The organism is Fulvimonas sp. R45 (assembly GCF_030504985.1).
Taxonomy (GTDB): domain Bacteria; phylum Pseudomonadota; class Gammaproteobacteria; order Xanthomonadales; family Rhodanobacteraceae; genus Rhodanobacter_A.
The window spans coordinates 54,939-112,247 of record NZ_JASERU010000008.1 but is presented as its reverse complement, the minus strand read 5'-3'; the positions used below and the strand labels follow the sequence as shown (position 1 = coordinate 112,247).

At 70.9% G+C, this 57,309-nt stretch carries 48 protein-coding genes (2 of these 48 running past the window's edge); 17 read left to right on the top strand and 31 right to left on the bottom strand.

Annotation, left to right across the window (positions count from 1 at the left end; all coding sequences use genetic code 11):
* The 6 genes from QMK61_RS09780 to QMK61_RS09755 all read right to left on the bottom strand — a co-directional run.
* Positions 1 to 1,595, bottom strand: partial view of a chemotaxis protein CheB gene (locus QMK61_RS09780; RefSeq protein WP_302072015.1) — the 5' portion only. It extends 85 nt beyond the left edge of the window; 1,595 of the gene's 1,680 nt are visible here — the first part of the coding sequence; its start codon is at positions 1,593 to 1,595; its stop codon lies beyond the left edge, outside the window.
* Entirely contained in the window at positions 1,592 to 7,576 is a 5,985-nt protein-coding gene (locus tag QMK61_RS09775; protein WP_302072014.1) for an Hpt domain-containing protein, read from the bottom strand. Before QMK61_RS09775 ends, QMK61_RS09780 begins: the two co-directional genes overlap by 4 nt.
* A 72-nt stretch (positions 7,577 to 7,648) precedes the next feature.
* A complete protein-coding gene (locus QMK61_RS09770) occupies positions 7,649 to 9,685 on the bottom strand; it encodes a methyl-accepting chemotaxis protein (protein ID WP_302072013.1) in 2,037 nt (678 codons plus the stop codon).
* Positions 9,686 to 9,797: 112 nt separating this feature from the next.
* Complete coding sequence (locus QMK61_RS09765) at positions 9,798 to 10,340, bottom strand: chemotaxis protein CheW (protein ID WP_302072012.1); 543 nt, start codon at positions 10,338 to 10,340, stop codon at positions 9,798 to 9,800.
* A gap of 11 nt (positions 10,341 to 10,351) precedes the next feature.
* Positions 10,352 to 10,723 (bottom strand): response regulator, encoded by a 372-nt coding sequence (locus tag QMK61_RS09760; protein ID WP_302072011.1) that lies wholly within the window; start codon positions 10,721 to 10,723, stop codon positions 10,352 to 10,354.
* A gap of 32 nt (positions 10,724 to 10,755) precedes the next feature.
* Positions 10,756 to 11,157, bottom strand: coding sequence for a response regulator (locus QMK61_RS09755; RefSeq protein WP_302072010.1), 402 nt, complete (start codon positions 11,155 to 11,157; stop codon positions 10,756 to 10,758).
* 331 nt (positions 11,158 to 11,488) lie between these two features.
* On the opposite strand from QMK61_RS09755, the gene gshB reads away from it, so the two are divergent.
* The 7 genes from gshB (at position 11,489) to QMK61_RS09720 (ending at position 17,755) form a co-directional block, all read left to right on the top strand.
* Positions 11,489 to 12,451 (top strand): glutathione synthase, encoded by a 963-nt coding sequence (gshB, locus tag QMK61_RS09750; RefSeq protein WP_302072009.1) that lies wholly within the window; start codon positions 11,489 to 11,491, stop codon positions 12,449 to 12,451.
* A complete protein-coding gene (locus QMK61_RS09745) occupies positions 12,448 to 13,311 on the top strand; it encodes an energy transducer TonB (protein WP_302072008.1) in 864 nt (287 codons plus the stop codon). Before gshB ends, QMK61_RS09745 begins: the two co-directional genes overlap by 4 nt.
* A gap of 44 nt (positions 13,312 to 13,355) precedes the next feature.
* Positions 13,356 to 13,940: a YqgE/AlgH family protein gene (locus tag QMK61_RS09740; RefSeq protein ID WP_302072007.1), complete on the top strand. Its 585-nt coding sequence runs from the start codon at positions 13,356 to 13,358 to the stop codon at positions 13,938 to 13,940.
* Positions 13,941 to 13,962: 22 nt separating this feature from the next.
* The gene (ruvX, locus tag QMK61_RS09735; RefSeq protein WP_302072006.1) at positions 13,963 to 14,421 is read left to right on the top strand and encodes a Holliday junction resolvase RuvX; all 459 of its coding nucleotides are present in this window, start codon (positions 13,963 to 13,965) and stop codon (positions 14,419 to 14,421) included.
* Positions 14,418 to 15,344, top strand: coding sequence for an aspartate carbamoyltransferase catalytic subunit (locus QMK61_RS09730; protein ID WP_302072005.1), 927 nt, complete (start codon positions 14,418 to 14,420; stop codon positions 15,342 to 15,344). Before ruvX ends, QMK61_RS09730 begins: the two co-directional genes overlap by 4 nt.
* An 89-nt stretch (positions 15,345 to 15,433) precedes the next feature.
* A complete protein-coding gene (locus QMK61_RS09725; RefSeq protein WP_345783626.1) occupies positions 15,434 to 17,170 on the top strand; it encodes a hypothetical protein in 1,737 nt (578 codons plus the stop codon).
* A gap of 192 nt (positions 17,171 to 17,362) precedes the next feature.
* The gene (locus tag QMK61_RS09720) at positions 17,363 to 17,755 is read left to right on the top strand and encodes a BON domain-containing protein (protein WP_302072003.1); all 393 of its coding nucleotides are present in this window, start codon (positions 17,363 to 17,365) and stop codon (positions 17,753 to 17,755) included.
* Between the two features lie 114 nt (positions 17,756 to 17,869).
* Here QMK61_RS09720 and QMK61_RS09715 read toward each other — a convergent pair whose 3' ends face one another.
* Together QMK61_RS09715 and QMK61_RS09710 are read right to left on the bottom strand one after the other, a co-directional pair.
* On the bottom strand, positions 17,870 to 19,039 hold the full coding sequence (locus QMK61_RS09715; protein WP_302072002.1) for a PilT/PilU family type 4a pilus ATPase: 1,170 nt from the start codon (positions 19,037 to 19,039) through the stop codon (positions 17,870 to 17,872).
* 73 nt (positions 19,040 to 19,112) lie between these two features.
* Complete coding sequence (locus tag QMK61_RS09710; RefSeq protein WP_302072001.1) at positions 19,113 to 20,150, bottom strand: type IV pilus twitching motility protein PilT; 1,038 nt, start codon at positions 20,148 to 20,150, stop codon at positions 19,113 to 19,115.
* A gap of 259 nt (positions 20,151 to 20,409) precedes the next feature.
* Here QMK61_RS09710 and proC point away from each other — a divergent pair, with 259 nt between their 5' ends.
* From proC to QMK61_RS09695, 3 genes are all read left to right on the top strand, one after another.
* Positions 20,410 to 21,237, top strand: a complete 828-nt coding sequence (gene proC, locus QMK61_RS09705) for a pyrroline-5-carboxylate reductase (RefSeq protein ID WP_302072000.1) — start codon at positions 20,410 to 20,412, stop codon at positions 21,235 to 21,237.
* Positions 21,234 to 21,809, top strand: a complete 576-nt coding sequence (locus QMK61_RS09700) for a YggT family protein (protein WP_302071999.1) — start codon at positions 21,234 to 21,236, stop codon at positions 21,807 to 21,809. The genes proC and QMK61_RS09700 overlap by 4 nt, the downstream gene beginning before the upstream one ends.
* Before the next feature lie 103 nt (positions 21,810 to 21,912).
* Positions 21,913 to 23,304, top strand: a complete 1,392-nt coding sequence (locus QMK61_RS09695) for a TIGR00366 family protein (RefSeq protein WP_302072056.1) — start codon at positions 21,913 to 21,915, stop codon at positions 23,302 to 23,304.
* Here the strand turns inward: QMK61_RS09695 and QMK61_RS09690 are convergent.
* The 5 genes from QMK61_RS09690 to QMK61_RS09670 all read right to left on the bottom strand — a co-directional run bounded on the left by QMK61_RS09690 (position 23,254) and on the right by QMK61_RS09670 (position 29,141).
* Complete coding sequence (locus QMK61_RS09690) at positions 23,254 to 24,339, bottom strand: alpha/beta hydrolase (protein WP_302071998.1); 1,086 nt, start codon at positions 24,337 to 24,339, stop codon at positions 23,254 to 23,256. The genes QMK61_RS09695 and QMK61_RS09690 overlap by 51 nt on opposite strands.
* A 136-nt stretch (positions 24,340 to 24,475) precedes the next feature.
* Positions 24,476 to 25,783 (bottom strand): ABC transporter permease, encoded by a 1,308-nt coding sequence (locus QMK61_RS09685; protein WP_302071997.1) that lies wholly within the window; start codon positions 25,781 to 25,783, stop codon positions 24,476 to 24,478.
* Positions 25,784 to 25,793: 10 nt separating this feature from the next.
* On the bottom strand, positions 25,794 to 26,957 hold the full coding sequence (locus tag QMK61_RS09680; RefSeq protein WP_302071996.1) for an ABC transporter permease: 1,164 nt from the start codon (positions 26,955 to 26,957) through the stop codon (positions 25,794 to 25,796).
* 193 nt (positions 26,958 to 27,150) lie between these two features.
* Entirely contained in the window at positions 27,151 to 27,837 is a 687-nt protein-coding gene (locus QMK61_RS09675; protein WP_302071995.1) for an ABC transporter ATP-binding protein, read from the bottom strand.
* A gap of 44 nt (positions 27,838 to 27,881) precedes the next feature.
* Positions 27,882 to 29,141 carry an efflux RND transporter periplasmic adaptor subunit gene (locus QMK61_RS09670; RefSeq protein ID WP_302071994.1) on the bottom strand — a complete coding sequence of 420 codons (1,260 nt, stop codon included), beginning with the start codon at positions 29,139 to 29,141 and terminating at the stop codon, positions 27,882 to 27,884.
* A gap of 198 nt (positions 29,142 to 29,339) precedes the next feature.
* Between QMK61_RS09670 and QMK61_RS09665 the strand changes: the two genes are divergently transcribed.
* The 4 genes from QMK61_RS09665 to QMK61_RS09650 all read left to right on the top strand — a co-directional run bounded on the left by QMK61_RS09665 (position 29,340) and on the right by QMK61_RS09650 (position 32,755).
* Positions 29,340 to 29,891: a hypothetical protein gene (locus QMK61_RS09665; RefSeq protein WP_302071993.1), complete on the top strand. Its 552-nt coding sequence runs from the start codon at positions 29,340 to 29,342 to the stop codon at positions 29,889 to 29,891.
* Positions 29,892 to 29,917: 26 nt separating this feature from the next.
* A complete protein-coding gene (locus QMK61_RS09660; RefSeq protein ID WP_302071992.1) occupies positions 29,918 to 30,604 on the top strand; it encodes a fumarylacetoacetate hydrolase family protein in 687 nt (228 codons plus the stop codon).
* Positions 30,605 to 30,704: 100 nt separating this feature from the next.
* Positions 30,705 to 31,115, top strand: coding sequence for a large-conductance mechanosensitive channel protein MscL (mscL, locus tag QMK61_RS09655; protein WP_302071991.1), 411 nt, complete (start codon positions 30,705 to 30,707; stop codon positions 31,113 to 31,115).
* A 200-nt stretch (positions 31,116 to 31,315) separates the two neighbouring features.
* A complete protein-coding gene (locus tag QMK61_RS09650) occupies positions 31,316 to 32,755 on the top strand; it encodes a M20/M25/M40 family metallo-hydrolase (protein ID WP_302071990.1) in 1,440 nt (479 codons plus the stop codon).
* Here QMK61_RS09650 and QMK61_RS09645 read toward each other — a convergent pair.
* The 4 genes from QMK61_RS09645 to QMK61_RS09630 form a co-directional block, all read right to left on the bottom strand.
* Complete coding sequence (locus QMK61_RS09645) at positions 32,730 to 33,146, bottom strand: hypothetical protein (protein WP_302071989.1); 417 nt, start codon at positions 33,144 to 33,146, stop codon at positions 32,730 to 32,732. The two genes, QMK61_RS09650 and QMK61_RS09645, sit on opposite strands and share 26 nt — an antisense overlap.
* Before the next feature lie 59 nt (positions 33,147 to 33,205).
* Entirely contained in the window at positions 33,206 to 36,295 is a 3,090-nt protein-coding gene (locus QMK61_RS09640) for an efflux RND transporter permease subunit (RefSeq protein ID WP_302071988.1), read from the bottom strand.
* Between the two features lie 178 nt (positions 36,296 to 36,473).
* The gene (locus QMK61_RS09635; protein ID WP_302071987.1) at positions 36,474 to 37,595 is read right to left on the bottom strand and encodes an efflux RND transporter periplasmic adaptor subunit; all 1,122 of its coding nucleotides are present in this window, start codon (positions 37,593 to 37,595) and stop codon (positions 36,474 to 36,476) included.
* Between the two features lie 222 nt (positions 37,596 to 37,817).
* Complete coding sequence (locus QMK61_RS09630) at positions 37,818 to 38,282, bottom strand: MarR family transcriptional regulator (RefSeq protein WP_302071986.1); 465 nt, start codon at positions 38,280 to 38,282, stop codon at positions 37,818 to 37,820.
* 48 nt (positions 38,283 to 38,330) lie between these two features.
* On the opposite strand from QMK61_RS09630, the gene QMK61_RS09625 reads away from it, so the two are divergent.
* Positions 38,331 to 38,849, top strand: a complete 519-nt coding sequence (locus tag QMK61_RS09625; RefSeq protein WP_302071985.1) for an O-acetyl-ADP-ribose deacetylase — start codon at positions 38,331 to 38,333, stop codon at positions 38,847 to 38,849.
* Here QMK61_RS09625 and QMK61_RS09620 read toward each other — a convergent pair.
* From QMK61_RS09620 to QMK61_RS09570, 11 genes are all read right to left on the bottom strand, one after another.
* The gene (locus QMK61_RS09620; protein ID WP_302071984.1) at positions 38,846 to 40,591 is read right to left on the bottom strand and encodes a BatD family protein; all 1,746 of its coding nucleotides are present in this window, start codon (positions 40,589 to 40,591) and stop codon (positions 38,846 to 38,848) included. The two genes, QMK61_RS09625 and QMK61_RS09620, sit on opposite strands and share 4 nt — an antisense overlap.
* Positions 40,588 to 42,528 carry a VWA domain-containing protein gene (locus tag QMK61_RS09615; protein ID WP_302071983.1) on the bottom strand — a complete coding sequence of 647 codons (1,941 nt, stop codon included), beginning with the start codon at positions 42,526 to 42,528 and terminating at the stop codon, positions 40,588 to 40,590. Before QMK61_RS09615 ends, QMK61_RS09620 begins: the two co-directional genes overlap by 4 nt.
* Positions 42,525 to 43,505, bottom strand: coding sequence for a VWA domain-containing protein (locus tag QMK61_RS09610; protein ID WP_302071982.1), 981 nt, complete (start codon positions 43,503 to 43,505; stop codon positions 42,525 to 42,527). Before QMK61_RS09610 ends, QMK61_RS09615 begins: the two co-directional genes overlap by 4 nt.
* Entirely contained in the window at positions 43,498 to 43,983 is a 486-nt protein-coding gene (locus tag QMK61_RS09605; RefSeq protein WP_302071981.1) for a DUF4381 family protein, read from the bottom strand. Before QMK61_RS09605 ends, QMK61_RS09610 begins: the two co-directional genes overlap by 8 nt.
* Positions 43,980 to 44,912, bottom strand: a complete 933-nt coding sequence (locus QMK61_RS09600) for a DUF58 domain-containing protein (protein WP_302071980.1) — start codon at positions 44,910 to 44,912, stop codon at positions 43,980 to 43,982. Before QMK61_RS09600 ends, QMK61_RS09605 begins: the two co-directional genes overlap by 4 nt.
* A complete protein-coding gene (locus tag QMK61_RS09595) occupies positions 44,909 to 45,904 on the bottom strand; it encodes a MoxR family ATPase (protein WP_302071979.1) in 996 nt (331 codons plus the stop codon). The genes QMK61_RS09600 and QMK61_RS09595 overlap by 4 nt, the downstream gene beginning before the upstream one ends.
* 145 nt (positions 45,905 to 46,049) lie before the next feature.
* The gene (gene pilQ, locus QMK61_RS09590) at positions 46,050 to 48,236 is read right to left on the bottom strand and encodes a type IV pilus secretin PilQ (protein WP_302071978.1); all 2,187 of its coding nucleotides are present in this window, start codon (positions 48,234 to 48,236) and stop codon (positions 46,050 to 46,052) included.
* A 19-nt stretch (positions 48,237 to 48,255) separates the two neighbouring features.
* Entirely contained in the window at positions 48,256 to 48,792 is a 537-nt protein-coding gene (locus QMK61_RS09585; protein ID WP_302071977.1) for a pilus assembly protein PilP, read from the bottom strand.
* Positions 48,789 to 49,460, bottom strand: a complete 672-nt coding sequence (gene pilO / locus QMK61_RS09580; protein WP_302071976.1) for a type 4a pilus biogenesis protein PilO — start codon at positions 49,458 to 49,460, stop codon at positions 48,789 to 48,791. Before pilO ends, QMK61_RS09585 begins: the two co-directional genes overlap by 4 nt.
* Positions 49,460 to 50,149, bottom strand: coding sequence for a PilN domain-containing protein (locus tag QMK61_RS09575; RefSeq protein WP_302071975.1), 690 nt, complete (start codon positions 50,147 to 50,149; stop codon positions 49,460 to 49,462). Before QMK61_RS09575 ends, pilO begins: the two co-directional genes overlap by 1 nt.
* Entirely contained in the window at positions 50,149 to 51,207 is a 1,059-nt protein-coding gene (locus QMK61_RS09570; RefSeq protein WP_302071974.1) for a pilus assembly protein PilM, read from the bottom strand. Before QMK61_RS09570 ends, QMK61_RS09575 begins: the two co-directional genes overlap by 1 nt.
* A 247-nt stretch (positions 51,208 to 51,454) precedes the next feature.
* On the opposite strand from QMK61_RS09570, the gene QMK61_RS09565 reads away from it, so the two are divergent.
* Together QMK61_RS09565 and QMK61_RS09560 are read left to right on the top strand one after the other, a co-directional pair.
* Positions 51,455 to 54,004, top strand: coding sequence for a penicillin-binding protein 1A (locus QMK61_RS09565; protein ID WP_302071973.1), 2,550 nt, complete (start codon positions 51,455 to 51,457; stop codon positions 54,002 to 54,004).
* Between the two features lie 113 nt (positions 54,005 to 54,117).
* Positions 54,118 to 54,792 (top strand): hypothetical protein, encoded by a 675-nt coding sequence (locus tag QMK61_RS09560; RefSeq protein WP_302071972.1) that lies wholly within the window; start codon positions 54,118 to 54,120, stop codon positions 54,790 to 54,792.
* A gap of 75 nt (positions 54,793 to 54,867) precedes the next feature.
* Here the strand turns inward: QMK61_RS09560 and QMK61_RS09555 are convergent, their stop codons facing one another.
* The 3 genes from QMK61_RS09555 to QMK61_RS09545 all read right to left on the bottom strand — a co-directional run.
* Entirely contained in the window at positions 54,868 to 56,163 is a 1,296-nt protein-coding gene (locus tag QMK61_RS09555) for a citrate synthase (protein WP_302071971.1), read from the bottom strand.
* 247 nt (positions 56,164 to 56,410) lie between these two features.
* Positions 56,411 to 56,656: a type B 50S ribosomal protein L31 gene (locus QMK61_RS09550; protein ID WP_302071970.1), complete on the bottom strand. Its 246-nt coding sequence runs from the start codon at positions 56,654 to 56,656 to the stop codon at positions 56,411 to 56,413.
* A gap of 166 nt (positions 56,657 to 56,822) precedes the next feature.
* Positions 56,823 to 57,309 carry the 3' portion of a nucleoside hydrolase gene (locus QMK61_RS09545; RefSeq protein ID WP_302071969.1) on the bottom strand. The gene runs 446 nt beyond the window's last position, so 487 of the gene's 933 nt are visible here — the last part of the coding sequence; its start codon lies off the right edge, out of view; it ends in the stop codon at positions 56,823 to 56,825.

The window sequence follows — 57,309 nt, the reverse complement described above, 5'->3', positions numbered from 1 at the left end:
GCCATCACGCCGCCGACCATGTCGTCGTAGTGCTCGCCGGGCGAGTTTTCCACCCACACCCGCCCGCCGCGGTCGTGGATGGCCTGGCAACCGCCCACCGCGTCGGTGGAGCTGCCGGCGAACACGATGGCCAGCGCGTCGCGGCCGAACACGTTGGCGGCCATGGTGAAGCTGGCGTCGATCGAGGGCGCGTGCGCGGCATGCTCGCCCACCGGTTGCAGGTCCACGCTGCCGTCGCGCAGCAGGCGCACCTGCTGGTCGGTGGGCACCACCAGCACCTCGCCGACGCGGGCGCGCATGCCGGAGCGCGCCTGCCGCACGGGCAATGCGCAATGTTCGGCGAAATACTCGACCAGCCCGTCGGCCGGCTTGCCGGCCAGGTGCTGGGTATGCAGCACGGTGGCGCGCAGCCCGGCCGGCAAGGCGGACAGGAACGCGCACACCGAGGCGGTGCCCTCGGTGGTGGCGCCGAGCACCACCAGGCGTCCCAGCGCGGCGCCCAGGTCGTCCAGCATCATCTCGTGGGGAACGTAGTCCTGCGGCGCGATGGCCTCCTCGAGGGAAACCAGTTCCAGGCTCAGGCCGGGCTCGATCGGCGAGGCGTCGCCGTCGCCCGCCTCGGGCGCGAGGAAATCGGCGGCGCTCATCTTCTGGATGCCGAAGTCGTCCGGCGCCGGCCGCGACGGCGACGGCGCCACCGGCGCGTCGTCGTCCAGCAGCGCCCAGGACGGCGCGGCGGGCGGCGTCGGCGCGGCATGCGCCGGGGCGGCGACGGGCGCGGCGGCTCCATCGTCCGGCTCGGCCAGCGACAGGTGGTCCGTGCGGAAGCCGGCGGCGGGCACCGGCGCGACCGGCATGGCCTCGCCGGCGTCCAGGGCGGCGGCATCGGCGGCGGTGTAGCCGGCGGCGTCCTCTGCGATGGCGGATGCGGCGAAGTCGCCGTCGAACAGCGGCGGCAGCGCGGCATCCTCGACGAACTTGAGGCCGGGGCCGCTGGCTTCCTGCTCCGGCTCGATCGGCGCATCGGCGGCGAGCAACGCTTCCAGCTCGGCGGCCAACGTTTCCGATTCGGCGGCGGCCTGCTCCGGCGGCACCTCGTCGTGCGGCAGCGCCGATTCGTCCATGACGGGCTCGTCGCCGAATGCCGCGGCCACCGGAGACGCGGCCACGGCCACCGGTTCGACCGGCGCCGAAGCAGGCGCCGCCGTTTCCACCTCGACCGCGCGCGCGTCCTGCGGCCGCGGCGGGTCGACATCGCCCTGCGCCAGCACCTTGGCGGCGAGGTGGCGCGCCCAGCGCGCCCGATCCCAGCCGTCGAGGCCGCGGCTGGCTCCGGCGTCGTTGAAAACCACCCGCGGCCGGTCGCCGTCGAACATGGCGGAAAGGCGGTCGAGCGCGTCGTCGCCGGATTCGTCGTCCAGGCTCACCACCACCACGTCGGCGTCGGCCTCGGCCAGGCGCGCCGGGTCGAAGCCGTCCAGCGCACCCTCGTGCACGATGCGGGCGCCGCGTTCGCCCAGCGCGGCCCGTAGCTGGCCGCCCAGGTCGGCATCGTCGAACAGCAGGGCGACGGCGGTACGGGTCGGTTCGTTCATCGTCCGGCTTCCATGGCCTGTCGTTGTTCCAGCACCTCGACGATCTGCCCCAGCAGGTCGGCTTCCTGGTAGGGCTTGCCGAGGTAGCGATCCACCCCGATGTCGAACGCGCGCTGGCGGTGCTTCTCGCCGGTGCGCGAGGTGATCATGATGATCGGCACGTGGCGCAGGCGCGGGTCGGCCTTCATGTGGGTGGCCAGCTCGTAGCCGTCCATGCGCGGCATCTCGATGTCGAGCAGCATCAGGTCGGGCACGCGTTCGTTGAGCTTCTCCAGCGCGTCGACGCCGTCCTTCGCGGTGACCACCTCGTACTCGTGGCGCTCCAGCACGCGGCCAGTGACCTTGCGCATGGTGATGGAGTCGTCGACCACCATCACCAGCGGCTGCACGCGCTCCACCTCGACCGCCGGCATGTGCACGACCTCGAGGCCCTCGGCCAGGCGCTGCTCGCGACGGCTGACGCCGTGGCGGACCAGCGGCGCCAGGTCGAGAATGATCAGCACCGAGCCGTCGCCCATGATGGTGGCGCCGAGGATGCCCGGCACCGAGCTGACCTGCGGGCCGACCGACTTGACCACGATCTCGCGCGAGCCGATCACGGCGTCGATGCGGATCGCCGCGCGCAGGTCGCCGGAACGGGTCAGCAGCAGCGGCAGCTGCTCCTCGTCGGAGGCATGGCCGGGGGCGTGGCCGAGCAGCTCGGCCAGGTCGTGGATGCCGTAGCGCTCGCCGTTGTAGTCGAACGAGGGGTCCGGCTCGGCCATGCGGCGGGCCAGTTCGTCCGGCCCGATCCGCGCCACGCCCTGCACCGAGGTCATCGGGATGGCGAAGGTGGCCTCGCCGATGCGCACCAGGATCGCCTGCGTCACCGCCAGGGTGAACGGCAGGCGCAGCACGAAGGTGGTGCCCCTGCCCGGCTGCGAGTCGATCGCGAGCGAGCCGCCGAGCTGCTTGATCTCGTTGGCCACCACGTCCATGCCCACGCCGCGGCCGGCCAGCTGGGTGACCGTGCTGGCGGTGGAGAAGCCGGGCTGGGTGATCAGGCCGAGCAGTTGCTCGTCGCCGGGGCGGGCGTCCGCGCGCAGCAGGCCGCGCTCGATCGCGCGGGCGCGGATCGCCTCGCGGTCGAGGCCGCGGCCGTCGTCGCTGACGCGCACCACCACCTCGGTGGCCTCGCGCGCCACGCGGATGCGCACCGAACCCTCGGCCGGCTTGCCCGCCTTGCGGCGCTCGTCCGGCGACTCGATGCCGTGCGCCACCGCGTTGCGCAGCATGTGCTCGAACGGCGCCTTGATGCGGTCGAGCAGGTTGCGGTCCATTTCGCCGTGCGCGCCTTCCACGTAGAGCTGGGCGTGCTTGCCCTCTTCCTGCGCGGCCTGGCGCAACGTGCGGCGCAGGTTCGGCACCATCGTGTCGAACGGCAGCATGCGCGTGCGCAGCAGGCCGTCCTGCAGCTCCGAGCTCACCCGCGACTGCTGGATCAGCAGCGTCTCGGCCTGACGGGTCAGTTCGTCCAGCATGCTCTGGATCGACACCAGGTCGGACACCGACTCGGCCAGCGCGCGCGAGTACTGCTGCAGCTGCGAGAAGCGGTCCAGCTCCAGCGGGTCGAACACGGCCATGCCGGCTTCGCGGTGCTCGCGCTGGTAGCGCGCGATGATCTGCGCCTCGGTCTCGATCTCCAGCATGCGCAGCTGGCTGCGCAGGCGCTGCACGGTGGAGTCCAGCTCGACCAGGTTGAAGCGGTAGCCGGCCACCTGCTGTTCCAGGCGCGAGCGGTAGATCGCCACCTCGCCAGCGTGGTTCACCAGGCTGTCGAGCAGTTCCGCGCGGACGCGGATCTGTTCCTGCGGCGCGCCGGCCTGTTCGTGCGACGCCGGCTCGTCGGGCAGCAGCGCGGGCAGTTCCGCTTCCGGTGCGGCGACGGGCGCGCCGCCTTCGGGGACCGCGGGCGCATGGCCCGACCACGACTGCAGGTGCTCGATCAGCGCCTGCGGGTAGACGATGGACTGGCCGCGGGTCACCCGCTGCACGAGGCCGTGCAGGCGGTCGAAGGCGGCTTCCAGCGTGGCGATCAGCGACATCGACTCGGCCGAGCCCGCCTCGGGCGGGTGCTCCAGCACCGTCTCGATGGCGTGGGCGAGGTCGCCCACCGGCGCCAGGCCGGCGATGCGCGCGCCGCCCTTGAGCGTGTGCAGGGCGCGCAGCAGGCTGGCCACGTGCGCCGACTCGTGCGGCTCGGCGTGCCATTGCGCCAGCACGCCGTCGGCCTGGTCGAGGATCTCGTGCGCCTCTTCGCCGAACACCTCCAGCAGGTCGGGATCCACGTGGCTGAAGTCGGCCTCGGCGCCGTGCTCCGGCGGCAGCGCGACCGGGGCGACGGAAGGCGCCGCGGCGACGGGCGGACCGGCGATGGCCGGGGCGGCCTCCAACCACGGTTCCGGATCGGCCGGCGCAGCCTCGACGGCAGCCGGCGCGACCGGCGCCCCCGCCGAAGCCGCGGCTTCGTCCGCCGCCGAGGCGACGTCGTCGTCCGCGGGCGGCGGTGCCGCTTCGGCCTCGTGCTCGTCCGCGTCGTGGGCAAGGGCGGCCGCGGGCTCGTCTGCGGCCGGCTCCGGATGGAACACGGCTTCCGCATCGTCGTGGCGGGTGTCGGCGACGGCGTGCGGCAGGTCCGCATCGCCGGCGATGCCTTCGGCCGGTTCCGGTGCGTCCGCCGCCGGCGACATGTCCGGCGCGGTGGCTTCCGCCGGTGCGGCGGGCACGACCGGTTCCGTGTCCAGCGACTCGTGCATGCTGGCGAGCAGCGCGGCGAAGGCCGCATCCTCCTCGCTGGTGGCGGGGGCCGCGGTGGGCGGCGCGTGCGCTTCGGCCTCGATGGCCGGCTCCGCCTCGTCCACCGGCCCGCCTTCCGCGGCCGGACCGGCGTCCGCCGTGGCCGGCGCCGCCTCGGCGTCGGCGTCGGGTTCGTGCGGGCCGAACACCGCGTGCGCCACCTGCGGCTCCGGTTCGCGGTCGCGCAGTTCGACGAGGCGGGCGATCAACGCGTCGACCGACGGCAGCTCCGGTCGCTCGGCATCGAACTGCGCCATCACGCGGTCGACCACGTCGGCGCTCTGGCCCAGCAGGCTCACCCCTTCGGGCGACAGCGCGTGGCCGGCGCCGCGCAGGCGCTTGAGCAGGCTTTCCAGCGGCGACAGCAGCTGGGTCAGCAGCGGGATGTCGACCATCGCGATGGCGCCATGCAGGGTGTGCACGGCGCGCAGCAGGCCGTCGTCCACCGGCAGTTCGCCGGCGGCGCGGGCCACCGCGGCGCGGATGGTCTGCAGGTACTGGGCCACTTCGCTGCGCAGGATTTCCAGCAGCACCGGGTCCACCGGCGGCAGCGCCGGGCCGGGCAGCGCCTCGGTCGCGAACGGCACGTCGTCGTACGGCGTGGTCTCGATCGAGGCGAGGCTGGCGGCCGGCACCGCGTCGGCGGCCGCCTGCACGCGCGGCACGCGGCGCTTGACCGTGCGGCGCACGGTCTGCAACGCGCCGGCGAGGTCCTCCACCCGCGCCTCGGCATGGCCCCTGGCCACGCGCTCGGCGGTTTCCATGATCGCGCCGAGCGGCGCGGCGGGAGTGCCCTCGCCCTTCAGCGCCGCCAGCAACTGGGGCAGCGCCGCGATGGCATGGCGCACCAGCGCCTGCACGCCTTCGTGCGGCGCGATGCTGCCGTCCAGCGCGCGGTTGAGCATGTCCTCCACCTTCCAGGAGAACTCGCCCAGCACGCTGGCGCCGACCAGGCGGCCGGAACCCTTGAGGGTATGGAACGAGCGGCGCACCGGGGTGAGCAGGGCGAGCTGTTCGGGGGCGGCGAGCCATGCCTTCTCGCTGGACTCGAGGTTGGCGATCTCCTCCTGCATTTCCTCCAGGAAGATTTCGCGGATCTCGTCGTCGATGCCGTCGGTGCCGGACTGGAAGCCGGCCTGCGCGGCCAGCGGGTCGGCGGCGGGCACCTGCTCGACGACTTCCTCCTCGATCTCGACCCAGTCGTCCGGCTCCGCGGCGGCCGCGGATGGCGGCGCCAGCGCCTCGGTCTCGACCAGGTGCAGGCCGGCGACGTCGTGCGATTCGGGTTCCGGCGTGCGGCTGTCGCCGAGGAACAGCGCGCTGGGGTCGAGGCCGTCGGCCAGGCTGACCGTCTCGGACAACGCGGGCGTCTCGGCCGGCGCCGGCGCCGCGGGCGCCGGCTCGTACGCGGCCAGGGGCTCGGCCGGCTCGCGCGCCGCAGGTGGCGGCCAGTAGCCCAGTTCGCCCAGGCTGTGTTCGGCCACGTCGAGGATGTGTTCCAGGCCGCCGCGGTGCTCGCGCGCGGCCTCGAGGTAATACTCCAGCGCGGCGAGCGCGTCGGCGAGCTGGTCCATCTGCGTGCTGCTGGGCACGCGCTGGTCGGCCAGCAGCTCGTTGCCGACGAAACGGCCGATGCCCTCGGCGATCTGCCCCGGCCGGGGCGAGGACAGCATGCGCATGGCGCCGGCCACCTCGTCCATCAGCGCCGGCGCGTCGGCCAGCGGGGCGTGCTGCCAGCCGGATTCCACGAAGGCGACGATGGCGTCCTTCACCTTGCCGGTGTTGGCGATCGCCTCGCGCATCAGGGTGGCGAGAATGTGGCGCGCTTCGCTGCGCGGCAGCAGCGTGGCAGGGGCCTCGTCGACGTGGCCGCCCTCGGCGCCGAGGCTCTCGATGTGGTCGTCCAGCGACGCCTCGACGTAGAGCAGCGCGCCGGCGACGTCGAGCAGGGTCTCCTCGTCGACCGGACGCACCCGGCTGGCGATGTCGGCCAGCACGCGGCGCTGCTCGGTCACCACCCGGCGCGGCACCGCCAGCGCCAGCATGCCGAGGGTGTCGCCGACACGGTCCAGCACCTCGGTCTGCCCGGCCAGCTGCGACGGGTCGGCGTCCTGCTGGCGCAGGAACAGGTCGAGCGCGTCCTTCACCCGCAGCAGGTCGTCCTTCAGCGCCTTGGCCACCGAGTCCAGCAGGGCGCGGTTGTGGCCGGCCATCGAGCCGCGCGCGTGTTCCAGCTCGCCGGCGTCGGGCAGCAGGCCGTCGAGGCCGTAGGCCTGCGCCAGCTGCGCCATCTGCGGGCTGCGCTGCTTGGCCTGCGCCACGATGTAGAGCAGCTTGCGGGCCAGGTCGTCGGCGTCGCCGCCGCGCAGGCTTTCCTCGCCGTGCTCGATCAGCTGGCGGATGCTGCGGTCGACCTTGCCGATCAGCTGGCGCACTTCGCCGGCCTGGCTCTTGAGCATGCCCTGGTCGAGGCCTTCCAGCACGCCGGCGGCGATCCACCACAGGCGGCGGCCGGGCACGCTGGCGCAGCGCGCGGCGATGGCCTGCAGGGTGTTGCGCATGCCGGCGAGCTGCTGCTGCGCGCCCTGTCCCCGGAACCACGCCAGCAACTGCTGCTGGAAGCGCAGGCGCAGCTCGGCGATCTCGCCGCGGTGGTGCGCGGCGTCGGCCGCGCTGGCGGCGGCGGGCGCCTGCGGCGGCAGCGGAGCGTCCAGGTTGGGCGTGAACAGCGCCGCCTCGGTCAATGCTTCCTGCGCGCGGCTGGCGCGCAGCTCGTTGAGCAGCGGCAGCAGCACCACCGGCACGTCGCGGTGGCCGCTGGACAGGCGCTCGAGGTAGTCGGGCAGCTGCATCAGGCCGCGCATCAGGGCGGCGTAGGCCTCCTCGCGCTGGGCCACGTGGCCTTCCAGCAGTGCGCTGGCCAGCGCCTCCATCTCCTCGGCGACCATCGCCGCGCCGTACAGCTCGACCATGCGCAGCGTGCCCTGCACCTGGTGCAGGTGTTCCGCGCAGGCGCGCATGACACCGCGGTCGCCCGGGTTGTCGACGTAGGACTCCAGCGCCTGGCGGGCGATCCCGAGCGTCTCGTCGAGCTCCGGCTTGACCCACTGCAGGGTGGTGAAATCGATGTGGTCTTGAAGTCTCATGCGCCCCTCACAACGGCTGCGCCGCAGCGCATCGCGCAACCGTCGAGGTTGCCCCCTGTCGTGTCACTGTGATCAGCCCGGCAGCTTGAAGTGGGCCACCGAACGCCGCAGGTCGCTCGCGAGCTGGGCCAGGTAGCCGATCGATTCGGCGGTCTGGCTGGCGCCCTGCGAGGTCTGCGAGGTGATTTCCTGGATCGCGTTCATCGATTGCGAGATGTCGGTCGCCGCCGCGGACTGCTGCCGCGCCGCGGTGGAGATGTTCTGAATCAGCGACGACAGGTCGTGCGACACGCGCTCGATGTCGCCCAGCGCGCTGCCGGCGTCCTCGGCCTTGCGCGCGCCGGCCACCACCTCGGCGGTGGTCTGCTCCATCGAGTTCACCGCCTCGTTGGTGTCGGACTGAATCGTCTGCACCAGCGTCTCGATGCGCTTGGTGGCGCTGGCGGAGCGTTCCGCCAGCCGCTGCACTTCGTCCGCCACCACCGCGAAGCCCCGGCCCGCCTCGCCGGCCGAGGCCGCCTGGATGGCCGCGTTCAAGGCCAGGATGTTGGTCTGCTCGGCGATGTCGTTGATCAGTTCCACGATCGAGCCGATCTCCTGCGAGGACTCGCCCAGGCGCTTGATGCGCTTGGAGGTTTCCTGGATCTGATCGCGGATCGAGTCCATGCCCGAGATCGTCTCGCGCACCACCTCGGCGCCGCGCGAGGCGATCTGCACCGAGCGCTCGGCCACGTCGGCCGACTCGGCCGAGTCCTTCGACACGTTGTCCATCAGGCTGGCGATCTGGTTGATCGCCGAGGTCGCCGTGCTGATCCGCTGCGCCTGGCTCTGCGCCGCGTCGGCCAGGTGGCGCGCGGTGGTCTGGGTTTCCTGCGCCGACGAGGACACCTGCTCGGAGGTCTCGTTGATGGTGGTCACCAGGGTGCGCAGCTCGTCGATGGCGTAGTTCACCGAGTCCGCGATCGCGCCGGTGATGTCCTCCGACACGGTGGTCTTCACGGTCAGGTCGCCTTCGGCCAGCGAGCCCATCTCGTCCAGCAGGCGCATGATCGCCTCCTGGTTGCGCTGGTTCAGCTCGGTGGACTCCTGGAAGCGGCGGCGCTGGTCGCGCACCAGGGCAAACACCAGCAGCAGCGCGAAGGCCACCGCGCCGACCGCGCCGATCACGCCCCACCACACGTTCGGGAAGATCCGGCGCACCGGCAGCTTGCCGATCTGGTCGGCCAGCTCGTTGGCGCGCAGCAGCACGTTCTGCGAGTCCAGCGAGGCCTGGTTGCCGGCGCTCTTCACCTCGGCGATGTTGGTGGCGGCGGCGGTCAGCTTGGCCAGCGGGTCGCTCAGCTTGTTCCAGCTGTCCTGCATGCCCTGCATGATCTTGCGTGCGTTGGCGTCGCGGATCTCCTGCACGCCCATTGCGGTGTTGCCGTCCAGCAGGCCCTTCAGCACCTCGCCGTAGGACTGCGCGTCGCGCGACAGGCCGTCGGCGGCCGCCTGCTCGGAGTCGCCGCCCTGCAGCACCTCCTGCACGCGGCGGATGATGCGGTCGGCCAGCAGCATCTGGCGCGAGGTGCCGAGCATCTGGTCGGCGCTGCCCTTGCGCTGCTGCAGGATGTTCACCACCTGCTCCATCTCGGAGTTCAGCAGCGGCAACTGGCGCGACAGGTCGTCGGCGCGCTGGCTCGAATCGAGCACCACCGCCTTGTTGGAGAGGATCTTGCCGATGTCGTCGTTGAGCTTCCTCCACGCCTCGTCGAGGCGGGTCACCGCGCGGCCGGCCGGGGTGCTGAGCTTCGCCTTGTCGGCATAGGGCTGCATGCCGCTCTTGGCGTCGCCCTTGATCAGGCGCTGCACCGCCGAGTCGATGGCGTCGCGCGCGCCTTCCAGCTCGCTGAACGAACCGGCGTTGCCGCCCGAGGACTCGATGGCGTATTTCGCCGTCTGCTGCGAAAGCACCTGGATCTGCGTGGTCAGCGCGACGGCCTGCCGGTCCTCGCCGCTCTTCACGGTGAGGAAGTAGAAGTCCAGCGCCGCGAAACCGATCGCCGCCACCAGCAAGACGATGAGGCCGGTATAGCCCCGTTCCTTGCCGACGCCCCCTGTTGTGCTCATGTGCTCACCTCACCCGTTACTGCCAATGCCGCGCAAGCCATCCGCGTCGGCCCGGGGCGATGCCGCCCCATCCCCGGCCACGGCTGGCGCCGGCCATGCGTTCGCGTGCGCCTCAGGCCGCGGCCTGGCGGAAATCCGGCGCCCGCACCAACTTGTTCATGCTGAACAGCGCAAAGCGCTGCTCGTCCACCGCCACCCGCTCCTCCGCGAAGCGCGACAGGCGCGGGTCGTCCTCGCGCTCGGCGTCGCGGTGCTGCTCGGCGTCCACCGTGCGCTGGCCGAACACCTCGTCCACCATCAGCGCCACGCTGCCGCCGCCCTGGCGCACCACCAGCAGGCGGGTGCGCTCGGTGGTGGCGGTGCGCTCGCCGAACAGGAAGCGCCCCAGGTCCACCACCGGCACCAGGTTGCCGCGCACGTTGGCCACGCCGAGCAGCCAGGGCAGCGTGCCCGGCACCGGGGTGAGCACGGGCACGGCGAGCAGTTCGTTGATCTCGTCGATGGCGCTGACGAAGGTGCGGCTGCCGGCGCGGAAGCCGATGCCGCGCCACAGGCCCGGCGCTTCCAGCTTCTCCGGCGTGCCGGAGGCATGGGCCAGCGACAGCCGCTCGTAGCGGGCCAGGATCTCGAACGGGGAAAGCGCGCTGTCGTTCATCGCCGCCTCCCTCACGCCGCGTTGGGCAGCAGGTCGTTGATGCAGGCCAGCAGTTCCTTCTCGTTCACCGGCTTGGTGATGAAGGCCTTGGCGCCCTGCCGCAAGCCCCACACGCGGTCGGTCTCCATCGACTTGGTGGAGATCATCACGATCGGAACGCCGGCGGTGGCCGGGTCGCGGCTCAGCGTGCGGGTGGCCTGGAAACCGTTCATGCCCGGCATGATCACGTCCATGATCACCAGGTCCGGCTGCTCCGCACGCACGCGCTCGATGCCCTCCTCGGCGTTGCCCACGGACTGTACGACATGCCCGGCACGCTCCAGCAGCGTGGTGAACACGCGAACGTCGGTCGGCGAATCGTCGATGATGAGGATATTGGCCACAGGTCCCCCTTCAGACGCTGCAGTCACAGGCTTCAAACCGTGCTGACATGGCGGTGGATGGCGCCAAGCAGCTCGTCGCGCGTGAACGGCTTGGTCAGGTATTGCTCGGCGCCGACGATGCGGCCGCGGGCCTTGTCGAACAGCCCGTCCTTCGAGCTCAGCATGATCACCGGCGTGGCGCGGAACTGGGGGTTGTTCTTGATCAGCGCGCAGGTCTGGTAGCCGTCCAGGCGCGGCATCATGATGTCGACGAAGATGACGGCGGGCTTCTGGTCGGAAATCTTAGCCAGCGCTTCGAAGCCGTCCACGGCCGTCAGCACCTCACAGCCTTCCTTCTTCAGCAAGGTTTCCGCCGTGCGGCGGATGGTCTTGGAGTCGTCGATCACCATGACCTTCAGACCGGCCAGGCCGTTGTTGCCTACGTTCAAGTTCACTCAACCCCCCCTGCGACCTGCCCAGGCTCAGGTGCGGCGCAGGGCCGTGGCCAGCGGCCAACAGCCTGCGCAGATGAAAAAACGGATCCGCAAACCCTGCGGGCGTCCTCGTTGCCTGCCGGGACGCCTCTGGCGTTGCTGTTTACTGCCTGACCGCCCATCCGTCAAGGACGATCCGACGCCAAGCCATTGTCCGGGCTCGCCTGCGCCGTGGCAACAGCGAGGCGTGCCGCAGGTCGCGAAATCGGGCTTCCCTTGCCGCGCGGGACTGCCTCGGCGAACATCCACGGTTCGGCGCGTCGCCCCGGACCGCCGGCAACGGAGATCTGCGATGGCCCTCTCGACCGCGGTGCTGATGGATCCCATCGGCGCCATCAAGCCCGCCAAGGACACCACCCTGGCCATGCTGCTGGAGGCCCGGCGGCGCGGCCACGCGCTGTTCTACATGGAACAGGGCGACCTGGCCCTGCGCGACGGCGCGCCGTTCGCGCGGCTGGCGCCGCTCGAAGTGCGCGACAGCCGCAGCGACTGGTTCACCCTGGGCGAGCCCACCTGGCGCGACCTGCGCGAGATGGGCGTGGTGCTGATGCGCAAGGATCCGCCGGTGGACGCGCAATTCGTCTACGACACCATGGTGCTGGGCGCGGCCCAGCGCGGCGGCGTGCAGGTGGTGAACGACCCGCAGGCCCTGCGCGACTGCAACGAGAAGCTGTTCGCGCTGGAGTTCCCGCAGTGCATCGCGCCCACCCTGGTCAGCCGCGATGCCGGCGAACTGCGCCGCTTCGTGGCCGAATGCGGCGAGGCGGTGCTGAAACCGCTGGACGGCATGGGCGGGCGCGGCATCTTCAGGGTCAGGGCCGGCGACAGCAACCTCAACTCCATGCTGGAGACCCTGCTGGCCGGCGGCATGCACGGCGAAGGCCGGCACTTCGCCATCGCGCAGAAGTTCATCCCGGCGATCAGCGCGGGCGACAAGCGCATCCTGCTGATCGACGGCGAGCCGGTGCCCTACGCGCTGGCGCGCATCCCGCAGGGCGACGAGTTCCGCGGCAACCTGGCCGCCGGCGGCCGCGGCGAGGGCGTGCCGCTCAGCGAGCGCGACCGCTGGATCGCGGCCCAGGTGGCGCCCGAGCTGCGCCGGCGCGGGCTGCGCTTCGTCGGCCTGGACGTGATCGGCGACTACCTCACCGAGATCAACGTCACATCGCCGACCTGCGCCCGCGAACTGGACGCGCAGTTCGGGCTTAATATCGCCGGTCTGCTGTTCGACGCCATCGAGAAAAACCCTGCTTGAACACCGCCGCGGCCCGCCCCAACCCCGACCCGATCGGCGCCACGATCCTGTTCTCGCTGCTGCTGCACGGCGTGCTGCTGCTGGGCATCACCTTCCATTTCGCCAAGTCCGCGCCCGGCCTGCCCACCATGGACGTGACCCTGGTGGACGTGGCCAACCGGCAGGCGCCGGACAAGGCCGACTTCCTGGCCCAGGCGAACAACCAGGGCGGCGGCGACAGCGACAAGGCGGCGCGGCCCTCGCAGTTGTTCTCCGGCCTGCTGCCCAAGCCCGACCCCGGCACCGCGCCGCGGCCGGTCGCCGCCAGCACGCCGAAGCCGGAAACGGCCACCCCGCAGCGCCTGGTCACCAGCACCGGCGCCGCCGGCTTCACCGTGGACAGCGACAACGACCACCCCGAGCGCGACACGCCCGACAGCGCCGACGCCGCGGAGCTGCGCCGGCAGCAGGAGATGGCCCAGCTCGCCGCCGAGGTGCGCGACCAGACCGAGGCCTACGCCAAGCGCCCGCACAAGAAGTTCATCTCCGCCAGCACGCGCGAATACGCCTATGCCGCCTACATGCGCGGCTGGGTCGACCGCATCCAGCGCATCGGCAACCTCAACTATCCGGAGGAGGCGCGCCGCCGCAACCTGCACGGCGACCTCGAACTCACCGTGGGCCTGAACCGCGACGGCAGCGTGCACAGCATCGACGTGATCCGCAGCTCCGGCCACCCCCTGCTGGACAAGGCCGCCGAGAACATCGTGCGGCTGGCCGCTCCGTTCCCGCCGCTGCCGGCCGACAAGCAGCGCGTGGACATCCTGTACATCACCCGCACCTGGCAGTTCCTGCCCGGCAACGTGCTGCGCAATCGCTGAACGTCCGACGGCGCGCCGGCGCCGGACTGGCTTACAATGACGCCATGAGCGCCCCCCGCCATCCCGCCCCCGGCCATCCCACCCTCGCCGGCCAGTTCCTGATCGCCATGCCCGGCCTGGCCGACCCGCCGTTCTCGCGCGGCGTGGCGCTGGTCTGCCAGCACGACGAGGACGGCGCGATCGGCCTGCTGGTGAACCAGCTGTCCGAATACCGCCTCGGCGACGTGCTGGCGCAGATGAAGCTCGGCTGCGACGATCCCGAGCTGGCCGACGCGCCGGTGCTGATCGGCGGCCCGGTGCAGCAGGAACGCGGCTTCGTGCTGCATCGCGAGCCCGGCCGCTGGGAAGCCAGCTACCGCATCAACGAGGACTGGTCGGTGACCACCTCGCGCGACATCCTGGTGGCGATCGCCGCCGGCGAAGGCCCGCGCCAGGTGCTGATGGCGCTGGGCTACGCCGGCTGGGGCGCCGGCCAGCTGGAGCAGGAACTGAAGGACAACGCCTGGCTCACCGCCGAGGCCAGCGAGCGGGTGGTGTTCGACACCCCGCTGGAGGAACGCTGGAGCGCCGCCGCCGGACTGGTCGGGATCGATCCGCTGCAGCTGCCCGGCTACGCGGGTCACGCATGAGCGCCCGCGCGGGTCGCCGCCCGTGAGCTGCGCGTTCGGCTTCGACGTCGGCAGCAAGCTGGTCGGCGTGGCCGTGGGCAACCGCCTCACCGCCACCGCGCGCGCGCTCTCCACGGTGGCGATGCGCGACGGCGAGCCGGACTGGACCGCACTGGACGCGCTGCGCGCGCAATGGCAGCCGGACACGCTGGTGGTCGGCCTGCCGCTGGCACTGGACGGCGCCGAGCAGCCCGCCAGCCGCCTCGCCCGCCGCTTCGCCGAACGCCTGCGCGCGCGCTATCGCACGCCGGTGGCGCTGGTCGACGAGCGTCACAGCTCACAGGAAGCCGCGCGCCGCTTCGCCGGCGCCCGCGCCGCCGGGCTGAAGCGCCGCCGCGACGCCGCCCGCATCGACGCCGTCGCCGCCGCGGTGATCCTCGAACGCTGGCTCGCCGACGCGCCGCCCGCCCCCGATTCCTCCATGCCCCCCACGCCGCCATGACCGCCCGCCTGCGCCACCTCACCACGCTGGAACACCTGCCCCGCGCCACCATCGAGCGCCTGCTCGACCGCGCCATCGCCCTGCGCGACGCCTGCGCGCACGGCACCCGCAAGCTGGACACGCTGGCCGGGCGCACCGTGCTCAACCTGTTCTTCGAGCCTTCCACGCGCACGCGCACCTCGTTCGAGCTGGCCGCGCGTCGGCTCGGCGCCGACGTGGTCAACTTCGACATCGGCTTCTCCTCCGCCAACAAGGGCGAGGCGCTGTACGACACCCTGCACACGCTGGAGGCGATGCACCTCGACGCGATCGTGGTGCGCCACAAGGTCTCCGGCACGCCGGACGAGCTGGTGCGCCACGCGATGAGCGGGGTGTCGGTGATCAACGCCGGCGACGGCAACCGGGCGCATCCGACCCAGGGCCTGCTCGACGCGCTGACCATCCGCCAGCACCGCCCCGACTTCGAGAACCTGACGGTGACCATCTGCGGCGACATCCGCCACTCGCGCGTGGCGCGCTCGGACGTGCACGCGCTCACCGCGCTGGGCACCAAGGAGATCCGCCTGTGCGGCCCGCTCGCACTGCTGCCCGAGGCGGCCGAGTTCCCGCACTGCCGCTTCACCGAGGATTTCGACAGCGCCATCGAGGGCGCCGACGTGGCGATCATGCTGCGCCTGCAGAAGGAACGCATGGCCGCCACCGAGCTGCCCGACGAGGCCGCCTACTTCCGCGGGTACGGCCTGGACAGGCGCCGCCTGGCGCGCGCCGCCCGGGGCTGCCTGGTGATGCACCCGGGCCCGCTCAACCGCGGCATCGAGATCGCCGACGAGGTGGCCGACGGCGCGCAATCGCGCATCCTCGAACAGGTGGCCAACGGCGTGTTCGTGCGCATGGCCGTGCTGGGCGAGGCGCTGGCGCGCTGATCCATGCGGCGGCATCGAGCCGCCGCCCGCGAAGCGGCGCATAATGGCGCCGCGACACACACCACACTGGGGAAAACTCGATGCGACTGATGACGCGCATGCTCGCGTTGGCGTTGGCTGGCGCGATGCTGGCCGGCTGCGGACACAAGGACGAAAACGCGCCGCTGGCCTTCGTGCCGGCCGACACGCCCTATGTCAGCGCCAACCTGAAACCCATGGAGGCGGACGCCCGCCACGCCCTGCTGGTCCAGGTCGATGCGCAGTTGCCCGCGCAACTGGCACAGCTGAACGACGCGGCGGACCGGCTCGCGGCCAGGGATCCCGAGGCCGCCAACCTGCTGCACGCCCTCGCCGCCTCCTTCCAGGACGACACGGTGGAGGGCTTCGCCCGCAACGCCGGCATCGACCTCGGCGGCCGCTTCGCCTTCTACGGCCTCGGCCTGTCGCCGGTGGCGCGCTTCGAGCTGAGCGACCCGAAGGCCTTCGACGCCTTCGTGGCGCGGCTGGAAACCGCCTACGGCAGGAAGTTCGACCAGGCCGAGATCGGCGGCCAGGCCTACCGCAAGGCGGCCGCGGGCGACGACGGCGTCGAGCTGGTGGTCGCCACCGTCCGCAAGCAGGGCGTGCTGGCGCTGCTGCCGGCCGATCCCGCGCCGGGCCTGCTGCGCCAGGCGCTGGGCCTGGACCGCCCCGCCCGCAGCCTGCAGGACAGCGGCGCACTGGCCGACCTGGCCAAGGCCAAGGGCTACCAGCCCTGGTGGATCGGCGAAATCGACCTGCAGCGCCTGCTGCCGCTGGCCGCCAGCGGCAAGGACCCGCTGTTCACCGCCCTGTTCCAGGCCGGCGCCCGGCGCGAATCGGCGAAGACCGGCGAGCCGCTCGCCCACCTCACGCAGATCCCGCCCAGTTGCCCGGCCGACGCCGCGCGCATCGCCGCGCGCGTGCCCCGGCTCAGCTTCGGCTACACCCGGCTGGACGCCGGACACCAGGACGGGCGCTTCGACGTCGCCCTGGCCAGCGACATCGCGCAGGCCTTCGCCGGGCTCAAGGCGGAGGTGCCCGGGCTGGGCGCCGAGGCCGACGCGCCGTTCGAGCTGAGCCTGGCAGTGCCGATGGACGCGGCGCGCCGCTTCTGGCAGGCCCAGGTGGACGCGGTGGCGGCCAAGCCGTTCGCCTGCCCCGCCCTGGCCGACCTCAACCAGGGTTTCGCCTCGCTGGGTGAGACCCTGCAGAAGGCCGCGATCCCGCCGTTCGGCGATCTGGTCGGCCTGCACCTGGCGCTGGACGATTTCGCCGCCGCGCCGGGCCGCGCCATACCCAGGCTCAAGGGGCTGCTGGTGATCGCCTCGCGCAACCCGGCCGGCCTGTTCGGCATGGCGCAGATGGGCCTGCCCGGCCTGGCGCAGGCGCGCGTACCGGCCAACGGCCAGCCCGCGGCGCTGCCGGCCAGCCTCACCCAGGCGCTGGGCGAGCCGGCCTGGGCCGCGATGAACGGCAAGGCGCTGGCGGTGGCGGTCGGCGCGGGCGAGGACGCCAGGCTGGCCGCGGCGCTCGTCGCGCCCGCCGGCGATGCCGGCCGCCTGCTGCGCATGCACCTGGACGGCGGCATGTACGTGGCCTGGGTCAACGCGATGGTGCAGAAGATCGAAAGCCTGCCCGCCCCGGCCGCCTCGTCGCCCGACGCTCCCGGCGCGGGCCAGCTGAATGCGCTCAAGGCGCGCTTCGCCGCGCTGCAGCGACAGGCCGGGCGCGTGCGCGACATCCGCGCCGAGGCGCACATGGACGGCGACGGCCTGACGATCACCAACCAGACCACGCTGAAGTGACGACGGGCGGCGAGCCGCGCCTGCGGTCCGCCGCCCCCTTCCCCGGCGCCGCGGGAACGCTTCCTTCGCCCGGTCGCGCGGCGCTCACGCCGCGGCCACGCGAAATTCAGATCCGCCCTGCTTCCCTGTGGCTGCGCGGCCCACATCCGCGCCCCGTCTCCCCGACGGCCCGTTGCCACCAGGAGGTTCCCCATGCCCATGTCCACGTCGTTCCGCAAGAGCCTGTTCGTGGCCGGCCTGGCCGCGGCCTGCGCCGCCGTGCCGGTGGCACAGGCGGTCGCCCAGGACACCGCCCCGCCGCAGACCATGGATCGCTCCACCGACAACCGCACCGTGCCCGGCAAGGTGGCCGACGGCTGGATCACCACCAAGGTGAAATCCGAATTCGCCGCCTCCAAGCGGGTCCAGGGCAGCGACATTTCCGTCGATACCGCCGACGGTGTGGTCAGCCTCGCCGGCACGGTGGCGTCGGCCAACGAGCGCAGCGAGGCGATCCGCATCGCGCGCAAGGTGAAGGGCGTCAAGCGCGTCAACGCCAACGGCCTGGTGGTCGGCCGCGACACCGGCAAGCCGCAGACGCACTGACCCGACACAGGAAAAAGGCGTCGGTCGGCGCCTTTTCCCTGTCGCCGCGGACGCTGTCCTCAGAGCCTGTTCACGATCTCCAAGTGCCCGCGCCGGGAGCTGTTGAACAGGCTCTCAGCGCTGCAGCATGCCGCCGCCGAAGCCGCCGCGGCCGTCGCGCGTCTCTTCCACCTCCACGCCCTCCAGGCCCGACGACAGCGTGTGCGCGTCGCCGCCCTGGGCCAGCTTGATGCGCAGGCGCACCTCGTTGGCGCTGTCGGCGTGGCGCAGCGCGTCCTCGTAGCTGATCTCGCCGGCGTGGTACAGCTCGACCAGGCTCTGGTCGAAGATCTTCATGCCGAGGTTGGTGGACTCGCGCATCACTTCCTTCAGCTTGTGCACCTCGCCCTGGCGGATGTAGTCCTGCACCAGCGGTGTGCCCAGCATCACCTCCATCGCCACCCGGCGCGCCTTGCCGTCGGGGGTGGGGATGAGCTGCTGCGCCACGATGCCCTTGAGGTTCAGCGACAGGTCCATGAACAGCTGCTGGCGCCGGTCCTCGGGGAAGAAGTGCAGGATGCGGTCGATCGCCTGGTTGGCGTTGTTGGCGTGCAGGGTGCACAGGCACAGGTGGCCGGTCTCGGCGAAGTTGATCGCGTACTCCATCGTCTCGCGCGTGCGCACCTCGCCGATCAGGATCACGTCGGGCGCCTGGCGCAGGGTGTTCTTCAGCGCGTTTTCCCAGCTGTCCGTGTCGATGCCGACCTCGCGCTGGGTGATGATGCAGCCCTCGTGCTTGTGCACGTACTCGATCGGGTCCTCGATGGTGATGATGTGGCCGGTCGAGTTGGCGTTGCGGTAGCCGATCATCGAGGCCAGCGAGGTGGACTTGCCGGTGCCGGTGGCGCCCACGAACAGGATGATGCCGCGCTTGGTCATCGCCAGCTGCTTGATCACCGGCGGCAGGCCCAGCTCCTCCGGCGAAGGGATCTTCGACTCGATCCGGCGCAGTACCATGCCCACGCAGTTGCGCTGGTAGAAGCACGACACGCGGAAGCGGCCCACGCCCTGCGCGGCCACCGCGAACTGGCACTCGTGGGTCTTCTCGAATTCCTCGCGCTGCGCCGGCGTCATGATGTTCACGACCATGTCGCGCGCCTGCTGCGGCGACAGCGGGCTCTGCGTGATCGGCACGATGCGCCCCTGCACCTTCATCGACGGCGCCACGCCGGCCGTGATGAAAAGGTCCGACGCCTTCTTGTGCACCATCAGCTTGAGGAAGGAAGTGAAATCGAAGTCGCTCATGGCTTTGCGTCCGGATTCGGGAGACGGGGTCCGGGGTCCGCAGGGCGCGCCCCGGCGGACCGCGGCGCCCGCCTCACTTGAAGATGTCCTTGTTCTTGGCGTAGCTCTGCGCCTGCTGGCGCGTCACCAGGCTGCGCTTGACCAGGTCCTGCAGGTTCTGGTCGAGCGTCTGCATGCCGTACTGCTGGCCGGTCTGGATCGAGGAGTACATCTGCGCCACCTTGTCCTCGCGGATCAGGTTGCGGATGGCGGGAATGCCGACCATGATCTCGTGCGCCGCGATGCGGCCGCCGCCGACCTTCTTCAGCAGCGACTGCGAGATCACCGCGCGCAGGGATTCCGACAGCATCGAGCGCACCATCGGCTTCTCGCCGGCGGGGAACACGTCGATGATGCGGTCAATGGTCTTGGCCGCCGACGAGGTGTGCAGGGTGCCGAACACCAGGTGGCCGGTCTCCGCGGCGGTCAGCGCCAGGCGGATCGTCTCCAGGTCGCGCAGCTCGCCGACCAGGACGTAGTCCGGATCCTCGCGCAGCGCCGAGCGCAGCGCCTCGTTGAAGCCGTGCGTGTCGCGGTGCACCTCGCGCTGGTTGACCAGGCACTTCTGCGAGGTGTGCACGAATTCGATCGGGTCCTCGATGGTGAGGATGTGACCGTATTCGGTCTTGTTGATGTGGTCGACCATCGCCGCCAGCGTGGTGGACTTGCCCGAGCCGGTCGGCCCGGTCACCAGGATCAGGCCCTGCGGCTGCTCGATCAGCTCGCGGAACACCTTGGGGCAGCCCAGGTCCTCCAGCGTCAGCACCTCGGACGGAATGGTGCGGAACACCGCGCCGGCGCCGCGGTTCTGGTTGAACGCGTTGACGCGGAAGCGCGCCAGGCCGGGGATCTCGAACGAGAAGTCGGTCTCGAGGAACTCCTCGTAGTCGCGCCGCTGCTTGTCCGACATGATGTCGTAGATCAGCGCGTGCACCTGCTTGTGCTCCAGCGCCGGGATGTTGATGCGCCGCACGTCGCCGTCCACGCGGATCATCGGCGGCAGGCCGGCGGACAGGTGCAGGTCCGAGGCCTTGTTCTTCACCGAAAAGGCGAGCAGTTCGGCAATGTCCATCTGAAATCCCCCTGGAGCCGGTCGGCTGACGTCGAGCGCTGCCCGTGCGGCGGAGGGGTGGCCGGCGGCGCTGGCGCCGTGCGGTCCGGGCCCCCGTTCCCGATGCAGCGTGCCGATACTACCCGCCGCGCGGGGCGGGCGACCAGCCTTCCCGGCACGCTGGCGCAAAGCGCCCCCGGGGTTTGAGCATCGCGTCACCAAACCGCGCACGCGCCGGCTCGGTTAAGGTATGCGCCTGGCTTTTTCGAGGACGCGGGAAATGACACGCATCGCCTTCATCGGTGGCGGCAACATGGCGCGCAGCCTGATCGGCGGCCTGCTCCGCCACGGCACCGCGGCGGCCTCGCTGCGCGCGGCCGAGCCGCAGGCCGCGGCGCGCGAGGCGCTGGGCCGCGACTTCGGCATCGCCACCTTCGCCGACAACGCGCTGGCCGCCGCCGAGGCCGAGGTGGTGGTGCTGGCGGTGAAGCCGCAGGTGATGCCGGCGATCCGCGAGGGCCTGCGCGATGCCCTGCAGCGCCACCGCCCGCTGCTGGTCTCGATCGCCGCCGGCGTGCGGCTGGACCAGCTCGAACGCTGGTTCGGCGCGCTGCCGATCGTGCGCTGCATGCCCAACACCCCGGCGCTGATCGGCGCCGGCGCCACCGGTCTGGTCGCCAACGCGCGGGTCAGCCCGCCGCAGCGGGCGCAGGCACAGCACATCCTCGACGCCGCCGGGCTCACCCGCTGGATCGACGACGAGGCGCTGATGGACACCGTCACCGCGCTGTCCGGCTCCGGCCCGGCCTATTTCTTCGCCCTGGTCGAGGCGCTGGAGGACGCCGCCGCGGCGCAGGGTCTGCCGCGCGACACCGCCCGCGCGCTGGCGGTGCAGACCTGCCTGGGCGCCGGCCGCATGCTGGCCGAGAGCGGCGAGGCGCCGGGCGAGCTGCGCCGCCGCGTCACCTCGCCCAACGGCACCACCCAGGCCGCGCTGGAAAGCTTCGCCGCCGACGACCTGCCGCGCATCGTGGCCCGCGCCGTGGCCGCCGCCACCCGCCGCGGCGGGGAACTCGCCGCCGCCCTCGACGGTCAGGAACGGCCATGACCTACCTGCTCAACGCCCTTGCCCTGCTGCTGCAGCTGGTGTTCGATGCCGCCGTGGTGCTGTTCGTGCTGCGCCTGGCCGCCGAGGCCAGCCGCGCCGACTTCCACAACCCGCTCAGCCAGTTCGTCTACCGCAGCACCAACCCGGTGCTGGCGCCGGTCCGCCGCGTGCTGCCCAACTGGCGGCGCATCAACCTGGCCGCCGTGCTGGTGGCCTGGCTGCTGATGCTGCTGAAGCGGCTGGTGCTGTTCGCCCTGTCCGGCTTCCTGCCGGCGCTGCCCGGCCTGCTGCTGGTGGCGCTGGCCGACCTGCTGGACTTCGTGCTGCTGTTCTACCTGGTGCTGGTGTTCGGCTGGTCGCTGCTGAGCATGCTCGCCGTGGACCGCTACCACCCCGCGCTGCGCCTCACCGGCAGCATCGTCGAGCCGCTGCTGCGTCCGCTGCGCGGCCGGCTCACCCTCGGCATGGTCGATTTCTCGCCCACCGTGGCCATCATCGCCCTGCTGCTGGCGCGTATCCTGGTGGCGCAACCGCTGCTGGACGCCGGCATGCGGCTGGCGACCGGCGGCTGACCGCCACCCGACCTTGGTCGGCTTGCCCCTGCCGCGAGCCCCGCGCCACCATGGCCGGGGCAACCGCACGGGGATCGGCATGAACACCGCACACGAAGGTCGGATGGCGCGCGCCGCGCTGCGCTGCGCGGCCTGGTCGGAACGCTGGTTCCCGGACGCCTGGGTGTTCGCCGCGCTGGGCGTGGTGATCGTGGCGGTGGCCGCGCTGGCCTTCGGCAGCACGCCGGCAGCGACGGTGAATGCGTTTGGCGACGGTTTCTGGAGCCTGATCCCGTTCACCATGCAGATGGCCTTCGTGGTGATCGGCGGCTACGTGGTGGCCACCGCGCCGGTGGTGGCGCGCTTCATCGACCTGCTGGCGCGGGTGCCCAGGAGCGGCCGCGGCGCGGTCTGCTACGTGGCGCTGGTCAGCATGCTGGCCTCGCTGCTGTCGTGGGGCTTCTCGCTGGTGTTCGGCGGCCTGCTGGTGCGGGCGCTGGCGCGGCGCGCGGACCTGCGCATGGACTACCGCGCCGCCGGCGCCGCGGCCTACCTCGGGCTGGGCGCGGTGTGGGCGATGGGCCTGTCCTCGTCGGCGGCGCAGTTGCAGGCCAATCCGGCCAGCATGCCGCCGGGCCTGCTGGCGATCACCGGCGTGCTGCCCTTCGGCCAGACCATCTTCCTGTGGCAGTCGCTGCTGCTTACTGCCTGCCTGATCGTGGCCTCGCTGGTGGTGTGCTGGCTCACCGCGCCGTCGGAGCGCAACGCGCGCACTGCGCAGGACTTCGGCGTCGCCGAGGCCGACGCGGCACCGGCGCTGCCGCCGCGCACGCGTCCCGGCGAATGGCTGGAATACAGCCCGCTGCTGTCGGTGCTGGTCGGCCTGCTGGGCCTGGGCTGGCTGGGCTACGAATTCGCCCGCAAGCCGGCGGTGACGGCCATCGCCAACCTCAACACCTACAACTTCCTGTTCCTCACCGTGGGCCTGCTGCTGCACTGGCGGCCGCGCAGCTTCCTGGACGCGGTGGCGCGCGCGGTGCCCAGCACCACCGGCGTGCTGATCCAGTTCCCGCTGTACGGCGGCATCGCCGCCCTGCTCACCCATGCCCAGGGCCACGGCGGCGCCACGCTGGCGCATCGCCTGTCGCAGCTGTTCGTGCACGTGGCCAACGCCGACACCTTCCCGCTGCTGATGGGCGCCTACTCGTCCATCCTCGGCTTCTTCGTGCCCTCCGGCGGCGGCAAGTGGCTGGTGGAGGCGCCCTACGTGATGCAGGCGGCGAACGACCTGCACGTGCACCTGGGCTGGGCGGTGCAGGTGTACAACGCCGCCGAGGCGCTGCCCAACCTGGTCAACCCGTTCTGGATGCTGCCGCTGCTGGGCGTGCTGGGCCTGAAGGCGCGCGACGTGGTGGGCTACACCTTCATGCAGCTGGTGGTGCACGTGCCGCTGGTGCTGGGCCTGCTATGGCTGCTGGGGCTGACGCTTCAATACGTTCCGCCCGTCATGCCCTGAGCTTGCCGCAGGCGCGCTATCGCCCCCCGCGAAAGCCGGGCAGTCGCCACCGGGATCCGCAGGCAGGGCATCCATCCAGGCCAGCAAGGGCGTGAACAGCCGATCGGTGCGCATCGGCAAGGTGAGGTGCCCTTCGCCGGGAACCTCCACGAAGCGCGCCCGGGGCGAGCGCCGTGCCAGGTCGCGCAAGGCGGCCGGCGGGATCAGCGTGTCATGCCCTCCACCCAGCACCAGGGTGCAGGCGGATGCGTCCGCCAGGGCTGCGCCCGGATCGATCCGCGCCAGGTCCACGCCCAATGCACGACCGGCACGCGCGACCGCCTTGTCGAGCTCGCGCCGGCTGATCCAGCGGGCCAGCCAGCGGTGGCCGAACAGGCCGCTGGCCGGCGCCCGGTGGATCGCGTCCACGGCATCGGCATACGGCTCCAGCGCGATCACGCCGCGTACCTGCAGCTGCGGCGCGGCGAACAAGGCCACCGTGGCGCCATAGGAAGCCCCCAGCAGGTACCACGGCCGGGGCAGGCGATGCGCGGCTTCGAGGTGATGCACCAGGTCGACGATGTCCCCCGCCTCGCGTGGTCCGTAGCCCACCGGGGCGTCGTCCGAACGCCCCTGGCTGCGCAGGTCGGGCATCGCCACCACGTAGCCCGCCCCGGCGAACGCCAGCCCCCAGCCCGCCATGGCGCTGCCCTCGGCGCCCCACGGATGCAGCAGCACGATGCTGCCGCGCGCCGGCAGCGGCGCCGCAGCCGCCTGCGCCTTGAAGTGGAAGGTGACGTGGAACGCCACGTGTCCGCCTTCACGCCGCTCCGAAGCCACCTGCGTCACGCCGTAATCGCGCGGCTGGCCGTACCAGTAGGCGATGCGCACGCCTTGCCGCGTCCGCATGGCGTCGTAGCGGAAACCCGCCTCTTCGAGCATCTGCCGGAAGGGCGCCAGCGACTTCTGGCTGGAGCGCCCCGGATGCTCGATCTGCCGCGCCACGAAGCCCACGCACCCGGAGAGCGCCAGCATCGCCGCGGCTGCGCATGGCACGCTCCACCATCTTCCCTGATGCATCCGCCCTCCTGCGATGCCGGATGCGGCGATCATAGCGCCCGCGCCACCGGCATCCACGGCGCTGCCGCACACTGCATGACGCCCCTCTCCCGGCGGGAGAGGGGCGCGAAGCTCAAAGCTCGCGCAAGGCCGTGGTCACCGGCATCCGCGCCGCGCGCACGGCGGGGAACAGGCCGCCGGCGAAGCCGATCGCCAGCGCCCATTTCAGGCCGGTCCAGATCAGCGCGGGGGCGACCTTGAACTGGAACATCACGTCGGTGAGGCCGTTCAGGGTCGAGGCGGTGTAGCCGTCGAACACCAGCCACACCACCAGCGCGCCGAGCAGGCCGCCGAGCAGCGCCAGCAGCATCGTCTCCAGCATCACCGACACCACCACCGGGCCGCCGCGGAAGCCGATCGCGCGCAGCGTGGCGATCTCGCGCGAGCGCGCGGCGACGGCGGCGAACATGCAGTTGAGCGCGCCGAACACCGCGCCGATCGCCATGATCACGCCCACGGTCAGGCCGACCACGCGGATCATCTTGGCCAGCCCCTCGGACTGCCTGGCGAAGAACGCGCGCGTGGTGTCGGCTTCCACCTTCAGCTTGGGATCGGAGGCCAGCGCCGCCTTGAACGCCGCGAACGCGCCGGCACCGGTCAGCTTCACCAGCACCGACTCGGCGCTGTTGCCGCGGCGGTAGGCGGAGGCCACTTCCTGGCGGTCGGCCCACAGCTCGGAGTCGTAGGCGTCGCCGGAAGCGAACACGCCGACCACCTTCCAGGTCTGCATGCCCAGCTTCACCTCGTCGCCCACGTCGAGCCCGGCGAACTCGCGTTGCGCGCCCTGGCCCACCACCAGTTCGTTGAGGCCCGGCTTGAACTTGCGTCCCGCGACGATCTTCAGCGTGGGGCGCAGCGCCCAGGCGGTGTCGTCCAGGCCGCGCAACTGCGCGTTGGCGTCGTCGTCCGAGCCTTTCTTGCGCAGGTTGGCGGCCACCACCAGTTCGGCCGAGACCTGCGGCTTGCCGGCGGCGTCGCGCGCGATGCCCGGCGCCTGCTCGATCGCGTCCACGTCGTTGCGGGTGAGCACCGATTGGGACTCGGAGACCGAGCCGCCGCGCAGCACGATCGCGGTGTCGTCGCGGCCGCCGCTCTGCAGCGTGGCCTGGAAGCCCTGCCCCATCGCCAGCAGCGCCACCAGCACGCCGACCACGCCGGCAATGCCGATCACGATCACCGACGACGAGCCCAGCCGCTGGCGCAGCGTGCCGACGCCCACCGCGGTCACCGAGCCCGCCTGGCGGCCGCCGCGGGTGAGCGCCATCCACAGCGCCAACGCCACGGCCAGCGCCACGGCGCCGATCCAGGGCAACACCGTCCACGCCACCAGCGCCACCACGACGAGCAGCAGCAGCCCGAGGTTGATCAGGAATTTCTTCATGGTTCGCTCCTCAACGGCCGCTCAGGGCATCGACGATGTTCAGGCGCATCGCGCGCCACGCGGGCGGCAGGCCCACCACCACGCCGATCAGCACCATCAGCAGCACGCCGGACAGCCAGGTGCTGCCGGCCACCGCATGCACCGGCATCATGCCGCCGCTGGCGGCACCGAGGCCCGGCACGATCAGGGTGACCAGCGCCAACCCGATCGCGCCGCCGAGCACCAGCATCAGCACGCCTTCGGCCAGCACCATCGCCAGCACGCTGGCGCTGGAGAAGCCGATCGTCTTGAGCACCGCCAGTTCCGACGTGCGCTCGCGCACCGCCTGCATCATGGTGTTGCCGGTGAGCAGCAGCAGGGTGAAGAACACCGCGCCCATGATCGAGGTGACGATCAGGCCGATGTTCACCAGCTGCTTGATGAAGGACGCCTGGAACGCCTGCTCGGTCTGCGCCCTGGTCTCGTGGTCGGAGTTGGCCGAGATGGCGTCGATCGACCTGGCCACCGCGTCGGCGTGCGCCGGGTCGGCCACCTTCACCACGTACCAGTGCACCGTGCCGGAGCCGAAGGCGTTGTTCTCGTCGAAGTACTTCCAGTGGAACATCATCATCTGCTCCCGCCCGGCCTGGCGCGGGTCCCTGGCGTGGAAGATGCCCACGATGTCGAAGGTCCAGGTGCTGCTGCCGCTGGACCTGGACGGGAAGATGGTGGACTGCAGCGGGATCTTGTCGCCGATCTTCCAGCCGAAGCGCCTGGCCAGCGCCGCGCCGACCACGGCGCCGGCGCGCGTCTTGTCCCATGTCGCGCGCTGGTCGGCCGGCAGGCTCAGCTCGGGATACAGGTCGAAGTAGTCCGGGCTCACCGCGAAGCTGATGACCTGGTTCTTCGGGTCCTGGTAGACGCCGCCGAACCAGTTCGCCGACGCCACCGCCGCCACTCCCGGCACCGAGGCGATGCGCGCGCCCAGGCTTTCCGGCAGCGGCTGCTGCATCGACATCTTGGAGTTGACGATCAGCCGCCCCGCGCCGGCCACGCTGTCGCCCGCGGTGAAGGCCAGGCGCACCGAATCGAGCAGGCCGAACAGCACGAACGCGGCCACGATCGACACCAGGGTGAGGAAGGTGCGCGACTTGCGCCGGAACAGCGCGGCCCAGATGAGGTGGAAATATTTCATGGCGTCGCCTCCTCCACTTTTCCTTCTCCCTTCCGGGGAGAAGGTGGCCCGAAGGGTCGGATGAGGGGCGGGTGCTCGCGGCGAGGTTGCCCAAGGCGGGCCTTCACCCAACCTCGCCGCGAGGGTGTCCCCTCACCCCAGCCCTCTCCCCGAAGGGGAGAGGGAGTGGTTGAGAGAGTTGCGGTGCACGCGTTCATGCCGCCACCTGCCCGGCCAGCGTGCCCTTGTCCAGGTGCAGGGTGTGGTTGGCATACTCCGCCGCCTTGGGGTCGTGGGTGACCATCACGATGGTCTTGCCGTGCTCGCGGTTGAGTGTGCGCAACAGGCCGAGCACGTCTTCGGCGGACTGGCGGTCGAGGTCGCCGGTGGGCTCGTCGCAGACCAGCAGGGTGGGATCGGAAACGATCGCGCGGGCGATCGCCACGCGCTGCTGCTGGCCGCCGGAGAGTTCGCTTGGCTTGTGCGAGGCACGCTCGGCCAGGCCCACCAGCTGCAGCGCGATGGCGGCGTTCTTCCTGCGCTGCGCGCCGGAGAGCCGGGTCAGCAGCAGCGGCAGTTCCACGTTCTTCTGCGCGCTCAGCATCGGCATCAGGTTGTAGAACTGGAACACGAAGCCGACATTGGCCGCGCGCCACTTCGCCAGCGCGCCGCCGCCGAGCTGGTCGATGCGCGAACCGGCCACGCGGATGCTGCCGCCGGTGGGCGAGTCGAGGCCGCCGATCAGGTTGAGCAGGGTGGTCTTGCCCGAGCCGGACGGCCCCATCAGCGCGAGGAAGTCGCCCTCGGCGATGTCGAGGTCGATGTGGTGCAGCACCTCGACCTTCTGCCTGCCGCGTTCGTAGACCTTGGAGAGGTCGCGGATTTCGATCAACGTGTCCATGCCGGCACTCCTGGTGATTGTCTTGCGGATCGAGGCGCGCCGCCTCAGGGCTTGTCGGTTTCCACCCGCACGCGCGAGCCGTCGCGCAGCGCGGGCGGCGGCGACAGCACCACAGCGTCGCCCGGCTGCACCGCGTCCGGCAGCAGCTTCAGTTCGCCGTAGTCGCGCGCCGCCGGCTGCACTGCGCGCTGCCGGACCGTGCCGTCCGCCACCACGAACACCACGCTGCGGCCGTCGCGCCGCACGATCGCCTTCGCCGGCACCAGCACGCCCCGGGGCGCCTGCGCCGCCTGCGGCTTTGCTTCCAGGAAGGACACGCGCACGCCCATGTCGGGCACGATGCGCGGGTCCTTCCGCTCCAGCGCCACGCGCACCTTCACCGTGGCCTTGCCGCGGTCGGCGGCCGGCACGATGGCGATGACGTGGGCGGGGATCTTCCAGTCCGGGTAGGCGTCGAGCACCGCCTCGGCGGGCATGCGGGGCTGCACGCGGCCGATATAGGCCTCGTTGACGTCCACGTCCACTTCCAGCGAGTCCATGTCGACGATGGTGCCCACGCCGGTGCGGGTGAAGCCGCCGCCGGCGGAGAGCGGCGAGATGATCTCGCCCACCTGGGCGTCCTTGGTGGTGATCACGCCGCTGAACGGGGCGCGCACCACGCAGTAGTCGAAGTTGACCTGGGCCTGCGCCACCTGGGCCTCGGCCGCGGCCACCTGCTTCTGCTGGGCGGCGAGCTGGGCGCGCGTGCTGTCGACCAGGGTGCGCGCCTGCTCGGCCACCTGCTTCGCCACCAGGCCGCGCGCGGCCAGCGATTGCTGCCGGGCGGCGTCGCGCTGGTCCTGCACCAGTTGCGCCCGGTACTGCGCCACCAGCGCGTGGGCGGCGGCGGCCTGGGCCTTCGCCGCGTCCAGCGCGGCCTTCCACGCGCTGTCGTCCAGCCGGGCCAGCACCTGGCCCTTCGTCACGTGGTCGCCTTCCTCGATCAGCACGGCGGTGAGGGTGCCGGTGATCTGGGCCGACACCGTGGCCTGGCGCCGCGCGGTGACGTAGCCGGTGGCCTGCAGCACCGCGCCGGCGCCGGGGTCGGAGGCCGGCGACACCGCGGTGGCGGTCCGCACCGCGATTGCGCGATGGCCGGCCATCCACCAGAAGCCGGCGCCGGCCAGCGCCAGCAGCAGCACCAGTGCACCCGCGATCCATGGCCAGCGGGACGGGCCGCGGCCATGATCCTCGCGCTGGTGCTTCTCGATGCGCAATGCCTTCAACAGCTCGGCGTGGCTCACCGTCGTCCCCCGGGGTTCCATGATGCGGGTACCGTAGCGAGGCGGGCCGGGCGCGGCCATGGGCGGTTATCAATCGCCGGCGGTGACAGCTGTCACCTGCGCGACTGCCCATGCGATTGGCTATGCCGAAGGACGCGGCATTGGTTATTGCCGCTTCGCCGGCATCCAGACATCCTGATGAACGCGCGGACCGTTCCGTGCCCACAGGGAGCACCGCCCATGACGAAATGGCCGCTTTTCTGCGCCGCAGCACTGGCCATCGGCGCCGGCGCCGTTCCATCCACCGCGGCGCGGGCCGCCGATGCCGCACCGAAGCGGTATTGCGACGCGCCCGTGTACCACCAGCTCGACTACTGGCTGGGCGACTGGGATACCTACCGCGTGGACGCCTCGGGCACGGTGCCGCCCGGTGCGAAGCCGGTGGCGCGCAACCGGATCGACCGCATCCTGGACGGCTGCGTGCTGCACGAGGTGTACCGGCGCACGGACGGCTACACCGGCGAGAGCTTCACCATCTACGACGCCACCCGCCACGTCTGGCACCAGAGCTGGGTGACCAACCAGGACGAGCTGCTGCTGGCCGACGGCGTGAAGCACGGCGACGGCATCGCGCTGACCGGCGCCACCCGCGACGCGCAGGGCGCGCAGTTGCTGCGGGTGACCTGGACACCGCAGGGCCGCGACCTGCGCGAGACCGCGGTGCAATCGCGCGACGGCGGCAGGACCTGGGCGCCGCTGTTCGATATCCTGTTCCGCCCGCACCCGCACTGAACGCGGCCAGCCGCTAGACTGGGCACATGGACTACGCCATCGATCCCCCGCCCCTGCCCAGCCTGCCGGTCGTCGGCAGCGCGTTGCGCTTCCCGGTGCGCCGCATCTTCTGCATCGGCCGCAACTACGCCGACCACGCGAAGGAAATGGGCGCCCAGGTCGACCACGCCGCGCCGATGTTCTTCTGCAAGCCCGCCGACGCGGTGGTGACCGACGGCGCCGACCTGCCCTACCCCTCCGCCACCGCCGACCTGCACCACGAGGTGGAGATGGTGGTGGCGCTGAAGGCCGGTGGCCGCGACATCCCGCCCGCGCAGGCGCTGGACAAGGTGTTCGGCTACGGCGTGGGCCTGGACCTCACCCGCCGCGACCTGCAGGCGCAGGCCAAGGCCAAGGGCCACCCCTGGGACGTGGCCAAGGCCTTCGACCATTCCGCGCCGGTCTCGGCGCTGCGCCCCGCCGCCGATGCCGCACCCGGACCGGACACGGAGCTGCGCCTGGCAGTGAACGGCGAACCGCGCCAGCACGGGCGGCTGGGCGACATGGTGCACGACGTGCCCGCGATCATCGCCGCGCTGTCCACCCTGTTCGAGCTGAAGCCCGGCGACCTGATCTTCACCGGCACGCCCGCCGGCGTGGCGGCGCTGCGCCGCGGCGACCGCTTCCACGCCGAACTGGCCGGCATCGCCACGCTGGACGGCCGCGTCGCCTGAGCGCCTTTATCGGACGATTCCTAGCCGGCAAACCCTGTGCCGTGCCGGCCCGCTGCGCTAAAGTCCCCCCGCCATCCGGCAGCAATCGGGGAGTAGAACGATGGGCATGATGAAGGAATTCAAGGAATTCGCAATGCGCGGCAACGTGCTCGACATGGCGGTGGGCATCGTCATCGGCGGCGCGTTCGGCAAGATCGTCACCTCGCTGGTGAACGACGTGATCATGCCGCCGATCGGCCTGATCACCGGCGGCATCGATTTCTCCAAGATGAAATGGGTGCTCAAGCCCGCCGACGACAGCGACCCCAAGCACAAGATCGCCGAAGTGGCGATCAGCTACGGCACCTTCGTCAATACCATCATCACCTTCGTCATCGTCGCCTTCGCGATCTTCCTGCTGATCAAGGCGATCAACCGCGTCCACAAGAAGGAAGAAGCCGCGCCCGCCGCGCCGCCGGCCGACGTGCAGCTGCTCACCGAGATCCGCGACCTGCTGAAGAACAGGCCCTGACGATCGCGCTCGCTCTAGCTCCGCCTCCTCTCCCCTCTGGGGAGAGGACCGAGGTGAGGGGCGGGTGCTTGCGGAAGCGCTGATCCAAAGCACGCTTCATGGGCTGAGCTTTCACAAGACTGCCCCTCACCCCAGCCCCCCAAGGGGAGAGGTAGAAAAGCGGGCATAATCGCGGCTCCATCCCGCTTTCGGAGCCGTCCATGCGCCGCCCCGCCCTCACCCTGCTCGCCGCCGGCCTGTTGCTGGCCAGCGGCCTCGCCAGCGCCGCCGACACCGTCATCCCCGCCGCGGCCGTCGGGACCGCCGAACAGCTGCGCGACAAGGCGCTGCACGACGACACCGCCTGGCAGGTGCTGGCCTCGCTCACCACCGAGGTGGGCCCGCGCCTCGCCGGCAGCGATGCCGACCAGCGTGCCCGCGACTGGGCGGTGGCGAAGTTCAAGGCGCTGGGCTTCGACAAGGTCTACACCGAGCCGGTCACCTATCCGAAATGGGTGCGCCGGCACGAGAGCGGCGCCATCGTGGCGCCGTTCCCGCAACACCTGGTGCTCACCGCGCTCGGCTATTCGCCGGGTACGCCGAAGGGCGGCCTCACCGCGCAGGTGGTGGGCTTCGACAGCCTTGCCGCGCTGAAGGCCGCCGACCCGGCCACGATCAAGGGAAGGATCGTCTACGTGGGCTTCCGCATGCAGCGCCACCAGGACGGCCACGACTACGGCATGGGCTCGATGGTGCGCGTGGCCGGCCCGGTGATCGCCGCGGCCAAGGGCGCCGCCGGCTACCTGCTGCGCTCGGCCGGCACCGACGCGCACCAGCGCATCGCCCACACCGGCGTCACCGGCTTCAAGCCGGGCGACAAGACGGCCATCCCCGCCGCCGCGCTGTCCAACCCCGACGCCGACCAGCTCGAGCGCGTGCTGGCCTACGGCAAGCCGGTGACGGTGAAGCTGGACCTCGATTGCGGCTTCGACGGCGAGTACACCGGCGCCAACGTGATCGGCGAGATCACCGGCAAGAAATATCCCGACCAGGTGGTCGCCATCGGCGGCCACCTCGACTCCTGGGACCCAGGCACCGGCGCGATCGACGACGGCGCCGGCATCGCCATCTCGATGGCCGCCGCCAAGCTGATCCACGACCTGCCGCAGCGCCCCGACCGCACCATCCGCGTGATCGCCTTCGCCAACGAGGAGATGGGCCTGTGGGGCGCGCGCGCCTACGCGGAACGGCACGCGAAGGACGTGGCGGACTTCATGCTCGGCACCGACTCCGACCTCGGCGCCGGCAAGGTGTGGCGGATGAGCGCCAGCGTGAAGCCCTCAGCGCGCCACGCCATCGAACAGATCGCCGCAGTGCTGAAGCCGCTGGGCGTGGCCTACGACGCGCAACGTCCCGGCGGCGGCGGTTCCGACCTCGGCTCCATGCACGCCAGGGGCATGGCCGCGCTCACCCTGAGCCAGGACGCCACGCACTATTTCGACTGGCACCACACCAGCAACGACACGCTGGACAAGGTCGACCCGAAGGAACTGGCGCAGAACGTGGCGGCGTATGCGGCGTGGACGTACATGGCCGCCGAGGCCGACGGCGACTTCGGCTCCGCGCCGGGCGCGTTCAAGGGCGACGGCGCGGAGGAGTGAGCTCCGCGCGGCGATAGTAGCCGCCGCCCGCCAGCACCTTCGGCACGCAGAAGGTCGCGTCGGTCGAGGCGATCGCCACCGGCACCGGCACGGTCCGTTCCACGCCGCCCGCCGCGGCGCAGTCCGTGTCCGGCGGCAGGCGGTAGTGGATGATCCGCACGGTGTACTGCGGGCAGACGTCCGAACAGGGGAACTCGGCCACCACTGGCACGCCGTGGTGGCGTCCGAGTTCCACCGTCCGCCCCATCATCGCGCGCGGGTCGAACGACTGGGCGGCGTAGGCCTTGAGCGCCGCGTCGTCCAGCGGCCCGGAGGCCTGCGCACGGGCAATGCCGCCCGCAGCGGCCAGAACGGCGAGCATCGCCGGAAACGCGCTGCGGATGCAGGCCATGGCGCTCTCCTTGGGTTGCCGGCCAACCTACTCCAGGACCGTCCCCGGGGCGAGCCCGGTCAGGCTGCCGCGGTCTTGGCCTTGCGGCCGAAGCGCCGCTGCAGCCGGTCCATGTACAGGTAGATCACCGGCGTCAGGTACAGGGTGAGCACCTGCGACACCACCAGGCCGCCGACCACCGCCAGGCCCAGCGGGCGCCGCGACGAGGCGCCCGCGCCCATGCCCAGCGCGATCGGCAAGGTGCCGGCGAAGGCCGCCATGGTGGTCATCATGATCGGGCGGAAGCGCACATGGCAGGCCTCGACGATGGCCTCGGCCGGCGACATGCCCTCCACCCGCTGCCGCTCCAGCGCGAAGTCGATCAGCATGATCGCGTTCTTCTTCACGATGCCGATCAGCATCACGATGCCCACGAAGGAGAACAGGTCCAGCGGCGCGTGGAAGATCATCAGCGTGAGCAGTGCGCCCACGCCCGCCGCCGGCAGGCCGGAAAGGATGGTCAGCGGGTGGATGAAGCTCTCGTAGAGGATGCCCAGCACCAGGTAGATCACGAACAGCGCCAGCGCCAGCAGCATGCCCATGCCCTGCATCGACTGCTGGAACGCCTGCGCCGTGCCCTGCACGCTGCCGGTGATGGAGGCGGGCAGGTCGAGTTTCCGCATCGCGCCGTCGATCTCGTCCACCGCCTGGCTCAGGCTCACGCCCGGCGCCAGGTTGAACGAGATGGTCACCGCCGGCAGCTCGCCCTGGTGGTTCACCGTGAGCGGCTGCGCCTTGCGCCGGAAGCTGGCCACGGTACTGAGCGGCACCAGCTGGCCGGTGTTCGAGGTGACGTACAGCTGCGACAGCACCGACGGATCGTCCTGCAGCCTGTAGGGCACCTGCAGGATCACCCAGTACTGCGTGGCCGAACCGTAGATGGTGGACACCTGGCCCTCGCCGAAGGCGGTGCCCAGCGCGCTCTGCACCTGGCGCATGGTCAGCCCCAGCGGCGCCAGCTTGTCGCGTTCCACCTTCACCGCGATGGCCGGGCCGTTGAGGTCGAGGTCGCTGGTCACGTCCTGGAAGCCGGGCAATTTGGCGAACGCGGCCAGCACCTTGCCGGACTCGTCGTACAGCGCCTGCAGGTCGGTGGACTGCAAGGTGTACTGGTATTCCGCCTTGGACGCCCGCCCGCCCACCTGGATCGCCGGCGGGTTGCTGATGTAGGCGCGGATGCCCGGCACCGCGGCGAACTTCGCCCGCAGTTCCTGGATGATCTGGTCGGGGCCGAGCCTGCGCTGGTCCGCCGGTTTCAGGCGCAGGAACAGCGAGCCGTTGTTGGTGGTGGCGCGCGAGCCGCCCGAGCCCACCGAGGACATGTAGCTGGCGATGTTCGGGTCCTTCGCCACGATCCCGGCCAGCCGCTGCTGGCGCTGCTTCATCGCGCTGATCGAGATGTCGTCGGGGCCTTCCACGTTGACGTGCAGCTGGCCGGTGTCGCCGGCGGGGATGAAGTCCTTGTCCACCACCACGAACAGCACCGCGGTGGCAACCAGGCTGGCGAAGAACACGCCCAGCACGGCGCGCGGATGCGCCACCGCCCAGGCCAGCGAACCGTTGTAGCCGTCGCGCACGCGGTTGAAGCCGGCGTCGAACCACAGCGCCACGCGCGACTTGTGCTCGTGCTCGGCATGCTTCACGAAGCGGCTGCACAGCATCGGCGTGAGCGTGATCGAGACGAAGCCGGAGATCAGGATCGCGGTCGAGATCACCACCGCGAACTCGTGGAACAGCCGGCCCACGATGCCGCCCATGAACATCACCGGCAGGAACACCGCCACCAGCGACAGCGTCATCGAGAAGATGGTGAAGCCGATCTCGCCGGAGCCCTTGATCGAGGCCTCGTACGGGTCCATGCCGGCCTCGACGTGGCGCACAATGTTCTCCAGCATCACGATCGCGTCGTCCACCACGAAGCCGACCACCAGGGTCAGCGCCAGCAGCGAGAGGTTGTCGAGGCTGTAGCCCAGTGCGTACATCACGCCGAAGGTGCCGATCACCGATACCGGCAGCGCCAGCGCGGGGATCAGCGTGGCCGAGGCGTTGCCCAGGAACAGGTAGATCACCAGCACCACCAGCACGCCGGCCAGCAGCAGGGTGAACTGCACGTCGTCCACCGAGGCGCGGATCGATTCCGAGCGGTCGTACAGCGTCTGCAGCCTGATCGACGGCGGCAGCGTGGCCTCGAACTGCGGCAGCACCGCGCGGATGCGGTCGATCGTGGCCACGGTGTTGGAACCGGGCTGGCGGTCGATCGCCAGCACCACCGCGCGCTTGCCGTTGAACCAGCTGGCCACCTGGTCGTTCTGCACGCCGTCCTCGGCATGGCCGAGCTGCGACAACCGCACCGGCGCGCCGTTGCGATATGCCACGATCAGGTCGTTGTACGGTGCCGCCTTCTTCAACTGGCCGTCCGCGCTCACCTGCAGCAGCTGCCGGCTGCCGTTGAGCGACCCGGTGGCCAGGTTGACATTGGCATCCGCGATCGCCTGCTGCACGGTGTCGATGCCGATGCCGTTGGCCGCCAGCCTGGCGGGGTCGACGCTGATGCGCACGGCGTACTTCTGCGAGCCGAACACGCTCACCTGCGCCACGCCGCTGATCATCGACAGCTCCTGCGCCAGCTGCGTCTCGCCGTATTCGTCCACGGTGGACAGCGGCAGCGTGTCGGAGCTGAGCGTGAGGTAGAGGATCGCCTTGTCCGCCGGGTTCACCTTGCGGAAGGTGGGCGGCGTGGGCATGTTGGTCGGCAGCTGGCGCTGCGCCGCCGAGATCGCCGCCTGCACGTCCTGCGCCGCACCGTCGATGTTGCGGCTGAGGTCGAAGGTCAGCGTGATCGAGGTCGAGCCCAGCGCGCTGGTCGAGGTCATCTGGCTGATGCCGGCGATGGTGGAGAACTGGTTCTCCAGCGGCGTCGCCACCGCGGTGGCCATGGTCTCCGGCGAGGCGCCGGGCAGGCTCGCGCTGACCGAGATGGTGGGGAAGTCCACGTTCGGCAATTCGTTCACCGGCAGGTGCGGGTACGCGGCCACGCCGAACACGATCAGCGCGATCATCAGCAGCGCCGTCATCACCGGCCGGCGGATGCACAGGGCAGGAAGGTTCAAGAGAGACACCCTCCCAACAAGCCGCACGGCTTCCGGTTACGGCATGGCCCGACAGGCGAACCCGCCCGGCCCGTTCGCTCCCTCTCCTCCCCGGGGAGAGGGTTGGAGAGAGAGGCCAACCCCGCGGAAAGCCAAGCCAACCTCGCGGCGAACAGGGCCAATCCCGCCTCGCCCCCCATCATCCCTTCACCACCTTCACCCGCGTCCCGTTGGTCAGCAGCATCTGGCCGTCGGTGACCACCTGCTCGCCGCCGTCCAGGCCCTTGCTGATCACCAGCCGGCCGCCGCTGCCCTGGCCCGTCGCCACCATGCGCTGTTGCACGCGGCCGTCCGCGCCGACCACGAACACGAAGCTGCCGTCGGGCGAGTTCTGCAGCGCCTCCACCGGCACCGTCACCACGTTGGCCAGGCGGGTGGTGGGCAGGCTCACCTGCACGAACTGGCCGGGCGTCAGCCGGTCGTCGGCGTTCGGGTATTCCGCCTTCAGCTGGATCGTGCCGGTGCTGGTGTCCACCGCGTTGTTGATGAAGTCCAGCGTGGCGGCGAGCGGCGCGCCCTTCGCGCCCGGCACGGAGACGCCCACCGCCACCTTGCCGCGCGCGTAGGCGGCCCTCACGCCATCCAGCGCGGACTCGGGCACGGCAAAGGTGAGGTAGATCGGCCGCACCTGGTTGAGCACCACCAGGTCGGTGCTGTTGGCGCTCACCTGCGCGCCGGGATAGACCAGCGGCGCGCCGGCGATGCTGTCCACCGGCGCGACGATCCGCGCATAGCCCAGCTGGGTCTGCGCCATCTCCACCGCCGCCTTGTCGGCCTTCACCGAGGCGGCGTAGACGCCCACGTTGGCCTTGTAGTTGTCGTAGTCGGTCTTCGACACGTAGCCCTTGGCCAGCAGCGGCGTGTAGCGCACCAGCACGGCCTGCGCGTTGGTCAGCTGCGCCTGGTCCTTCGCCAGTTCGCCGCGGGCCTGGTCGAGCTGCGCCTGCAGCAGGCTGGGATCGATCCGGGCGATCGCCTGGCCCGCCTTCACCCGTCCGCCGGGGACGAACGCCAGCGACTGCAGCTGGCCGTTCACCCGCGACTGGACGGTCACGGTGGAATACGCCTCGGCACGGCCGATCACCTTCAGCGCCAGGTCGAGGTCGCCACGCGTGGCCAGCGCCACCTTCACCGGCACCTCGGCGGGCGCCCTGGCCGCATGCGCCTTTTCGTGGCTGCCTTTCCAGCCGCGCAGGGCCACGCCTACGATGGCCAGCGCCACCACGGCCAGCAGGATCTTTTTCCAGGAATTGCGCTGCATGTTTTCTCCAGCCACGAGGCGCCGACACCACGACTGCACCTCTGATGCAGCAATGCCAAGCCCGAAAACGCGAACGTCGGGGACGTGCTCCGCAGCTAACGCGCGTGGACGCGATCAGTTGACGCCGGAATCCCATTCTGCGGCCATCGGCGGGCCTTCCCGGACGATACCAATGGCACATGACACGCGGCATGCGCCATGCAGCATGCCGCGTACGGCCGTCTAGCCGGCCGGATCGACAGGCTCGTCGGAGCCGTCCAGCGCCTGCAGGTTTTCCTTGATCCGCGTCAGCACCGCGATCATCTGCGCCATCTCGTCGTGGTCGATGCCGGTGGTGGCGTCGCGTCGCAGGCCGCGCGCGATGCGTTCCATGTCGTCGACCACCTCGTGCGCCTGCTCGGTGGCGTACAGGCGCCAGGCGCGGCGGTCCTTCGGGTCGGGCCGGCGTTCCACGAAGCCGGCGGACTGCAGGCGGTCGATCACGCGGCCCACCGCGATCGGCTCCATCTCCAGGAATTCGGCCAGCTCGGTCTGGCGCAGGCCGGGACGGTGGTACAACATCTTGGTGGCGCGCCACTGCGCCCGGGTCAGGCCGAACTTCACCGCGCGGCGGTCGAAGTGCTTGCGGAACAGCAACGTCACGTCGCTCAGCAGATAGCCGAAGGAAATGTCTTCCGTTTTCGCCATGTCGTACCGCAACCTCCACCGTTTGCCCGCCAAGCATAAGGCCTGTGCATGTCCATCGCCGTGATCGTCGCCGACATCGTGCGACTGGACGCGGACGCCATCGTCAACGCGGCCAGCCCCGCCCTGCTCGGCGGCGGCGGCGTGGACGGCGCCATCCACCGCGCCGCCGGCCCGGCGCTGCTGGCCGCCTGCCGCGCGCTGCCGGAAGTGCTGCCCGGCGTGCGCTGTCCCACCGGCGAGGCGCGCATCACGCCCGGCTTCAGGCTGGGCGCGCGCTGGGTGATCCACACCGTCGGCCCGGTCTGGCGCGGCGGCGACCACGACGAGGCGGCGCTGCTGGCCAGCTGCTATCGCGCCAGCGTGGCGCTGGCGCGGGGCCATGGCCTGCGCAGCCTCGCCTTTCCCGCGATCAGCTGCGGCGTGTACGGCTACCCGCCCGCCCGTGCCGCGGCGGTGGCGGTCGCCGCGCTGCGCGAGATGCTGCATGGACGCGACGACCTGCACGTGCAGTTGTGTGGCTACGACCCGCGCATGGGCGCGATCCTGCAGCACGCGCTGGACGCCTAGCACCCGCCCAGGTCGAACGGGTACAGCGGCGGCAGCGGCGAGCCCGGCTCGCCGCCACCCGGTCGACGCCATGCGAAGCCGTCGGCAAATGCCGCCACCAGATCTTCTGCCGGCGATGCCTGCGCGTTGCCGTATTGCCGGCGCTGCAACGCGTCGATGGCGGCGCGCTGCGCGCCGGAATCCAGCGCGGCGGACAGTTCGCCCAGGTGATGCAGGCCCGGCCGCTCCGACCGCGCCCAGGCCAGCAAGCTGCGCGCCTGCGCCGATGCATCCCCGCCGCGCGCCGCGTCCATGAACGCCTGGCGCAATGCGCGCGCGTCGCCGGCGGGCGCCGCGGGTGACGTGGGAGCCGGTGCCGCACGGCGGGCGCGCCGGCGTAGCCACCACCACGCCAGCAGGCTCAGCAGCCACAGGCCCAGGCTGGCCGCGGCGATCCAGCGCCAGCGATCGTGGGCGTGCCCGGTACCGGCCGGCGTATCCGGCTGCGCGGCGGGCGGCAGCGGTGCCGATGCAGCGGGCGACACGCTGGCCGCCCCCGCCGGCGGCGTGGCGGCCGGTCCGGCCCCGCCCGCGCCAGGCAACACGGTGAGCGTGCGGGCAGGAATGCGCGCCACCTGCTTCTGCCCGCTCTGCACGTCGAACCAGGTCAGGGTGGTGGCCGGGATGGTCAGCGTGCCGGCGCGCTGCGGCACCACGGCGAAGGCGCGCTCGCGCCGGCCCTGCAGCCAGCGGCCATCATGGGTGGTGCTGTCCACCGGACGGTCGGGGTACACCGTGGCGCCGGCCAGCGCGGGCAGGCTGGGTTCCGGCAGCGACTCGGCCGGCAGCCCCTCGGCCTGGACGGTCATGTGCAGGTTCAGCGGCTGGCCCACGTGCAGCGTGCCGTCCGCCGGCAGGCCTTCCAGCGCCAGCGTGAGCTGGCGCGCGGGCAGCCAGTCGCCACCGCCCCAGTCCGCCGGCGGCGCGGTCACGTGCAGGGTCACCGCGGGCGAGGCCGCCGTCACCGTGGTGCCGCCGAACAGGCCGGACTGGCCGAAGAAATCGCCCGGGTCCATCGGGTCGGACGGGTTGCTGGCCACGCCCTGGAACGCCAGCGAGGGCACCGTCAGCGTGCCGGCGTGCCGGGGGATCAGCGCGTAGCGCCGCTCCAGCACGTGGTAGCGCCGGCCGCCGCGTTCGGCGTCGTAGTCGACGTCCTTGCCGAGCTTGCGCACTTCCACGCCCGGCAGTTGCGGGTCGTCCAGCGAACCGCGGTCCAGGTTCACGTCGAAGTACAGCCGCACGGTGAGCAGCAGTTGCTGGCCCACATAGCCGTGGTCCGGCGTGGCGAAGGCCTCGACGAACACGTCCTTGCCGCTGCTCGCCGCGGCGTTCGGGTCCGGCGGCGTCACCGTCAGCTGCAACGGCTCGGTGTGTCCGTTGCCCACCGCCAGCGACGGCACCGTCAGCTGGCCTGCATGCTTCGGCCGCAGCGCGATGCCGATGGTGAACTGCGCGCTGCGCCGGCCGTTGACGATGCTGATGCTGCTGTTGCTGGACTGGCCCAGTACGTCGAAGTCCTTCGCCAGCGGGCCGAGGTCCGGTGCGGCCACCCTGTCGCCGCTGTCGATGGCGATGTTCAACGTGACCGTCTCGCCCAGCTGCACCTGGCTGCGGTCCAATGTGGCGCGCACGCCGGACGCCAGCGCCCAGGCCGGCACGGCGAGCAGGATCAGCAAGGCCCACAGGCAACGCCGGGTCATGGTCCGTCCTCCGTGGGCGCGCCGCCGTGGCGCTCCCGGTATTCGAGCTGGAACTTGCGCCGCAGCAGGGCGCCCGGATCGTCCGGCACCTGGCGCAGGGCCTGGCGCACGTCGGCGGGCAGCTTCGACAGCGGGTCGTCCGTGCTGGCGGCACCCAGGTCGTGGGCGGGTTGCCGTGCCGTGCCGGGCTGCGGCGGCCCCAGCGCCCGGTCCATCTGCCGGTGCAGGGCCTGCTCGGCCTTCGCCGCCTGCGCCTGCTGGGCGGCGCGCTGCTGCTGCGTCTGCTGCGGGCCCGTGCCATCCGCCCGGGCATCGGACGGCGGGGGTTCGCCCTTGTTCCCGCTGCCTTGCTGGGCGGCCGGCGAGGGCTTCGACGCTTCGCCCTTGTCGTCGCCCTTTGCGGACTTGTCGTCTTGGCCGGCCTTGCCGCCGTCGTGCTTGTCCTGCGACGCGCCCTGCTGGCCGCCCTGGCCCTGCGGACTCTGGCCCTGGCCCGAGGAGCCGGCGGACTTGTCCTGCGGGCCCTGGCCGCCCTGCCCGCCTTGCTGCGGCTGCTGTTGCGGCCGGTGCTGCTGGCGGCGCATCGCGTCTTCCACCAGCTGGCGGTTGTAGCGGGCGTCCTCGTTGTGCGGGTCCATCCGCAAGGCGCGGTCGTAGGCCTTGATCGCCGCGCGATAGTCCTGCTGCCGCGCCAGCGCGTTGCCGAGGTTGTAGGCCGCGTCCGCGCCCGGCGCCTGGCGCAGCGCCTGCGCCGCCGCCGCGTAGTCACCGGCCCGGTAGGCCGCCGCGCCGCGCAGGGCGGGATCGCGCGCCAACTGCTCCGCCTGCTTCGCCCGGCCCGCGCGCAAGGCTGCCGCCGCCTGCTGGTCGGGACGGCGCCACCAGTCGGGCCAGCCGGCAGCCTGCGCCGGCGCGGGCAGCAGCGACGGCAGCAGCACCAGCGGCAACAGCAGCAGCCAGCCGCGCCGGAAGCCCGCCGCGACGACCAGCAGCAGCGGCAGCAGCAGCCATGGCCCCTGGTCCTGCCAGGCATCGCCCCGCTGCACGACCGCGCCCGTCTCGTGCGCGGGCCGCAGCTCGCCATGCAGGACACGGATGTCGCCGTCGTCGTCGCGCATCGGCACGTAGCGGCCGCCACCGGCCGCGGCCAGGGCGGCGAGCGCGGCATCGTCGCGCTTCGCCAGCACCAGGTCGCCGTGGTCGTCGTGCAGGAAACCGCCATCGTTCAGCGGTACCGGGCCGCCCTGCGGCGTGCCCACGCCCAGCACGGACACGCGCACGCCTTCCGCGCGCGCCTTGCGCGCTGCCGCCTGCGCCGCGGCGTCGGCGGTGTCGGTGATCAGGACCAGCGAACCGGCATCCGCGCCGGCGTCGTGGATCAGCTTCGCGCCGCGCGCGATGGCCTGCGCGGCGTCGTTGCCGTCCACCGGCATGGTGTCGGGCACCATCGCCTCGAGCAGGTCGTCGAGGCTGTGCGCGTCGCTGGTCAGCGGCGCCACCACGAAGGCTTCGCCGGCGTAGCCGACCAGCGCGTTGAGGCCGTCGCGATTGGCCTCGAGCAGGTCGCGCGCCTTGTAGCGCGCGCGGTCGATCCGGCTGGGCGCGACGTCGCGCGCCAGCATGCGCTGCGACAGCGAGATCGCCACCACCTGCGCCGCGCGGTCGGCATACAGCGGTTGCGCCACGCGGCTCCAGGTCGGGCCGGCCAGCGCCAGCGCGCCCAGCAGCCAGCCCAGCGCGAGCAGGCCGGATGGCAGGCGGCGTCCGCGCGACTGGCCGTGCAGCAGGTGCGGCAGCAGCTCGGCGTCGGCCAGCCGCGCCAGCGCGCGCCGCGTCGCACCTTCGCGCGCACCCAGCCACAGCAGCGGCGGCAACGCGAGCAGGGCCAGCAGCCACCATGGTTGCAGGAAGTGGAACTGGCGCAGCGCCTCGCTCATGCAGGGCGCTCCCGCAGCCGCCAGCGCGGCAGGTTGGCCAGCATCAGCAGCAGCACCGCGGCCAGCAGCGGCCAGCGGAACAGCTCGTGGCGGGGACGCAGGCTGGGGCCGTGCTGCGGCATCGGTTCCAGCGCGTCGATGGCGCGGTAGGCGTCGGCGAGCTGGCCGCTGTCGGTGGCGCGGAAGAAGCGGCCGCCGGTCATGTCGGCGATCCGGGTGAGCATGTCGGCGTCGAGGTCGGCCGAGGGGTTGACCACCTGGCTGCCGAAGAAGCCGGGCACGCGCAGGCGGGTGGCGCCGATGCCGATGGTGTAGATGCGCACGCCGGCCGCCTTCGCCGCGCGCGCGGCGTCCAGCGGCGCGATGGTGCCGGCGTTGTTGACGCCATCGGTGAGCAGCACCAGCACGCGCGCCTGCTTGGGCAGCGCGGACAGGCGCTTCACCGCCACCGCGATGGCGTCGCCGATCGCGGTCTGCGTGCCGGCCAGGCCCACCGCGGCGCCCTGCAGCTGGGCGCGCACGGCGCCGAGGTCGTAGGTCAGCGGCGTGACCAGGTAGGCGTGGCTGCCGAACAGGATCAGGCCCAGTTCGTCGCCGCTCCGCCGCGCGATGAAGTCGCCGGCGATCGCCTCCACCGCGCCGAAGCGGCTGACCGGCTGGCCGGCCAGCTGCATGTCCGGCGTGTGCATGCTGCCGGACAGATCCACCGCCAGCATCAGCGCGCGGCCGCTGCGCTGCTGCGCCTGCGGCGGTCCCAACCGTTGCGGACGGGCCGCGGCGGCCAGCAGGCACAGCCAGGCCAATGCCAGCAGCCACGGCGTGGCGCCGCGCACGGCGGTCCGGGCCGCCTGCGGCAGCTGCAATCCGGCCTGCGGCAGGCGCAGCGCCTGTCCGGGCAGCACCGGGCGCAGCCAGCGCCGCAGCAGCCAGGGTAGCGGCAGCAGCACGAACACCCAGGGCCAGGCGAACTCAGGCATGCGTCACTTCCCTCGGCCGGCGCCGCCAGGCCGCGGCGAGCCAGGCGCGGGTGGCCGCCAGCGCCGCGTCACGATCGAAGGCCGCCTGCGGACGGTACAGGTCCCGTTCCAGCGCGAGCAGCGCGTCGAGCACGCCGGCCCGCACGGGCACGCGCGCCAGCGTGCGCCGCCACGCCTCGCCGCGCTGGTGCACGGCCTGCGCGTCGTAGCGGCGCGCCGCGCGACGCAGCAACTGGTGCAGGCCAAGCGCCAGGGCTGCATCGTCGCCGGCGTGCCGCGCCGCCAGCGCGTCCACCTCGGCCAGCACGCGGCGGCATGCGGCGCGCCGGCGGCGCCAACGCAGGACGAAAAAGAATCCGGTGCCGAGCAGCGCCAGCAGCAGCGCCGCCAACACCCACCAGCCAGGCGCCGGAGGCCACCACGGCGGCGCGGGCGGCAGGTGGATGTCGCGCAGCGGCAGCGGTTGCGGCGGCCTCATCGCCGCAGCTCCGGTGCACGCAGCAGGGCGACCACGGCATCGCCCACGTCGTCGCGGGTGTCGATGGTGCGAATGGGCAGGCCCAGCGCGCGCGCCTGCGCATGCAGGCGCGCCCGGCCTGCGCCGAGGCTGGCCTGGAAATCGCGCCGGTCGCGTTCGGACAACAGCGTCACTTCGCGGCGCTCGCCCGCGTGCTCGAACGGGTAGCGACCGGGCGGTGGCGGCGCCAACTCCAGCGGGTCGGCCACCGCCAGCACGCGCACCGCCGCGCGCCGCGACAGGTCCAGCAGGCGGCCGTGCGCGGCTTCGTCGCAGCTCCAGCCGTCGCTTATCAGCAGCACGCGGCTGGCGCCATGTTGCAGGCGGCTGGCGCGCAGCAGCGCGGCGGACAGCGGTTCCTCGCCATCGGCGGGCAAGGCGTCCCATTCGGCCAGCGCGCCGCAGGCCGCCAACGCGCCGCGCACGCCTCCACGCGGACGCAGCAGCCGGCCGTGACCGCCGAAGGCCAGCAGGCCGACCCGTTCGCCGGCCCGCACCGCGCACCACGCGGCCAGCGCCGCCGCGCGCGCCGCCTGCACCGACTTGAACCGCACGCGGGTGCCGAAGCGCATGCCGGCGTGGCTGTCCAGCAGCACCAGCAGGCGGCCCTCGCGCTCTTCCTGGAACAGCTTGGTGTGCAGCTTGCCGCTGCGCGCGGTGAGCCGCCAGTCGAGCCGGCGCACGTCGTCGCCGGGCTGGTAGGCGCGCGATTCGGCGTAGTCCATGCCGCGACCGTACAGGCGGCTGGACTGTCGTCCCGAACGCAGGGCCCGGCTCTCGACCGGGGCCAGCGCGGAATGCGCGGCACGGGCGCGCAGGGCGATCAGTTCGTCCAGGTCGACCCGCGTGCGGCCGTCGCCACGGGACGCTGGCGTGGGCACGGCGTTCACGGCAAGGGCACGAGATCCAGCAGGCGGTCGATCGCCTGGTCGCTGTCCACGCCCTCGGCCTCGGCCTCGTAGCTGGTCAGGATGCGGTGGCGCAGCACCTCGTGCGCGATGGCGTGCACGTCCTCGGGCAGCGCGTAGTCGCGCCCGGCCAGCCAGGCGCGGGCGCGCGCGCAGCGGTCCAGCGCGATGGTGGCGCGCGGACTGGCGCCCCACGCGATCCAGCGTTTCAGCTCGGGGCCGTAGCGGCCCGCGTCGCGGCTGGCCAGCACCAGTTGCGCGAGGTATTCCTCCAGCGCCGGCGCGACATGCACGGCCAGCGCGGCGTCGCGCGCGGCGAACACGTCGGCCTGGCTGAGCAGCGCCGCCGGCGCGGGCCGCGGGTGCAGTTGCCGGCGCGCCTGCTCGCGCGCCAGGCGCAGGATGGCCAGCTCGGACGCTGCGTCGGGGTAGCCGATCTTCACGTGCATCACGAAGCGGTCGAGCTGGGCCTCCGGCAGGGCGAAGGTACCTTCCTGCTCGATCGGGTTCTGCGTGGCCATCACCATGAACAGCTCGGGCAGTTGCCAGGTGCTGCGCCCGACGGTGATCTGCCGTTCCGCCATCGCCTCCAGCAGGGCCGACTGCACCTTGGCCGGCGCGCGGTTGATCTCGTCGGCCAGCACGATGCTGTGGAACAGCGGTCCGCGCTCGAACTCGAAGGCGCCCGACTGCGGCCGGAACACGTCGGTGCCGGTGAGGTCGGCGGGCAGCAGGTCGGGGGTGAACTGCACGCGGTGGAAATCCGCCTCGATACGCGCGGCCAGCGCCTTCACCGCGGTGGTCTTGGCCAGTCCCGGCGCGCCTTCCACCAGCAGGTGGCCGTCGGCGAGCAGCGCCACCAGCAGGCAGTCGATCAGGTGCGGCTGGCCGACGACGCTGCGCTGCAGGTCCTCGCGCAGCCGCGCGAAGGCCTGCTGCAATCGGCTTGCGGCCGGACTCTCGGGCATGTCCATCGTATGGGGTCCATTCGGCATGACGTCGTTGTTGACCGCAGCAGGGGCCGAAAGTTTGCCATGCGACTGGATGCCGCGTATTGACGCTGACCCTGAAACGCGAAGGGGCGGCCGGCGGCCGCCCCTTCGCATCCTCATGCGCCTCTTACTGCAAATTGTCGTTGAGGATGCGTGGCGTTACAAAGATCAACAATTCAGCCTTGTCGTTCTGGCGCGTAGTCTTGCGGAACAGCGTGCCCAGAACCGGGATGTCGCCCAAACCCGGTACCTTCGCCACCGAGTCGTTCTTGGTGATCTCGTAGATGCCACCCAGTACTACGGTCTGGCCATTGTCCACCAGCGCGGAGGTATTAACCGAGCGCGTATCGATCAAAGGCACCTGGCCGTTGGGTGTGTCCACCATCTTGTTCAGCGCATCCTTCTTGACATTGATGGCAAGATAGATACGGCTGTCGGCAGTGATCGTCGGCGTCACGCGCAGCTCAAGTACGGCTTCCTTGAACTGCACCGATGCAGTCGGCGTGCCCGAGTTGCCCACGCTGCCCTGATAGGTCACATAGCCAATTTCCTGACCCTGCTTGATGTCCGCCTCCTGCTGGTTGGCGGTAATGACGCGAGGGCTAGAAATCACTTCGCCGCGTCCCTCGGTCTGCGCTGCGGACAGCTCCAGATCAAGCGCATAGTTCTTGCCGAGGATGGCCATGCCCAAAGTGCCTGCCGCAGAGGAAACCGGCAGGTTGACGTTGAAGCCGCCAGGGCTGGTTGCGCTGCCGGTGCTGCCGTTGCTTCCCGACGTGCCCCCCCCCAGCGGACCACCAATCTGGATGACCTGACCGCTCGGATTGGTTCGTTGGGCGTTCGCCCCCCACTTGACGCCCAAATCACGTTCGAACTGATCGGTAGCTATCACGATGCGCGACTCGATCAGCACCTGGCGTACCGGCTTGTCCAGTTCGGCGACCAGCTTGCGCACTTCCACGGTCTTCTCGGCCGTATCGTTGAGCAGCAGCGTATTGGTGCGCTGGTCGTAGGAGACGCTGCCGCGCGGCGACAGGAAACCCCGGCTGCTGTTCGCCGAACCCGCGCTGCCACTTCCGTTGCCGCCCCCCTGCATACTGCCCGTGGTCAGCAGCTTGGCGATCTCGGAGGCCTTGCCATAGCTGATCGGGATATAGCTGGTGATCAGCGGAGCGTTGTCCTCAGCCTTGATGCGCGCATCGGCCACGCTCTGCTCGTAGTCGGCCAGTTCCTTCTGCGGCGCGATCCACACCACGTTGCCGTCGCGGCGCTTGTCCAGGCCCTTGGCGCGCAGGATCACGTCAAGCGCCTGGTCCCACGGCACGTTGACCAAGCGCAGGGTGACGCTGCCGCCCACCGAGTCGGAGGCGACCAGGTTCAGCCCCGACACGTCGGCCAGCAGCTGCAGCGCCGAACGTACCGGGATGTCCTGGAAGTTGAAGGTGACGCGGCTGCCCGTGTACACCGGCTGCTGGCCCTTCGCGGCGTCGGTCTTGGCGTCGGACTTCTTCGGCGCGATCTCCACCACGTACTGCTCGCCGGTCTGGTAGGACGAGGTGTCCACCGTGCCCTTGACGGCGATCTCCATGCGTGCGCCATCCGGAGTGGCGTGGGTGGCGATGGACTGCACGGGCGTGGCGAAGTCGAGCACGTCCAACCGCTGCGCCTGGCTCGGCGGCAAGTGCACGTGGTCGAGGTCGACCACGACGCGATCGCCTTCGCGACGCATGTTGGCGTGCGCGCCGGGACCAGCGAAGTCGATCAGGACGCGGCCGGCGCCATCCTTGCCGCGGCGGAAGTCGATGTTGCTGACTGCGGGGCCGTCGGTCGCCGAGGGCAGTGCCTTGGACGGATCGATGGTGGACGCCGTGGTGGTCGGCCCGGCATCGCTGCCGTTGTTGACGGTGAGCACCAGGCTGTCGCCTTCCACCTTGGTCTGGTAGGTGGAGCTGCGCATCAGTTCGACCAGCACGCGCGTGCGCCCGCCGGCGGAGACCGCGGTGACGCCCGAGGTGGAGCCCACGCCGACGTCGGTATGCCGCGCCGCCGCGTTGGCGGTGTCGGGCAGGTCCACCGCGATGCGCGGCGGGTCGTCGGTGGTGAAGATGCGCGGCTGCGGCACCGGGCCGTTGGCGAAGTCCAGGTGCAGCGCGACGCGCCCCCCGGGCAGCGTCTCGGCATGGATGTCCTTCAGCGTGGTGGCGGCCGTCGCGGCGTTGGCCCAGGCCGCGCCGCCGACAAGCAGGCCGGCCAGCAGGCAACGGCTCGCCAGGCGCTTGGCAGGGCTGCGGAGGGTTTGGATTCGGTTGGTCATTGCATCAGCCCCTGTAAGCCTATTTCTCGCCGAGCGCGATGCTGGCGGGACGTTCCATCCAGCCACCATTGCCGTTGGGAACCAGTTCGACCAGGTCCACGTGGTCCGGCGCCACCGTGGTGACATGGCCGTAGTTCTGGCCCATGTACTCGTTGACGGTGACGCGGTGGATCACGCCGCCCGGATCCTTGATCAGCGCCTGGATGCCCTTGCCGACACCGATGGTGCCGACCATCTTCAGGCTGTCCAGCGCGAACATCTCCAGTGGCTGCTTGGGCCGGTCCTGGTCGGGCCGCGGCCCGGAGGCGCTGGATTGCTCCTCCGCCGGGCTCGGACTGAACGGGTCACGCTTGTCCTGGTCCTGATAGGTGAAGGTCTCGAAGGTCTTGATCACCGGCAGCGGCGGCAGCGGCGCGCCCTTCAGCGACTTTTCGTGCGCCACCCAGGCGCGCAGGTCGGACGTGCCGCGGGTGCAGCCGCCCAGCACCAGGGCGGCGCCCAGCATCAGCGCGGCGCGGGCCGCGCGGGCGGGCTTGATGGCAGCGATGATGTTCATTTCCGCGCCCTCGCCTTGCCGTGGGCCGGTTTCTTGCCGCCCTCGTTCGTTTCGCTGTCGTCGAGATAGCGGTAGGTCTTCACCGTACCCTGCAGCACCAGCTGCTCGTTGGCGGTCGGCTCCGCGCCCTTGGCCGGCGCGTGCAGCGGCGTCAGCGACACGTCGTGCATGGTCAGGATCACCACCCGTGGCAGCGAGGCCACGTCGCTGATGAAGGTGCCGAACTGGTGGTAGGTGCCGACCATCTTCAGCTTGATCGGCTTCTCGGCGTAGAAGTCCTTCGGCGTTTCGGGACCCGGCTGGAACAGGTCGGTTTCCAGGCCGGCCGACAGCGCGGCCTGCGAGATGTCCACCAGCAGTTCCGGCATCTCGGTCTTGCTGGGCAGCTGGCGCAGCAGCTGGCGCAGCATGTCCTTCATCTCGCCGAGCTGCTGCTGCAGCGCCTCGAGGTTGACCGCCTTGGCCTGCTTCTGTGCGAATTCCTGCTTGAGCTGTATTTCCTTGTTCGCCAGGGAGGCCAGCTCGTCCTGCTGGTTGCTGACGTGCAGGTACCAGCCGAAGAACGCGATGACGGCGAACACCAGCACGGTGAAGAAGACCTTGACCGACTTCGGCCAGCCGCCAATGTTGTTGCGGTCGAGATTGCGCAGGTCGTCGAGGAGTTTCATCACTTGGCCCCTCCCTTGGCGACGTCATGGGCGGGAGCGGCTGCGGGCGCAGCGGCGGGCTTCGCCGGCGTCGCCGAGACCGCGGGCGCGCCCGTCTTCGTATCCGGCGCGGCCTTGCCGGCCTTGTCCTTGCCGTCCTCGTCCTGCTTGGGCCGGTTCAGGGCCACGGTCAGGCCGAAGCTGTAGGGCATGCGGGTGGAGGCGTGGGTGTTCTCGGTCTTGCTGAGGTCGGCGTGCCCCATCCAGGGCGAGTCCTCGATGTTGCGCATGTACTCGGCCACGCTGGCGTTGGACTGGGCCACGCCGTTGAGCACCATCGACTGGCCGTTCTGCTTCAGCTCGGAGAGACGCGCGCTGGAGGGGATGGTCTTCACCAGCTCGTCGAACAGGTGGACCATCTGCGAACGGTTGGCCTGCAGCTGCTCGATGATCTGCTTGCGCGCCAGCAACTGCGAACGGACCCGGTCGAGCTCGTTGATCTTGGTGATCTTCACGTCCACCTGCTTGATCTCGTTCTGCAGGTAGGCGTTGCGTTCGTTCTGGTTGTCGATGCGCATGCCCATCCAGAACGACCACAGCAGCACGAACAGGACGCCGGCCACGAAGGCGGCGCCCAGCTGCATGAAGAATTCGCGCTCGCGCTGCTTGCGGCGCTCGGCGCGCCACGGGAGTAGGTTGATGCGGGTCATCAGTCGAAGCTCCTCAGCGCGAGTCCGACCGCGATCATCAGCGCCGGCGCCTCCTGGGCCACCGTCTGGGCCTGGACGCGCGAGGACAGCGACATGCGCGCCAGCGGGTTGGCCACCACGCAGGGCACGCCGAGCTGCTCCTCGAGCATGCCGTCGATGCCCTCGATCGAGGCGCAGCCGCCGGCCAGCACCACCTGGTCGACCTTGCTGTACTCGCTGCCGGCGTAGAAGAACTGCAGCAGGCGGCTGATCTGCTGCACCAGCGATTCCTTGAACGGCTCCAGCGCCTCGGTCTCGTAGGACTCGGGCAGGCCGCCCTTGCGCTTGGCGCGGCCGGCCTCCTCGTAGGACAGGCCGTAGCGGCGCATGATCTCGTCGGTGAGCTGGCGGCCGCCGAACACCTGCTCGCGCGAGTAGATGGTGCGCTGGTTGCGCAGCACCGACAGCGTGGTCATGGTGGCGCCGATGTCCACCACCGCCACCAGCGCGTCGCGACCCACGTCGAGCTGGTCGGCGATCAGGGCGAAGGCGTTCTCCATCGCGAAGGCCTCCACGTCGACCACCTGCGCGGTGAGCCCGCCCAGGTCCAGCGCGGCCACGCGCATGTCGACGTTCTCGGTGCGAGACGCGGCCAGCAGCACGTTGTTCATTTCCGGGTTGTCGCGCACCGGCCCCAGCACCTCGAAGTCGAGGCTGACCTCGTCGATGGGATACGGGATGTACTGGTTGGCCTCGACCTGGATCTGGCCTTCCAGGTCGTCCTCGGACAGGTCGCTGGCCATCGGCACGACGCGGGTGATCACCGCCGAGCCGGCCACGGCGGCGGCGGCGTGCTTGAGCTTGGAGCCCGAACGCGCCAGCGCGCGCCGGATCGCCTCGCCCACCGCCTCGACCTCGACGATGTTCTTCTCGACCACCGCATGGGGCGGGAGCGGCTCGACCGCGTAGTGCTCCACGCGGTAACGGCCACCCGTCTGGCTGAGCTGCAGCAGCTTGACGGCGGTCGCACTGATGTCGACGCCGACCAGCGGCGGCTTCTTGGGTGTAAAGAGACCCACGGTTTTCCCCCTTGCCCCTGCGGCTGCGGCCACGGAAGTGGCGAGCCTGCCAGGGATTAAAGCCAAAATTTAACGCAATCGCAACGGCCTACGCGATCTTTCTCGACTCCATGGCGTGATGGTCTGCACATTTGCGCCATCGCGTTTTCGGCCTGTACACCGGGGTCCGTCGGTGCGTCGTCCCTGTGAATGAATGGTGCAACATCTATACTCTGGCGTGTTTTGACTCAGGTCTCGCTACACCCACATGAATCCTCTCCTGAAGCGATTGCTGCGCTGGCTGCTGGTCCTCATCTTCTCCGGATTGCTGCTGGCGATCGCGGCCGTGGGGGTGGCCTACTGGCTGGTGGCCCCGCGCATTCCCTCGGTGGCGATGCTGAAGGACTACCACATGCAGGTGCCGCTGCGCGTGCTGAGCGCCGACGGCAAGCTGATCGCCAGCTTCGGCGAAACCCGGCGCATCCCGGTCGGCATCGACCAGGTGCCCGACATGCTCCGGAACGCCGTGCTGTCGGCCGAGGACGCCGACTTCTACCACCATCCCGGCGTAGACTGGCACGGCGTGGCGCGCGCGGTCTGGCACGTGGTGATCTCCGGCGGCGACAAGGGCCAGGGCGGCTCGACCATCACCCAGCAGGTGGCGCGCAACTTCTTCCTCAGCCCCGAGAAGCTCTACACGCGCAAGCTGATCGAGATGTTCATCGCCCTGCGCATGGAGCACCAGCTGAGCAAGAACCAGATCCTCGAGCTGTACCTCAACAAGATGTTCCTCGGCCACCGCGCCTACGGCGTGGCCGCGGCCGCGGAGTACTACTACGGCAAGAAGCTGGACCAGCTCACCATCCCGGAGTGCGCCGCGATCGCCTCCACCTTCCAGCTGCCCTCGGCGGTCAACCCGGTAACCAATCCCAGGCGCCTGGTGGCGCGGCGCAACTGGGTGCTGGGGCAGATGCTGGAGCACCGCTACATCACCAAGGCGCAGTACGAGCAGGCCATCGCCGCGCCGGACGATGCCTCGCCGCACGAGCAGCCGATCGAGGTGGATGCGCCCTACCTGGCCGAGATGGTGCGCCAGCAGGTGCTGAAGCGGCTCGGCAACGACGCCCTGACCGAGGGCTACGTGGTGAAGACCACCCTGCAGGGCGCGCGCCAGCAGGAGGCGGTGGATGCGGTGCGCAGCGGCCTGGTCGCCTACGACCGCCGCCACGGCTGGCGCGGCCCCGAGGCGCACCAGGACCTGCCCGCCGCCCCCGCCGACGCCGACCTCGACCATGCGCTGGCCGGCTACTACGACGTCGCCGGCATGCAGCCCGGCATCGTCACCGCGGCCTCCGCCGACGCCGCCACGGTGTACCTGTCCGACCACGAGCAGGTGCGGCTCGGCCTGGACGCGGTCGCCTGGGCGCGCAAGTACATCAGCGACAGCCGCGTCGGCGCGGCGCCGAAGACGGTGGACGCCGTGCTCCGGCGCGGCGACATCGTGCGCCTCTCGCGCGACGGCAAGGGCGCCTGGCAGCTGGCCCAGATTCCCAAGGCACAGGCCGCGCTGGTCTCGATCAACCCCGAGGACGGCTCGATCCAGGCCCTGGTGGGCGGCTTCAGCTTCATGCGCAGCAAGTTCAACCGCGCCGTGATGGCGGCGCGCCAGCCGGGGTCCAGCTTCAAGCCGTACTTCTATTCTGCCGCGTTCGACCGCGGCTTCACCCCGGCCTCGATCATCAACGACGCGCCGCTGGCGCTGCCCGATCCCTCGCGCCCCGGCGGTCTGTGGACGCCGTCCAACGACGACGGCAAGTTCGCCGGCCCGATGCGCCTGCGCGAGGCGCTGGTGCAGTCGAAGAACCTGGTCTCGGTGCGCCTGCTCGACGCCATCGGCGTGGGCTACGCGCGCACCTTCGCCACCCGCTTCGGCTTCCCGCTTTCGGCGCTGCCCGACAACCTGTCGCTGGCGCTGGGCACCGCCTCGGTGTCGCCGATCGGCATGGCACGCGGCTATGCCGTGTTCGCCAACGGCGGCTACCTGGTCACGCCCTACTTCATCCAGGAGATCGACGACCGCGACGGCAAACCGGTGTACATCGCCAACCCCGCCCGCGCCTGCCGCACCTGCGAGGAGCGCCTGCTCAATCCCACCCCGCCCGGCGTGCCGCCGGCGGACGCGCTCTCCGCCCCGGCCAACAGCGTGGCCGCGGCGGGCTCCGCGCCGGCGCCCGCCAGCAGCAGCGCCGCGGACGATGCCGAAGGCCCGTTGCCCGCCGACGCCCACGGCAACGGCGGCCATCCGCCGGTACTGGCCCCGCACGTGCTGGACGCCCGCACCGACTACCTGATCACCTCGCTGATGAAGGACGTGGTCCGGCGCGGCACCGGCGCGGCGGCCCGCGCACTCGACCGCACCGACCTCGCGGGCAAGACCGGCTCCACCAACGACCACCGCGACGCCTGGTTCGTCGGCTTCAACGGCGACCTGTCCACGGCGGTATGGGTGGGCTTCGACGATTTCAGCTCGCTGGGCCGCTCGAACGGCGTGGGCGAGTTCGGCGCGCAGGCGGCGCTGCCGATCTGGATGGACTACATCGGCGCGGCCCTGAAGGGCCTGCCGGAAAACACCCTGTCGATGCCGCCCGGGATCAGCACCGTGCTGATCAACCGCGACTCCGGCCTGCCCACCACCGCCAGCGACCCCGATGCCATGCCGGAGATCTTCAAGGTCGAGGACGTCGACCGCCTGCGCGCCCAGGCCGCGCAACAGCAGCAGCAGAACAAGGACCAGCAGCACGCCTACGACATCTTCTAGGCGTCGACGCGGCGCATACGTCGGCGGTACGGCGCTGAACGCCGCGCCGCCGGCTTCCCCCGTGCGGGCGATTTCCGTGTAGCCTGTCCGCGCAGGCTACGGAGGAACCGCGCATGGCACGAGGCGAACACCACCGCATCCACGCGCAAGACCGCACCCAGCGCAACCGCGTGCGCGTCGCCCAGGAGGCGGCGCGACTGATGAGCGAGCACGGCATCCGCGACTTCCACCGCGCCAAGCTCAAGGCGGCCGAGCGGCTGGGCATCCTGGACACCCAGGCGCTGCCGCGCAACCAGGAGATCGAGCAGGCGCTGCGCGAACACCAGCGCCTGTTCCACGCCGACAGCCAGCCACAGCTGCTGCGGCGCCGCCGGGAGGCCGCGACGGAAGCGATGCGCTTCCTGCACGCCTTCGAACCGCGCCTGGTCGGCGCGGTGCTGGAGGGCACCGCCGACGCCCACTCCGCAGTCTGCCTGCACGTGTTCAGCGACGACCCGGAGGCGGTGGGCCTGTTCCTGCGCGAACGCGGCGTGCCGTTCGAGACCCAGGTGCGGCACCTGCGCTTCGGCCGCGATGCCCAGGCCGATTACCCGGTGCTGCTGTTCGCCGCCGACGAAGTGCCGTTCGACCTCACCGTGCTGCCGCTGGACGCGATGCGCCAGGCGCCGCTGGACCGCGTCGACGAAAAACCGATGCGTCGCGCCGCGCTGCCCGCGGTGGAAGAACTGCTGGCCGGCGACGACGCGGGCGACGAGCTCGAACGGATGCTGGCCGCGGTCCGGCGCTGAGCCACGCCTTCTTTCCGAGGCCCTGACGAAAACGCCCCGGCATGGCCGGGGCGTTTTCGTTCCGAGCCGCTGCGCTCAGCGCTTGTCCGACGGCACGTAGTCGCGCACGTCGTGGCCGGTATAGATCTGGCGCGGGCGGCCGATGCGCGCCCCGGGGGTCTCGTGCTGCTCGATCCAGTGCGCGATCCAGCCGGCGGTGCGGGCGATGGCGAACATCACGGTGAACATCTCGGTGGGGATGCCCAGCGCCTTGTAGATGATGCCCGAGTAGAAGTCGACGTTCGGATACAGCTTGCGCTCGACGAAGTACTCGTCCTTCAGCGCGGCCTCCTCCAGCTTCATCGCCACGTCCAGCAGCGGGTCGCTCACGCCCAGCTCGGCCAGCACCTTGTGGCACATCTCGCGGATGATCTTGGCGCGCGGGTCGAAGTTCTTGTAGACGCGATGGCCGAAGCCCATCAGGCGGAAGCTGTCGTTCTTGTCCTTGGCACGCTTGACCGCGGTCTCGACCTTGTCCGGGCTGCCGATCTCCTCCAGCATCTTCAGCACCGCCTCGTTGGCGCCGCCGTGTGCCGGGCCCCACAGCGCGGTGATGCCCGCGGCCACCGAGGCGTAGGGATTGGCGCCGGTGGAACCGACCAGGCGCACGGTGGAGGTGGAGGCATTCTGCTCGTGGTCGGCGTGCAGGATGAACAAGAGGTCCAGCGCCTTGGCGGCCACCGGGCTCATCTGCAGCGGCTCGCTGGGCACCTCGAACATCATGTGCAGGAAGCGGTCGACGTACTCGAGGTTGTTGCGCGGGTAGCGGAACGGCCAGCCGATGGAATAGCGGTAGCAGGCCGCGGCGATGGTCGGCATCTTGGCGATCAGGCGGATCGCGGCCAGCTTGCGGTCGGCCGGGTCGTCCACGTCCAGGTTGTCGTGGTAGAACGCCGACAGCGAGGCCACCGCGGCGGCCAGCATCGCCATCGGGTGCGCGTCGTGGTGGAAGCCCTTGAAGAAGTCCTTCAGCGACTCGTGCATCATCGTGTGATGCGAGACGTCGTGCTCGAAGCTGGCGAACTCGTCCTTCGAGGGCAGCTCGCCGTTGAGCAGCAGGTAGGCCACCTCCAGGAAGCTGGACTTCTCGGCCAACTGCTCGATCGGGTAGCCGCGGTACAGCAGCACGCCCTTGTCGCCGTCGATGTAGGTGATTGCGCTCTTGGTGCTGGCGGTGCTGCCGTAGCCGACGTCGTAGGTGAAGTGGCCCGTGTCCTTGTAGAGCGTGGCGATGTCGATGCAGGCCGGGCCGAGCGTACCGCTGACCAGCGGCAGCTCGCTACTGCGGTTGTTCGACTCGTCCACCAGTTTGACGGTCTTGGTATCGGACACGGAAACCTCCTTACGGCAAATGGCGCCGCCGGCCGCGCCCAGGGGGCATGGCGGGCGGGGGGAAAGGGGCATCGCGGCGGGGAACCGGACGATGCAACCTGTGCATTATCGCACAATGCCGACCGGACATCCGTTCGCGGATGGTCCAAGACCGGCGCGGCTGCAGACGCAAAAACGCACGGGGCGAGCCGACGGCCCGCCCCGTGCCTTGCATTTGCCAACCCGGCCGGCGGCCGGAAGCCCGCGCCTACTTCTGCGCGTAGCGGCGGCGGAACTTGTCCACGCGGCCGCCCACGTCCAGCGTCTTCTGCTTGCCGGTGTAGAACGGGTGCGAGTGGCTGGAGATATCCACCTTGACCAGCGGGTACTCGTTGCCGTCCTCCCACTTGATGGTTTCCTTGGTCGCGATCGTCGAGCGCGTCAGGAACGCGAACTCGGACGACAGGTCCTGGAACACCACCGGGCGATAGTTCGGATGGATATCGGGCTTCATGGCGGACTCAAAGCGGTGGGTGAAAAGAGCGGCATTGTAGCGGGCGGGTGATGGCGGGGTCAACTTGCGTAGGAACGGGGAACGGGCTGCGATTCCCTCCGCCGGTCCTGCCGGGGGAGGGGCTGCCGGGAAGCCTTCTTCTGTTCCTGCCATGCCGCCGACCGGCTCAACCCGCCCCGAGCGCCCGCCGCACCATGGCGGCAAATCGCGCCTGGTCCACGTCCAGCACCACGTTGGCGTTGGCCGGGTGGCCCAGCCGGCCGGCCCAGTCCACCACGGTGGCGCCACGGGTGAGCCGCCCGTCCAGCTCCACCGCCACGTGGCGGCGTTCGCTGCGGGTGACGATGGACGGGTCGATCGCCACCGCCATCGCCAGCGCATCGGCCGCCACGATGCCGTGCCGGCCATGCCCGGCGTTGTAGGCGCGCGCGGTGCCGAACACCTGGCCGAAGAAGCCGGCGCGGCGGTCGCCGGCGGCCAGCCAGCGGTCGAACTCCGCCTCGTCGAAGGCGTGCCGCAGGGTGGCTTCCCAGTCGACCAAGTCGAACTCCGGGAAGCTCTCGAACACCACGTGCGCCGCCTCGGGGTCGAAGCCGACGTTGAACTCGGCCGGCACCTTGCCGGTGTTGCCGTGGCCGGTCACCGCGCCGCCC

Excerpts from the sequence above, each read along its gene's own strand:
- QMK61_RS09775 (WP_302072014.1), bottom strand. The coding sequence starts at position 7,576 with ATGAGACTTCAAGACCACATCGATTTCACCACCCTGCAGTGGGTCAAG.
- QMK61_RS09770 (WP_302072013.1), bottom strand. The coding sequence starts at position 9,685 with ATGAGCACAACAGGGGGCGTCGGCAAGGAACGGGGCTATACCGGCCTC.
- QMK61_RS09765 (WP_302072012.1), bottom strand. The coding sequence starts at position 10,340 with ATGAACGACAGCGCGCTTTCCCCGTTCGAGATCCTGGCCCGCTACGAG.
- gshB (WP_302072009.1), top strand. The coding sequence starts at position 11,489 with ATGGCCCTCTCGACCGCGGTGCTGATGGATCCCATCGGCGCCATCAAG.
- QMK61_RS09740 (WP_302072007.1), top strand. The coding sequence starts at position 13,356 with ATGAGCGCCCCCCGCCATCCCGCCCCCGGCCATCCCACCCTCGCCGGC.
- QMK61_RS09730 (WP_302072005.1), top strand. The coding sequence starts at position 14,418 with ATGACCGCCCGCCTGCGCCACCTCACCACGCTGGAACACCTGCCCCGC.
- QMK61_RS09725 (WP_345783626.1), top strand. The coding sequence starts at position 15,434 with ATGACGCGCATGCTCGCGTTGGCGTTGGCTGGCGCGATGCTGGCCGGC.
- QMK61_RS09720 (WP_302072003.1), top strand. The coding sequence starts at position 17,363 with ATGCCCATGTCCACGTCGTTCCGCAAGAGCCTGTTCGTGGCCGGCCTG.
- QMK61_RS09715 (WP_302072002.1), bottom strand. The coding sequence starts at position 19,039 with ATGAGCGACTTCGATTTCACTTCCTTCCTCAAGCTGATGGTGCACAAG.
- QMK61_RS09710 (WP_302072001.1), bottom strand. The coding sequence starts at position 20,150 with ATGGACATTGCCGAACTGCTCGCCTTTTCGGTGAAGAACAAGGCCTCG.
- proC (WP_302072000.1), top strand. The coding sequence starts at position 20,410 with ATGACACGCATCGCCTTCATCGGTGGCGGCAACATGGCGCGCAGCCTG.
- QMK61_RS09700 (WP_302071999.1), top strand. The coding sequence starts at position 21,234 with ATGACCTACCTGCTCAACGCCCTTGCCCTGCTGCTGCAGCTGGTGTTC.
- QMK61_RS09695 (WP_302072056.1), top strand. The coding sequence starts at position 21,913 with ATGGCGCGCGCCGCGCTGCGCTGCGCGGCCTGGTCGGAACGCTGGTTC.
- QMK61_RS09685 (WP_302071997.1), bottom strand. The coding sequence starts at position 25,783 with ATGAAGAAATTCCTGATCAACCTCGGGCTGCTGCTGCTCGTCGTGGTG.
- QMK61_RS09680 (WP_302071996.1), bottom strand. The coding sequence starts at position 26,957 with ATGAAATATTTCCACCTCATCTGGGCCGCGCTGTTCCGGCGCAAGTCG.
- QMK61_RS09675 (WP_302071995.1), bottom strand. The coding sequence starts at position 27,837 with ATGGACACGTTGATCGAAATCCGCGACCTCTCCAAGGTCTACGAACGC.
- QMK61_RS09670 (WP_302071994.1), bottom strand. The coding sequence starts at position 29,141 with ATGGAACCCCGGGGGACGACGGTGAGCCACGCCGAGCTGTTGAAGGCA.
- QMK61_RS09665 (WP_302071993.1), top strand. The coding sequence starts at position 29,340 with ATGACGAAATGGCCGCTTTTCTGCGCCGCAGCACTGGCCATCGGCGCC.
- QMK61_RS09660 (WP_302071992.1), top strand. The coding sequence starts at position 29,918 with ATGGACTACGCCATCGATCCCCCGCCCCTGCCCAGCCTGCCGGTCGTC.
- mscL (WP_302071991.1), top strand. The coding sequence starts at position 30,705 with ATGGGCATGATGAAGGAATTCAAGGAATTCGCAATGCGCGGCAACGTG.
- QMK61_RS09650 (WP_302071990.1), top strand. The coding sequence starts at position 31,316 with ATGCGCCGCCCCGCCCTCACCCTGCTCGCCGCCGGCCTGTTGCTGGCC.
- QMK61_RS09645 (WP_302071989.1), bottom strand. The coding sequence starts at position 33,146 with ATGGCCTGCATCCGCAGCGCGTTTCCGGCGATGCTCGCCGTTCTGGCC.
- QMK61_RS09635 (WP_302071987.1), bottom strand. The coding sequence starts at position 37,595 with ATGCAGCGCAATTCCTGGAAAAAGATCCTGCTGGCCGTGGTGGCGCTG.
- QMK61_RS09630 (WP_302071986.1), bottom strand. The coding sequence starts at position 38,282 with ATGGCGAAAACGGAAGACATTTCCTTCGGCTATCTGCTGAGCGACGTG.
- QMK61_RS09625 (WP_302071985.1), top strand. The coding sequence starts at position 38,331 with ATGTCCATCGCCGTGATCGTCGCCGACATCGTGCGACTGGACGCGGAC.
- QMK61_RS09620 (WP_302071984.1), bottom strand. The coding sequence starts at position 40,591 with ATGACCCGGCGTTGCCTGTGGGCCTTGCTGATCCTGCTCGCCGTGCCG.
- QMK61_RS09615 (WP_302071983.1), bottom strand. The coding sequence starts at position 42,528 with ATGAGCGAGGCGCTGCGCCAGTTCCACTTCCTGCAACCATGGTGGCTG.
- QMK61_RS09610 (WP_302071982.1), bottom strand. The coding sequence starts at position 43,505 with ATGCCTGAGTTCGCCTGGCCCTGGGTGTTCGTGCTGCTGCCGCTACCC.
- QMK61_RS09605 (WP_302071981.1), bottom strand. The coding sequence starts at position 43,983 with ATGAGGCCGCCGCAACCGCTGCCGCTGCGCGACATCCACCTGCCGCCC.
- QMK61_RS09595 (WP_302071979.1), bottom strand. The coding sequence starts at position 45,904 with ATGGACATGCCCGAGAGTCCGGCCGCAAGCCGATTGCAGCAGGCCTTC.
- pilQ (WP_302071978.1), bottom strand. The coding sequence starts at position 48,236 with ATGACCAACCGAATCCAAACCCTCCGCAGCCCTGCCAAGCGCCTGGCG.
- QMK61_RS09585 (WP_302071977.1), bottom strand. The coding sequence starts at position 48,792 with ATGAACATCATCGCTGCCATCAAGCCCGCCCGCGCGGCCCGCGCCGCG.
- pilO (WP_302071976.1), bottom strand. The coding sequence starts at position 49,460 with ATGAAACTCCTCGACGACCTGCGCAATCTCGACCGCAACAACATTGGC.
- QMK61_RS09575 (WP_302071975.1), bottom strand. The coding sequence starts at position 50,149 with ATGACCCGCATCAACCTACTCCCGTGGCGCGCCGAGCGCCGCAAGCAG.
- QMK61_RS09565 (WP_302071973.1), top strand. The coding sequence starts at position 51,455 with ATGAATCCTCTCCTGAAGCGATTGCTGCGCTGGCTGCTGGTCCTCATC.
- QMK61_RS09560 (WP_302071972.1), top strand. The coding sequence starts at position 54,118 with ATGGCACGAGGCGAACACCACCGCATCCACGCGCAAGACCGCACCCAG.
- QMK61_RS09550 (WP_302071970.1), bottom strand. The coding sequence starts at position 56,656 with ATGAAGCCCGATATCCATCCGAACTATCGCCCGGTGGTGTTCCAGGAC.